Source organism: Streptomyces sp. NPDC019890, assembly GCF_044903445.1.
Taxonomy (GTDB): Bacteria; Actinomycetota; Actinomycetes; order Streptomycetales; family Streptomycetaceae; genus Streptomyces.
Window position 1 is genome coordinate 454,730 of sequence record NZ_JBJDQK010000005.1, and the last position, 40,628, is coordinate 495,357.

Here is a 40,628-nt window from a genome sequence, read left to right on the forward strand (position 1 = left end):
GCCGTTCTGCGCCCCAGCCAGTTCTTCGCCGCTGCGAACACCAGCAGGCCGACGAGCACGTACTCCATGATGTGGCCGGCCGAGCCCTTGTCGGACGTATGGCCCATGTCGACGGCCTTGCCCAGGAGCGCGGCAACACCCCGCATGATGGCCACCCCGGCCGTGGTCGCGAGGGCGATACCCGCAATGAACGCCAGTGACGCCCGGACCGCTCTCGGCGCGGTGACGAAGATGATCGCCGACATGATCTGCGGCCCCACCATCATGGTGAAGGCGAGCGGAAGAATCCTCAGGTCCATGCTCGACCGCCGGTGCCGGTGCCGGTTTCGGGCCGTACCTCGCCGCACTCGGCGCGGGATCCTCTCCTCGGCTCGCCGGCGCTCCTGGCGCAGCACCTCACCGTGGGCCCCGGACGCCGAGAGCGTCGCCGGTTCGCCCACGCCGCTCCCGCGCCATCGCACTCCTCCTGCCCGTCGGTCGTCCGGTGCCCGCACACCGGACGCTGCGTAGTTCCTCAAGGCTGCCCAAGGGGTGAGCGATGTGCCATTTGAGCAGGGAGTGAATGAATCTCCGGGCGTTGCGTCCTTCTGGGTGACATGGACCCGCGGCAGCAGCCGCTGCCCCGGCGTGTCGGCGGACGCCGGGGCGGTGGAATCAGGTCGTCTGCGCGGAGCTCAGGACTCGTGCTCCAGAACCCCCGACTGGGCGATCAGATAGCCCAGTTGGGTCCGGCTGCCACTGCCCAGCGACGAGCCCAGCTTGGCGATATGGGCCCGGCACGTGCGTACGTTCATCCCCAGCCGGCGGGCGATGGCCTCGTCCACATGGCCCTCGACCAGGAGTTTGGCGATGGAGCGCTGGACGCCGGTGATGCCGTCCAGGTCCGGGCCGTACGAGATCGGCTCCTCCCACGGGATGCCGTGCAGCCAGAACTGCTCGAAGACGCCGACGAGATACTCGACGATGCCCTTGTGCCGCAACTCCAGGGCGGACAAACGGTCACTGCTCGCCGGAATGAACGCCACTTTCCGGTCGATGATGATCAGCCGGTCGATGATCTCCTCCAGCGTGCGCACCTCCACGCCGGACGGGCCGACCTTCTCCATGTAGGCCAGCGTTGCCGGGTGGTGGCGGGCGGTGTGCTGGTAGAGCGTGCGCATCCGGACGCCACGGTCGATCAGCGGCTCCACGCGGCGCAGCGCCTTCTCCAGGATGTGCGGCTGCCGCCCGCTCCCGGGTTGCACCGTGAGAAGCTCCTCGGTGCAGTCTGCGGTGACTTGGTCGAGGGTTGTGTTGATGCGGTTGAGGCCCTCGAGGACGGTAATCCCCTGTGGCACGGTGGAGTTCTGAGCGGTGAAGGCCATGAATGGCTCAAGTGCATCGGTCAGAGCGACAGTTCGTCGTCGACGCTCTTGGATCTCCCGCTCAATGGGGTGTATCAGCTGTGTCAGCGCAGTGGTTGGCGGTACAGGCCGGAGCCACTGAGCGTCGTCGGGATCCGGAAGCAGCAGGGCGAGATCGAAGAGACAGGGTGTGGATTCTGCCTCTGACCGGGCTATTCGCCCGGTGCGCAGTGCGGTGATGTAAAGAATTTTCCCCGCCTCGCACAGCTCACCGTCTGCGTGAGGGTGTCCCGTTTCGCCCTCATTAGATGGCATATGCACCCCCTCAGGCTCCTGCATTACAGGAACATGATGCCTGCCGTCGCTGGTGCAAGCGTTCGGAGTGAGACATCGTCTTATGCGCGGGGGAGGAGGAATGATCAAAAGAGGTGGAGATCACCCATGTCTAGGACGCTACGTGCTCTTTGTGCTCTTGCCATAGCGGCGGCCGCGCTAGGTGCGGTGGCCTCCGGTGAGCCCTCCTGGGGGAGCTCTCCCGCCAACTCGGTGACGGCGACCCCTGGTGAGCCTTCCTGGGGCTTCGTTTCCGCGGATGGTGTGGCGGGTACGCCCGGTGAGCCTTCCTGGGGTGTCGCTCCGGCTGACGCCGCGGGCACGCCCGGTGAGCCCTCCTGGGGTGTCGCTCCGGCCCGCACGAGCGCATGACCGTTCCACCGGACGACCGGGTCTTCCGGCGCGAGATGGCTACGGCTTATCGATCGAGGTGGCATTTCATCGACCTCGTCACGGCAATCCCCCACCGTGGCGACTCGTTGATGGTCACCCTCTTCGGAGAGCCGATCGTCGTGGCGCGCGAGGAGGACGAAGACGTCCGCGCGTATCGGTGCCTTCGCCGGCCCCGAGGAGCACCGCAGCCCGTCCGCTGTGCCATCCGGTACGGCATGATTTTTGTCAATCTTGACCAGCGGGACCACCAGTTGGTCGAGCCCGACACCACCGCCACCCCCCGCAGTGCCTGAGCGGTTCCCCCGTCGTTGTAAATCGCTCAGGTGCTTCCCCCACACAGCGGCGCCATCGTGGACCTGAAACACGATGGCGCCGCTGTGCTGTCCGGGTACGGAAGCTGCTTACGGCCGGCCCGGTACGGCAGCCGGGTGCGGCTGCCGCGGTACGGGAGGCGGGTAGCCACGTACGGGAGCCGGGTGCGGCCCCGTTCTACGCCCGGCCCATTGCGCGGGTCAGCGTGATCTCGATGAGCACCCGGTCCGGGTTGGGCGCCGGGGTGCGCCCGTAGCGCTCCGCGTAACGCCCCACCGCGTCCGCGATGAGCTCCGGCTCCGTACGCACCCTCGCGCGCCCCTCCAGGGTCGCCCAGCGGCCCTTGTCCACCTGGCAGACCGCGACCGCCGCCCCGTCCGGGCCCGCGGCCAGGATGTTGGCGACCTTGTGGCTGTGCTTGTTGGTGATGACGCGAGCGAAACCGCCCTCCGGGTCGTATGTGACACCGACCGCCACGACGTGGGGCGTGCCGTCCGCGCGAGGAGTCGTGAGGGTGCACATGTGGTACTCGCGCCAAAAGGCGAGGTAGGACGCGGCGGGGTGTCGTGGGTCGATGGCCATGCTGTGGAACCTACCGGCGGCGGCTGTCCGTCACGAGCTTGAGTGGAATAGACTCAACTTTGTGTACGCTGGATGAGTCATAACAGTGTGGGTACTGCGGACGAGGAGGAGAGACCGCACGTGGACGCCGAGCTGACCAACAAGAGCAGTGACGCCATCAACGCCGCCAGCACCCGGGCGGTGGCCGCAGGACATGCCGATCTGACCCCTGCGCATCTGCTGCTCGCGCTTCTCGAGGGCGCGGACAACGAGAACATCACCGATCTGCTGGCCGCCGTCGAGGCCGACCAGGCCGCCGTGCGGTCCGGGGCCGAGCGGGTGCTGGCCGCGCAGCCCAGCGTTGCCGGATCCACGGTCGCGCCGCCACAGCCCAACCGGGAGCTGCTCACCGTCATCGCGGACGCCACCCAGCGGGCCAAGGAGCTCGGCGACGACTACATCTCCACCGAGCACCTCCTCATCGGCATCGCCGCCAAGGGCGGCCGGGCCGGCGAGGTGCTGGCCCAGCAGGGGGCCACGGCGAAGAAGCTGCTGGACGCTTTCGAGACGGTAAGGGGAGGACGCCGGGTGACCACTGCCGACCCCGAGGGGCAGTACAAGGCGCTGGAGAAGTTCGGTACGGACTTCACCGCCGCCGCCCGTGAGGGCAGGCTCGACCCGGTCATCGGCCGGGACCAGGAGATCCGCCGGGTCGTCCAGGTGCTCTCCCGGCGTACGAAGAACAACCCCGTGCTCATCGGCGAGCCCGGCGTCGGCAAGACCGCCGTCGTCGAGGGCCTGGCCCAGCGCATCGTCAAGGGCGATGTGCCCGAGTCGCTGAAGAACAAGCGGCTCGTCGCGCTCGACCTGGGCGCGATGGTCGCAGGTGCGAAGTACCGCGGTGAGTTCGAGGAGCGGCTGAAGACCGTCCTCTCCGAGATCAAGGCGAGCAACGGCCAGATCATCACCTTCATCGACGAGCTGCACACCGTCGTGGGCGCGGGCGCCGGCGGCGACTCCGCGATGGACGCGGGCAACATGCTCAAGCCGATGCTGGCGCGAGGCGAGCTGCGCATGGTCGGTGCGACGACGCTCGACGAGTACCGCGAACGGATCGAGAAGGACGCGGCGCTGGAGCGCCGCTTCCAGCAGGTGCTGGTCTCCGAGCCGAGCGTCGAGGACACGATCGCGATCCTGCGCGGCCTCAAGGGACGGTACGAGGCTCACCACAAGGTTCAGATCGCCGACAACGCGCTGGTCGCCGCGGCGAGCCTGTCCGACCGGTACATCACCTCGCGCTTCCTGCCCGACAAGGCGATCGACCTCGTGGACGAGGCCGCGTCCCGGCTGCGGATGGAGATCGACTCCTCGCCGGTCGAGATCGACGAACTGCAGCGCGCCGTCGACCGGTTGAAGATGGAGGAGCTTGCGCTCAAGAACGAGTCCGACCCCGGCTCCAAGCAGCGGCTGGAGAAGCTGCGCCGCGACCTCGCCGACAAGGAGGAGGAGCTGCGGGGCCTGACCGCGCGCTGGGAGAAGGAGAAGGAAGGTCTCAACCGCGTCGGTGAGCTGAAGGAGAAGCTCGACGAGCTGCGCGGCCAGGCGGAGCGCGCGCAGCGGGACGGTGACTTCGACACCGCGTCCAAGCTGCTGTACGGCGAGATCCCCACGCTGGAGCGGGAGTTGGAGGAAGCCTCCGAGGCCGAGCAGGAAGCGGCCAGGGACACGATGGTCAAGGAGGAGGTCGGCCCTGACGACATCGCGGACGTGGTCGCCTCCTGGACGGGCATTCCGGCCGGGCGGCTGCTCGAGGGCGAGACGCAGAAGCTGCTGCGGATGGAGTCCGAACTCGGCAAGCGGCTGATCGGCCAGAGCGAGGCGGTCGGGGCGGTGTCCGACGCGGTGCGCCGCACGCGGGCGGGCATCGCGGACCCGGACCGTCCGACGGGCTCGTTCCTCTTCCTCGGCCCGACGGGTGTCGGCAAGACCGAACTGGCCAAGGCGCTCGCGGACTTCCTCTTCGACGACGAGCGGGCGATGGTTCGCATCGACATGTCCGAGTACGGCGAGAAGCACTCGGTGGCCCGGCTGGTGGGTGCGCCTCCCGGGTACGTCGGCTACGAGGAGGGCGGCCAGCTGACCGAGGCGGTGCGCCGGCGTCCGTACTCCGTGGTCCTCCTGGACGAAGTCGAGAAGGCCCACCCCGAGGTCTTCGACATCCTGCTGCAGGTGCTGGACGACGGGCGCCTCACGGACGGCCAGGGCCGGACGGTGGACTTCCGCAACACCATCCTGGTGCTGACGTCGAACCTGGGCAGCCAGTATCTGGTCGAGCCGCTCACCTCGGAGGAGGAGAAGAAGCAGCAGGTCCTCGAAGTGGTGCGGGCCTCCTTCAAGCCGGAGTTCCTCAACCGCCTGGACGATCTTGTGGTCTTCTCGGCCCTGTCGAAGGACGAGCTGGCGCATATCGCGAAGCTCCAGATCGACCGCCTGGCGAAGCGGCTGGCTGAGCGCCGCCTCACGCTGGAGGTCACCCCCGCGGCGCTGGAATGGCTGGCGGACGAGGGCAACGACCCGGCGTACGGAGCACGCCCCCTGCGCCGCCTCGTCCAGACGGCGATCGGCGACCGCCTGGCGAAGGAAATCCTGGCGGGCGAGGTCACGGACGGCGACACGGTACGGGTGGACCGCTTCGGCGACGACCTGATCGTGGGCCGGGCGTAGGTTTCGGACCGGGGCGCGGCGGTCGGGGTGGGGCGGTGCGCGGGCGGTCGCGGCGCGGGTCGGCGGGGTGGGCCGGTGCCGCGGGGCGCGGGTTCCGGCGGGTTCGCCGCAAAACCACCACCGGCAGCAACCACCAACGCCCCCGGCACGGCCCCTGCCGCAAAAGCGGAGCCTGATCTCCGCGCCGCGAAGCCGGCGCTCCCGGGGTGTGGGGGCGTCAGCCCCCACGTACCTTCCCCCTCCGGGGGGCCTGGGGGCTCGCCCTCAGTTTCGGGTAGGGGCGGGGTGGGGGAACAGGCCCGCCCGCACCCCTACGTCCCCCCAACGGCCGGATCATGTCAGCCCGCAGCGGATCGCCGCCGTCAGGGCTTGCCAGCCCCCGCCCGCAATGGGAGAGGATGGCAGGAACCGTACGAAGGGAAATCCACGGTGACCATCGATCCGTCCTCGATTCCGAATTTCGGGGGCCAGCCCCAGCCTCAGGCCGCAGGACCGGCGGGCCCCGTCGTTCCCGACCAGGACCTGGTCAAGCAGCTCCTCGACCAGATGGAGCTGAAGTACGTCGTCGACGACGAGGGCGACCTCGCGGCGCCGTGGGAGGAATTCCGCACGTACTTCATGTTCCGCGGCGAGGAAGACCAGCAGGTCTTCTCGGTGCGCACGTTCTACGACCGGCCGCACGCCGTCGAGGACCGGCCCAAGCTCCTTGACGCGATCGACGACTGGAACCGCCGCACCCTGTGGCCGAAGGTCTACACGCACCTCCACGACGAGGAGGAGGACGGTCCCGCCACCATCCGCCTCATCGGCGAGGCGCAGATGCTGATCGGCACGGGCGTCAGCCTGGAGCACTTCGTGTCGTCGACCGTCAGCTGGGTCCGCGCCGCGATCGAGTTCGACAAGTGGCTCGCGGAGCAGCTCGGCCTGGAGACCGCGGACGAGACGCCCGCGGACGAGAAGCCCGCCGACGACGCCTGAGCACACACCTAGAGCGCGATCGGGGACAGCGTCAGCAGATACGTCCCGTACGCGAACGAAAGCCCGGCCAGCGCGGCGGTCACCACGATCACCGCCCTCGGCCGGGCTTTTGCCACCGCGCAGGCCAGCGGCAGCAGCAGCGGGAAGGCCGGCAGCAGAAAGCGCGGCTTGGACTCGAAGAAGCCGGAGCCGCCGAGCGTGATCAGCACCAGCACCGCCGTGTAGACGAGCAGCGCCGCCGGCGGCCGTTCCAGCGCGAACAGGGCGAACAGCAGCACCGCCGCCACGACGATCAGCAGCGCGACCATCAGCGGGAACAGCGAGGGCCGCAGCACCAACGCCCGTACCACTTTCAGCGCCCCGATCCCGAAGTCGAACCGCGAGGTCCAGCCGCGCTGCACGGCGAAATATCCGCCCAGCGGATCGCCCGTACGGAAGCCGACCTGGAGCACATAGCCGCACCAGCCGAGCGGGGCCAGCGCCGCGCCGGTCCAGATGCGAAGGTTCGCGCTGGCGTTCTCGCGCCGCCGGTACGCCGTGAACAGTTCGTACGCCGCCACCGCCAGCACCGCGGCGGCCACCGCGATCCCGTTGGGCCGCGACAGACCGGCGAGAAAGGCCAGCACTCCGGCCCACACCCAGCGCCGGGTCAGCAGCGCGTACAGCGACCAGGCGGCGAAGGCCGTGAGCACGGGCTCGGTGTACGCCATGGACAGCACGATCGAGTGCGGCAGCAGGCCCCACAGCAGGACCAGCACGGTCGCCGTACGCCGCCCGTGCAGCCGTTCCACGACCGCGTAAATCCCCCATGCGGCCGCGCCCGCCGCGGTCCACGAGAGGACGAGCCCGGCCGTTCCGCTCGTCACGGGCAGGACCGTCGTGCCGACGCGCACCAGCGCCGGGTAGAGCGGGAAGAACGCGAGATCGCTCTGGACCGTGCCGTCGGGCCAGTGGAGCGTGCGGCCGTAGCCGTGCTCGGCGATCAGCATGTACCAGTCGGAGTCCCAGGCGCGGGCGATGATCGCCCGCGGTGAGCGCCCGATGTGCCACGACCAGCCGGCCATCACCAGCAGCCCGGTCAGCCGTGCCACCGCGAACAGCCCCAGCGCGGGGGCGGCCCGCAGCAGCGCGGCGTGCCGGCGGGGGACGGGCCGGGCACTGGCCGCCGCGGCACGTTCGACAGTCTCGGCGGTCAGGGGGCACCTCCGGGCGCGCACACAAGTCGGTCAATCCGACCATGAGCGGCCGACGGCCCGCGCGCGAGCGGTGACGAGCCGACAGGGCCGGTTCCTACCCGGTCGGCTGAAAGGCCGCGTGTTGCGCGTGACAGCGGGGGCCGCGGCCGTTCCGGGCGCCGAGCGCCCGAAACTCACTGCTTCCGCAGCTCGGACAGCCGCTTGATGGCTTCTTCCAGCACGTCGATCCGCTTGCAGAAGGCGAACCGCACGAACGGCGCGCCCTGGTCGTAGTGGTCGTAGAAGACGGCGTTCGGGATGGCCACCACCCCGCACCGCTCCGGCAGCGCGCGGCAGAAAGCGAAGCCGTCGTCCTCGCCCAGCGACCTGATGTCGGTGGTGACGAAGTACGTACCGGCCGGACGGTAGACCTCGAAACCCGCGTCCGCGAGACCCGCGCTCAGCAGATCGCGCTTGCCGCGCAGATCGTCGCGCAGACCGTCGAAGTACGCCTGCGGCAGCCGCAGCGCTTCCGCGACCGCGTACTGGAAAGGCCCCGCCGACACATAGGTCAGGAACTGCTTCGCCGAGCGGACCGCTGTCACCAGCTCGGGGGACGCCGTCACCCAGCCGACCTTCCAGCCGGTGAACGAGAAGGTCTTGCCCGCCGACGAGATGCTGACCGTGCGCTCCCGCATCCCTGGGAAGGTCGCGATCGGCACATGCTCGCCGTCGAAGGCCAGATGCTCGTAGACCTCGTCGGTGACGACCAGCAGATCGCGCTCGACGGCGAGCTCGGCGATCGCTGCGAGCTCGGCACGGGTGAGCACCGTGCCGGTCGGGTTGTGCGGCGTGTTCAGCAGGATCAGCCGCGTCCGGTCGGTGACCGCGTCCCGCAGCTCGTCGAGATCGAGGTGGTAGGCGCCCTCGCGCGGCCGCAGGGTCACCGGGACGCGGCTGCCGCCCGCCATCGCGATGCAGGCGGCGTACGAGTCGTAGTAGGGCTCCAGCGCGATGACCTCGTCGCCCGGCTCCACCAGCGCCAGCAGCGTGGCCGCGATCGCCTCGGTCGCGCCGGCCGTGACCAGCACCTCGGTGTCGGGGTCGTACGACAGCAAGTAGCGCTGGACTTGGTGGTCGGCGATCGCGGTGCGCAGCTCGGGGACGCCGGGGCCGGGCGGGTACTGATTGCCGCGGCCGTCGCGCAGCGCCCGTACCGCCGCCTCCCTGACCTCTTCGGGGCCGTCGGTGTCGGGGAAGCCCTGGCCGAGGTTGATCGACCCGGTCGCTGCGGCCAGCGCCGACATCTCCGCGAAGATCGTCGTGCCGAATTCCGCCAGCCGGCGGTTGAGCAGCGGTCGTGGTCCCGGTTCGCGTGCAGTCATGGTCGCCATCCTGTGCCGAAGCTCTGGAGTTGCTCAAGTCTGCTTTGGGTCCGCGGGGCCGGGGGCATCCCCCTCTCACGCAAGAAGCGGTCACGCAAAGACGCGGGGGGCTCGCTTCGGGGGAACGAAAGGACGGTGAGCGCAATGGCAGCTTTCGTCGGGATTGTGATCGTGCTGTTCGTCGTGTTCGTGGTCGTCAAGATGGCGTCCAGCTCCAGCCGGGGCAAGGGCGTCAAGGGGAGCCGCCGGGGCACGGCCGGCAGCAGCGGGGACAGCGGGGGCAGCTGGTGGGCGGGCGGCGGTGACTCGGGTGGCCATTCCTGCGGGGGCGGTTCTTCGTGCGGGGGCGGCTCGTCCTGCGGTGGCGGGGGCGGATGCGGTGGCGGAGGCAGCTGACACGGGGCAGCTGGTCCGCGACCACTGAAGGCACCTGGCGGGTGAACTCCCGCCGGGTGCCTCCTTGTTGATGTCCTTCCCGGCACTTTTTAGTTGAACAGTTGAACCCTGAGGCCCCCGACGGGATGAACCGACTCCAAGTTGGGTAAAAAGGCTGTGGGTGTAGCGCAGTTCATGATTCCCTCGCTGTTGGAACCTGTAGGAACCATCCAGCCCTCGGACCTGATGTGGACCCGAGCAGGCGTTCCCCCGGATTTGTTCAACTCCCCTCAGGGACGCCCCCGGTCCACGTGTCCTCCCGCCGAAGCGTGTTTTGCGGAGCCGACCCATGCTCACGACCCTCCATACCGCGTATACCGATACCCGCGCCGACGATCTCGCCTGGGCGCTGGGTCGGGAGCCGCTCCCCGCCCTGGCCGTCCTCGATCTCGAACTGTCCGGTGCGAAGCTGCAGTTGAGGCTGCTGGGCGCCTCCCACCAGGTGCTCCTTGAGGAGAAGCAGGGCAACTGCTCAGAGACCGTCGCCTGCATGTCCGGCTCCAGCACGCCGCTGCCGCTCGGCGTTGCCAAGCGGCTCGGCGACTGGGAGTACGAGTTCGCGGCGCGCGTCGAGACGCTCTCGAACCGTTCGTTCGCGGGCCGGGCGCAGGAGTTGCTCGCGCTGGTCGCCGACCATCCTCAGGGTCTCGCCGGAACGTTTCCCGGCTCTCCGCACGCTTTCACGGCGATGCTGGCTCAGCGTCTGGACGGACAGGTGCGCTGGCGCACATGGCATGCGTATCCGCAGGAGGGCCGTCTTGTCGTGACCCGTACGCGGGTCGGTCACGTCATCCCCGCCGGCTCGCGGCACGCCGAGGTGCCCCCAGGCGCCCGCGCCGTAGTTTGAACCCTTGTGGGTGACAGGAAGCATGCAAACCCTGACGTAGCGTTACGAACATGATCGATCGGCAGCAGATTTCACCGCCTCCGTACGTGGTGCGGCTGCCCGTGCGCCCCGACGCCGGCCGGTATCTGGTGCTGACGGCGGTCCTTGTCTGCGCCGCCTGCGGATTGGTGTACGAGCTCGAACTGGTCGCCCTCGCCTCGTACTTGATCGGCGACTCCGTCACGCAGGCGTCCGTCGTGTTGTCCGTGATGGTTTTTGCGATGGGCATCGGCTCGCTCCTCGCGAAGCGGCTGCGCTGCCGGCCCGCGGTCGGATTCGGCCTGCTGGAGACGGCACTTGCGCTGGTCGGCGGCTGCTCGGCGCTGGTGCTGTACGCGGCTTTCGCCTGGATCGGCGAATCCCGGTTCGTGCTGGTGGGTTTCTCCCTCGCGATCGGGGTGCTGATCGGCGCGGAGATCCCGCTGCTGATGTCGCTGATCCAGCGCATCTCGCGGCGCGACGCGGAGGGCACGGTCGCGGATCTGTTCGCCGCGGACTATGTGGGCGCGCTGGTGGGCGGGCTCGCCTTCCCCTTCCTGTTGCTGCCGTGGCTGGGGCAGTTGACGGGCGCGCTGCTGACGGGCGCCGTCAATGCGGTGGCGGGCGGCTCGCTCGTGCTGTGGCTGTTCCGGCGGGATCTGACAGGGCGTTGGCGCGCGGGGCTGCTGGTCGCCAATGTCACGGTGCTCGCGATGCTGGCGACCGCGACCGTGCTGGTCGACGACTTCGAGCAGGCGGCGCGCACGGCGGTGTACGGGGACCACGTGCGGGTCGCCGTACACACCGGTGTCCAGGAAGTCGTGCTCACAGGTGGGCGGTCGGGGCCGCTGGACCTGTTCCTGGACGGGCGGCTGCGGGTCGGCGGGCGCGACGAGTACCGCTACCACGAGGCGCTGGTCCACCCGGCGATGCGGGGGCGGCATGCGCGGGTGCTGATCCTGGGTGGGGGCGACGGGCTGGCGGCGCGGGAGGTGCTGCGCTATCCGGACGTCGAGTCGGTGACCGTCGTCGAGCTGGACCCGGGGGTCGTGCGGCTGGCACGGACGGATCCGGCGCTTGCCGAGCTGAACGGGTATGCGTATCGCGACCGGCGGGTGCGGGTGGTCACGGCGGACGCCTTCACGTGGCTGCGGGTGCCCAGGGGGACGTACGACGTGGTGATCTCGGATCTGCCCGATCCGGGCATCACACCGAGCACAAAGCTGTACTCGCAGGAGTTCTACGGACTCGCCGCGCGGGTCCTCGCTGACGGCGGGCGCCTGGCCGTACACGCGGGGCCGCTGGCCTCGCGGTCGCGGACGTACTGGACGGTCGACGCGACGCTGCGGGCGGCGGGGTTCGGCACCCGTCCGTACCGCGTCACCGGCCGCCTGGCCGGGCCTGCGGGCCCGGACCGCTCCACCGGCGCGGCGTCCGCGCCGGGCGACTGGGGTTTCCTGCTCGCCGCGCCGGGCCGGCTGCCGGACCTCGCGCTCGCGCCCGACGCGCCTCCGCTGCGGACGCTGGACGCGGCGGTGCTCGCGGAGGCGTCGTGGGGCGCGGAGCATACGCGGCGGGTGGACCTGCCGGCGTCGACTCTGGTGCACCCGCGCTACACCGACTGAAACGCAGACGTGGGCGTCCTGCCTGAGTAGGCTCGGCTTCCATGGAGCATGAGGTGTTCGTTCCGGTTGCGGCAGAGACCGTCCGACAGGCCCTGAGGGACCCCGCGCGGGTCGCGCGCTGTGTGCCGGGCTTCCAACAGGACGCGGACGCGTCGGCGGGCCCGCTCTCGGGGCGCCTGAAGCTCCGGATCGGCGGCCACACGATCACCTACCGCGGCATCCTGCGCATCGTGGAACAGGGCGAGGACTTCGCGGCGGAGGGCGAGGGCGTGGAGGCACGCGGCTCCGGCTCGGCGAAGGTGACGCTGACGATCGGCCTGAAGCCGTCGGACGGCGGCACGACGCTGACCTTCACGGGAACGGCACGCTCGGAGGGCCGGCTGTCGGAGCTGGAGCCGTCAGCGACCCAATCCGCGGCCCGCAGACTTCTGGACCGCGCGGCGGAAAGCCTGTCCTCGACCGCGGGGGCGTCCGACGGCGCGGCGGGTGCGGGTCAGCCCGGGGCCGGGGACGCCGCCGCGTCCGGCGACGCGGAGGGCGTGGACGACGCCGTTGCGTCCGGCGACGCCGAGGCGGCAGGTGCGAACCGGTCCGCAGCGGGTAGCCCCGGCGCGGTGGCGCCTGACGACGCCTCGCCCCGTGAAGGGGCGGACGCCGCCGATGCGTCCGGCGCCGCGGGTGCGCCCGCGACTGCGGGCGGGGATGCGTCCGGCGGCGCGGGCAGCGCCGACCCCGCCGCGGCCCGTGACGCGGCTGAAGGCGAGGACGCAGAGCGCCCCGACGCGACGGACGACGACGCAGCCGCGGGCCTGCCCGCCGCGGACGCCGGCGGAAGCGAGGCCGAGGCTTCCCCGTCCGGAGACCCGGGCGCCGGCGAGCGCCCCGACGGGGCGCAGCCCATCGCCGACGACGCCGAGAGTGCGGGTGGCAGCGAGCCGGCCGGGTCCGTGTTTGACGCGCCCGTGCCCGCGCCCTCGTTGGATCCGCTGGCCGACGCGGAGTTCGGCGGGGACGAGCCGCCCGCCGAAGCCGCCCACGCGCGGCGGACCATGATCGGGCGCAGTGCCGAGGAAGTCGATCACGCGCCGCCGCGTGGGCGTTATGCGCCTGTGCCCGCGCCCGACGCCGGGTCCGCCAGTGCCACCCTGCGCTGGATCGCACCCGCCGCCGCTCTCGCGCTCGCATCCGCCGTGGTCGTCGGCCGCGTGCTGCGCCGCCGCAAGTAGCCACCGCCAGTACTGTCGTTGTGTGAGTAGCAGCGAAGAGAGCATCCGGCTGGCCGCCGGAGACGTCGAGTTGACCGTCCACCCCCACAACGGCTGCCGTGTCGCAAGCCTGACCATCGGCGGCACCGAAGTGCTCCGCCAGGGCGAGCGGTACGGCGCCTTCCCCATGGTCCCCTGGTGCGGCCGCGTCGCAGGTGGCCTGTTCCACAACGGCGACGTACCCCACCAACTGCCGCTCAATTCCCCGCCCCACGCCATCCACGGCACCGGACGCGACACCGCCTGGCGCACCGCCCGCACCACCAAGAGCGACGCCGCCTTCACCTACGACCTCGCCGAGCCCTGGCCGTACACCGGACGTGTCACCCAGACCTTCGATCTCGCCGAGGACTCGCTCACCCTCACCATGGGCATCGAGACGTACGACACGTCCTTCCCGGCGCAGGCCGGCTGGCATCCCTGGTTCCGCCGCAATCTCGGCGGCGAGGACGCGCGCCTCGACTTCACGGCCGAGTGGCAGGAGGAGCGCGGAGGCGACCACCTGCCCACCGGACGGCGCATCGCGCCCCGCCCCGGCCCCTGGGACGACTGCTTCGGGATGCCCGAGGGCGTCAAGGCCACCCTCACCTGGCCGCAGCAGCTGGAGCTCACCGTCACCAGCCGCGCCGAATGGGTCGTGATCTACGACGAGCAGGCCGAGGCTGTCTGCGTCGAACCGCAGTCCGGCCCGCCGAACGGCCTCAACACCCACCCTCAGCTCGTCACCCCGATCGAGCCCCTGGAGATCGCGACAACCTGGAGCTGGCGCCGCCTTTAAGCTGGCGGGCATGACTGACGTACGTGCTGAGCTGCTCCAGCAGATCAAGGACAAGGCCGTGGTGCACGGCAAGGTGACCCTCTCCTCGGGTCTTGAGGCCGACTACTACGTGGACCTGCGCCGGATCACGCTGGACGGCGCGGCCGCCCCGCTGGTCGGTCAGGTGATGTCCGACCTGACCGCGGAGCTGGACTTCGACTGCGTCGGCGGGCTGACCCTCGGCGCCGACCCGGTGGCGACCGCGATCCTGCACGCCTCCGCCGCCCGCGGAAGGCGCATCGACGCCTTCGTCGTACGCAAGGCCGCCAAGGCGCACGGCATGCAGCGTCGCGTCGAGGGCCCGGACATCAAGGGCCGCCGCTGCCTCGTCGTCGAGGACACCTCCACCACCGGCGGCTCCCCGCTGACCGCCGTCGAGGCCGTCCGCGAGGCCGGCGGCGAGGTCGTCGCCGTCGCCACGATCGTCGACCGGGCGACCGGCGCGGGCGAGAAGATCAGCTCCACGGCAGGCGTTCCGTACCTCTACGCATACTCCCTGGAAGAGCTCGAGCTCGCCTGATCATGCTCTGACCTGCTGCGATGGCGAGGCCCTGGTTGTTTCACGTGAAACAGCCAGGGCCTCGCGCAGGTCCGGGCAGCACGCCTGGTGGAGCCGAGCCAAGAGTCTGGAAAGATAGGCGCCGACGATGACGTCGCCCCCAGGTCAGGGCCTAAGCACCACATACCCGCACATCACAAGGAGCGGACACATGCCCATCGCGACTCCCGAGGTCTACAACGAGATGCTCGACCGGGCGAAGGCAGGCAAGTTCGCCTACCCGGCCATCAATGTGACCTCGTCCCAGACCCTGCACGCTGCGCTGCGCGGCTTCGCGGAGGCCGAGAGCGACGGCATCATCCAGATTTCGACCGGCGGTGCCGAGTTCCTGGGTGGCCAGCACAGCAAGGACATGGTCACCGGCGCCGTCGCCCTCGCCGAGTTCGCGCACATCGTCGCCGCCAAGTACGACATCACCGTCGCGCTGCACACGGACCACTGCCCCAAGGACAAGCTGGACGGCTATGTCCGCCCGCTGCTCGCCATCTCCGCCGAGCGTGTCGCAGGCGGCCAGAACCCGCTGTTCCAGTCCCACATGTGGGACGGCTCGGCCGAGACCCTCGCCGACAACCTGGCCATCGCCCAGGAGCTGCTGGTGCAGGCCGCCGCCGCCAAGATCATCCTTGAGGTCGAGATCACCCCGACCGGCGGCGAGGAGGACGGCGTCACCCACGAGATCAACGACGAGCTGTACACCACCGTCGAGGACGCGCTGCGCACCGCCGAGGCGCTCGGCCTGGGTGAGAAGGGCCGCTACCTGCTGGCCGCCTCCTTCGGCAACGTCCACGGCGTCTACAAGCCGGGCAATGTCGTACTCCGCCCCGAGCTGCTGAAGGACCTGCAGCAGGGCGTCGGTGAGAAGTACGCCACGTCGAACCCCTTCGACTTCGTCTTCCACGGCGGCTCCGGCTCCACGGCCGAGGAAATCGCCACCGCCCTGGAGAACGGCGTCGTGAAGATGAACCTCGACACCGACACCCAGTACGCCTTCACGCGCCCCGTTGCGGACCACATGTTCAAGAACTACGACGGCGTCCTGAAGGTCGACGGCGAGGTCGGCTCGAAGAAGACCTACGACCCGCGCACCTGGGGCAAGGCGGCCGAGGCCGGCATGGCCAAGCGCGTCGCCGAGGCCTGTGCCGCGCTGCGCTCCACCGGCACCAAGCTCAAGTAAGCGCCCTTTCGTACGACGGGCCCGGCACCCCTTCGCGGGGGTGCCGGGCCCGTGGCATGCCCCGGGAAGGACTTCAACGTGAGCTATGACTTTGACACTCCCGTCGACCGGCGCGGCACGTGGTGCATCCAGTGGGACGGCGTCGCGGCCCGTTTCGGTGCCGACGGGCTGCTGCCCTTCACCATCTCCGACATGGACTTCACCTCCCCGCCAGAGGTGCTGGAGGCGCTTCAGCGGCGTATCGCGCACGGAGTCTTCGGCTACACCGACTGGCGGCACGACGACTTCCTGTCCGCGGTGGGCGACTGGTACTCGAGCCGGTACGCCACCGAGATCGACCTTGGGCGCATCGTCTACGGGCCCTCCGTCCTCAACCAGCTCTCTCAGCTGCTGCGGATGTGGACCGAGCCGGGCGCCGGCGTGGTTGTCCACACCCCGACGTACGACGGCTTCCTCAAGGCGATATCCGGCCTCGGGCGGGAGGTGCGCGGGGTGCCGGTCGGCGATATGACGGCCCTGGAGCGGCAGCTCGCCCGCCCCGACAGCAAGGTGCTGGTCCTCTGCTCGCCCCACAATCCCACCGGCCGGGTGTGGACCGAGGCTGAGCTGGCTCAGACGGCCCGGCTGGCGGCCACGCACGGTGTCGCGGTCGTCAGCGACGAGATACACGCCGACTTCGTACACCCCGATTTCGTATCGGACGGGCAGCGCCACCTGCCGTGGACGCGGTTCGGGACCGGCCGCTGGGCGCTGATCACCTCCGCCACGAAGGCCTTCAACTTCCCCGCGCTGAGCGGTTCGTACGGGATCATCGGCGACCCCGACGACCATGCGGAGTTTCTGCGCCGGATGCAGACGGGCGAGGGGCTCGCCTCGCCCGCCGTGCTGTCGCTGACCGCGCACATAGCGGCGTACCGCGAGGGCGGGCCCTGGCTGGACGCGCTCGGCGCGTATGTGGTGGGAAATCTGCGGATGGTCGCGCAGCGGCTCGGCTCCGCGTTCCCGGAGCTCGGCTGGCGACCGCCGGGGGCCGGCTATCTCGCCTGGATCGACCTGCGACCGCTCGGGGTCGACGACGCGGCGCTGCAACGGGAGCTGATCGAGCGGGAGAAGGTCGCGATCACGCCCGGCACGACGTACGGCTGCGACGGTTTCGTACGGTTCAACGTCGGCTGTCCCCGGGCCAAGGCGGAGCAGGGTGTGGACGCCCTGATCCGTGCCCTCGGCCGACTCGTCTGAGCCGGTGGCGGCTGGGATGATCCGGGTATGGACAAAGCCCCGGGCGAGATCAGGCTTTCCACCGCCACCGGCCGCTGGGTGATTCTGACGACCGTGCTCGGGTCCAGCATGGCGCTGCTGGACTCCACGGTCGTCAATGTCGCACTGCCTCGCATCGGCGAGGACCTCAACGCCGACATGGCGGTCCTCCAGTGGACCGTCAACGCCTACACGCTCACCCTGGCCGGTCTGATCCTGCTCGGCGGGGCGCTCGGCGACCGCTACGGGCGGCGGAAGATCTTCATCCTCGGCGCGATCTGGTTCGCCATCGGTTCGCTGCTGTGCGGCCTGGCACCCAATGACGTTCTCTTGGTGGCCGCGCGTGCACTGCAGGGCGTCGGCGCGGCGCTGCTCACCCCGGGGTCGCTGTCGCTGATCCAGGCAAGCTTCCACCCGGACGACCGGGCGCGTGCGGTGGGGCTGTGGTCGGGATTCGGCGGCGTCGGCGCGGCGGTCGGCCCGTTCCTCGGCGGCTGGCTCGTCGACGGGCCCGGCTGGCGCTGGGTGTTCCTGATCAATGTGCCGCTGGCCGCGCTGTGCGTACCGGTGGCGCTGCGGCATGTTCCGGAGTCGCGCGACCCGCAGGCGCACGGCCGGTTCGACGTACTGGGCGCGGTGCTCGGCGCGGCGGCGCTGGCGCTGATCACGTACGGGCTCATCGCACCGCACGTCTGGGCGGGCGTGGCGGGCGTGGTGGTCGGCATCGCGTTCGTGCTCGTCGAGCGGTCGCGGCCCGATCCGATGCTGCCGCCGTCGATCTTCGCCTCGCGGCAGTTCACCTCGGTCAATCTGGTGACGGTGTGCGTGTACGCGGCCTTCGCCGGGTTCTTCTTCCTGACCGCCCTGCAACTCCAGGTCGTGGTCGGCTACTCGGCACTCGGCGCCGGTACCGCGCTGCTGCCCACCACCGTGCTGATGCTGCTCCTGTCGGCGAGATCGGGCGAGTTGGCACAGCGGATCGGCCCGCGCATCCCGCTCACCGTGGGCCCGCTGCTGTGCGCGGGCGGGATGCTGCTGATGCTGCGCGTGGACGAGAACGCCTCGTACCTGTCCGACGTGCTGCCCGCCATGCTGGTCATGGGCATGGGCATGGTGACGCTGGTCGCGCCGCTGACCGCGACCGTCCTGGCGTCCGTGGAAACCGCGCGGGCGGGGCTCGCGAGCGGCATCAACAACGCGGCGGCCCGCGCGGCCGGTCTGCTCGCGGTGGCCGCGCTGCCGCTGCTGGCAGGGATGGGCCCGGAGGCGTACCGCTCGGCGACGGAGTTCGGGGAGACGTTCCGTCGGGCGATGCCGATGTGTGCGGGGGTGCTGGTGCTGGGCTCGCTGATCGCGTGGACGACGGTACGGAGGCCGGCACCGGCGGACGTCCTGGCGCGGGCTCAGCCGCAGTGCCGGGTGAACTGCGGGGTCTCGGCGCCACCGCTCGAACAGGCGGAGGAACGGGTGACCGGGTCCGCGGGACCCTGACCCGGGGCTCCGCCCCTGCCTGGGCGGTCCGGGTGCGGTTCGCGTGGTGGCCCGGCGCCGCGGGGCGCGGGCCTTGGCGTCCGCGGTGCGGGCCCGCCGCGAGGTGCGGGCGCGGGGTTCGCCCGCGAGAGCACCCCACCGCGCCCGCAGCCGCGGATCTCGCGGGGACCTGTGACACTTGGGCCATGTCCATCCATGAAAACCTCCTCGGGGGACCGCCCCCGACCCACCTGCCCGACGAGCCCGAGCCGCGTGAGCTGCTCGCGGCCGGGACGGCGCCCGCCGAGGTCGCCGCCAAGTACCCGACCTCCTCGCTGGCCTGGGCCCAGCTCGCCGACGACGCCTTCGAGGCAGGCCGCGTCGTGGAGTCGTACGCCTACGCCCGCACCGGCTACCACCGGGGCCTCGACTCGCTTCGCCGCAGCGGCTGGAAGGGCCACGGCCCGGTGCCGTGGGAGCACGAGCCGAACCGCGGCTTCCTGCGTGCGCTGCACGCGCTGGCCCGCGCCGCGCAGGCGATCGGCGAGCAGGCGGAGTACGAGCGCTGCACGACGTTCCTGCGCGACTCCTCGCAGACCGCGGCCGACACCCTGAGCTGACGCCCCGCGCCGAAAACAGAACCGAAGGCCCGTATCCCCCGTCTGTACAGGGGGTGCGGGCCTTTCGGCGCTCCGGCCCGCACACTGGCGAGGTACACAGGGGGCGTTTTTGTTGGGCAGTCGCAGCCGTCGAAAACGGGCGCCCCGCCGCCCTCCGCCGGCCCGGATACTCCTGCCCGGCGTGGCCCTCGCCGCCCTGTCCCTCGGCGGTGGCGCCACCCTCGCGCACTGGCAGGGCAGCACGAAGCCCGCCCCGAAGGCGGCCCACGGCCCCGTCCGGCCGCCCTTGGCGGCGACCGTGACCCCCGAGCCGCGCGACACCGCATCGGCGCCCTCCCGCAGCCGTACGGATCCGTCCACCGAGCCGTCCAAGAAGACACCGCCGAAGCGCAAGCCGCCCACCGAGGTTCCCGCCTCCGGCAACGGCACCTTCGCCACGGCCCGGGCCACCGGCCGGGCGTCCGGCTCGGGCACCCTGCGCCGCTACCGCGTGCAGGTCGAGAACGGCATCGACATCTCCGCGAAGGACGCCGCCGCCGAGATCCAGCAGATCCTCGCCCACCCGCGCGGCTGGGCCGCGCACGGCCGCGGCTCCTTCCAGCTGGTCTCCGCGGACACCGACGCCGATTTCGTGATCAGGATCGCCACCCCGGCCACCGCGGACCGGCTCTGTCGTGAGCAGGGACTGGACACCCACGGCGAGCTGAACTGCGAGACCATCGACGGTGTCGTCGTGAATCTGCGACGCTGGATGCTGGGCTCGCCGACGTTCGTCGGTACGCCCGCCGAGTACCGGCATCTGATCATCAACCACGAGGTCGGACACGAGATCGGCATCCGCCGCCACCTCGGCTGCGGAGGCGTCGGCAAGCCCGCGCCGGTGATGATGCAGCAGATCAAGGGGCTCGACGGCTGCCGTTCCAATGCCTGGCCGTACGCCGAGGACGGGACGTACATCACAGGCCCGACGCTCTGACCGGCGAAAGAACCGGCGGCTTATGATGCCGGTGGGGACCGGGGCTCCCGAGCCAACAGGAAGGGGCGGACCGCTACCCGGACACGTCGAGGAGACAGCGATGTCACATGACGCGACCCCGAATCTTGATTTCGCGGGCACCACTCCCTACGAGGACTATGTCCAGGCGGACGTCCTCACCCACCTCCAGCATCCTCTCTCGGACGACCCGGGCGAGATGGTCTTCCTGGTCACCACCCAGGTGATGGAGCTGTGGTTCACGGTCATCGTCCACGAGTGGGAGACGGCCGCCGCCGCACTGCGCGAGGACAATCTGCCCGTCGCCCTGGCCGCGCTGAAGCGCAGCACGTACGAGCTCGAATCGCTCAACGCCTCCTGGAAGCCGCTGGCGCATCTGACGCCCGCACAGTTCAATGCCTACCGCAGTGCCCTGGGCGAGGGATCCGGCTTCCAGTCCGCGATGTACCGGCGGATGGAGTTCCTGCTCGGCGAGAAGTCGGCGTCGATGCTGGTGCCGCACCGGGGGGCGCCGCGCGTCCACGCGGAGCTGGAGAAGGCGCTGCAGGCGCCGAGCCTGTACGACGAGGTGCTGCGGCTGCTCGCGCGGCGCGGGCTGTCCGTGCCGGCCTCGGTCCTCGAGCGCGACCTGTCCCAGAAGTACGAGCCCTCGGCGGAGGTCGAGGAGGTCTGGGCCGCGGTGTACGGCGGCGCGGACCAGGACACCGAACTGGTGCGTCTCGGCGAGGCGTTGACGGATGTCGGCGAGCTGGTGTGGCGCTGGCGCAACGACCATCTGGTCGCGACGCGGCGGGCGATGGGCTCGAAGTCGGGGACGGGCGGCTCGGCGGGGGTGGCCTGGCTGGAGAAGCGGGCCCGCAAGAACGTGTTCCCCGAGCTGTGGACGGCGCGCAGCCATGTCTGAGTCCTTGGCCCAGCGGGCCGCGGCGCTGGACGCCGCCGATGAACTGGCCGGGGCGCGCAAGCTCTTCGCGCTCGACGAAGCCGTGTATCTGGACGGGAACTCGCTGGGCGCGCTGCCCGCGCATGTGCCCGCGCGGGTCGCGGATGTGGTGACCCGGCAGTGGGGCGAGCTGCGGATCCGCTCCTGGGACGAGAGCGGGTGGTGGACGGCGCCCGAACGGATCGGGGACCGGATTGCGCCGCTGGTCGGTGCGGCGCCGGGCCAGATCGTGGTCGGTGACTCCACAAGCGTCAATGTTTTCAAGGCGGTTGTGGGTGCGGTGCGGCTCGGCGGGGACGACTCCCGTACGGACATCGTCGTCGATGCGACGACGTTCCCGACGGACGGCTATATCGCCCAGTCGGCGGCCCGCATGACGGGCAAGCGCCTGGTCCCGGTCGCGCCCGCGGACCTCCCGGCGGCGCTCGGCCCGCGCACCGCTGCCGCGCTGGTCAACCATGTCGACTACCGCACGGGCCGCCTCCACGATCTGCCGTCCCTCACGGCGGCGATCCACGAGGCGGGTGCGCTGGCGGTCTGGGACCTGTGCCACAGCGCGGGCGCGCTGCCGGTCGGCCTGGACGCGCACGGCGTGGACCTGGCGGTCGGCTGCACCTACAAGTACCTGAACGGCGGCCCGGGTTCACCGGCGTATCTGTACGTCGCCGAGCGCCATCAGGCGGCCTTCGACTCCCCGCTGCCGGGCTGGAACTCGCATGCGGACCCGTTCGCGATGTCCGCGGGGTTCGAGGCGGCGGCGGGCGCGGTCCGGGGGCGGGTGGGGACGCCCGACATCCTGTCCATGCTGGCGCTGGAGGCGGCGCTGGACGTGTGGGACGGGGTCTCGATCGACGCCGTACGGGCGAAGAGCCTGGCGCTGACGGACTTCTTCCTGGAGTGCGTCGAGGCGTATGTGCCGGGGGGCGCGGTCACCTCGCTGACCCCGGCGGACCACGGCTCGCGCGGCAGCCAGGTCGCACTGCGGTGCGCGGACGCGCCCGCGGTGATGGAGAAGCTGATCGCGCGGGGAGTGGTGGGGGACTTGCGGCGGCCGGATGTGCTGCGGTTCGGGTTCACGCCGTTGTATGTGGGCTTCGGGGACACGGAGCGGGCGGCGGCGACGCTGGCCGAGGTGCTGGCCTGAGCCTGGGGCCTTTCCCCTCCCTGCCCCTTCCCTCAACCGGGGCTCCGCCCCGGCCCCCGCGGCGCGGCAGCTTCGCGCCGCGGGCTCACCCGCCCCGCCCCGCGAGGCGCGCCGCACCCCTGGGCGCGGGGCGCCAGACCCCGCACCCCAACCCCTGGGGGCTGGGGGCACCGCCCCCGGTTACGGGATGGGGGTACTCCCCCTTGGCTGCGCCGGGGGCACCGCCCCCATCCCGGCGAAGCTCTGGGGAGGGCGGGGAGGGGGAACACCCCCTGGCCGAGCCACCCGCCCTCGCGCCCCATGATCGCGGCGCAGGACTGATACCGTCCCCGCTGGTCAGGTCAATTCCGCCACTACGTCGGAAGGTTGGAGCCGCAATGCCGGACCCCGTCGCCCGTGACGCCGCCGAGGCCGAGTCGGCCTTCTCGCATCCCGCCGTCGCGCCGGACGTTTCCGTCCCGTACGGGGACCATCCCGACCAGGTCGTCGACTTCTACGCGCCCCGTGAGGGGCAGGCCAGCGTGCCGCTCGTCGTGCTCCTGCACGGCGGGGCCTGGCGGGCGGCGTACGACCGGCAGCATGTCACCCCCTTCGCGGACTTTCTGGCCCGCCGCGGGCTCGCCGTCGCCAATGTGGAGTACCGGCGGGGGAGCGAGATTCCGCAGCAGCGCGGGAGCGGACCCGTCGCCGGGCGGTGGCCGGAGACCTTCGACGACATCGCCGCCGTGATGGACGCGCTGCCCGGTCTCGCCCGGAAGGCGCTGCCCCAGGCGGACGTCCGGCGGATCGTCGTGACCGGGCACTCCGCCGGCGGTCAGCTCGCGCTCTGGGCCGCCGCACGGCATGTGCTGCCCACCGGTTCGCTCTGGCGGCTCCCCACGCCGCCCGCGCTGCGCGGGGTCGTCGCGCTGGCCCCGATCGCCGACTTCGCGCAGGCCGTCGAGCTCGACGTCTGCAACGGCGCGGTCGTCCAGCTCCTCGGTGGGCAGGTCGAGTTCGAGGTGCGCAGCCCGTATGTCGACCCGGCCGCGCTGCTGCCGACCGGCATCGCCACCGTCGTCGTGCAGGGCCGCGCCGACATCACCGTCCCATACGCCGTCTCCGAGTCGTACGTCGACGCCGCGGCCAAGGCGGGCGAGACCGTCGGGCTGACCCTCCTGGAGGACGTCGGGCACTTCCCGCTCATCGACCCGGCGGCGGACGCCTGCGCCGTCGTCGCCGAGGAGATCGCCCAACTGGCTTGGTAGGGCGGATTGGGCGAGCGAGCACGCGGACGCGTTCCGTTCCTAGTCAGAGCGGGCCTACCAGGTAGTACTCAGGACGGACGCGGCAGAATCCGCAGCGATGCTGACGACCGCGTCCGTCCTTCCGCATACCTTTCTGTACGTGACCGAGAAGACCCGCAGCCCCGAGTTCCGCCTGGCCATGGGCGCGCTGAGCGGCCTCCGCCAGGACCTGTTCCAGGACGCCTTCGCCTACCGGCCGCTGCCGCCCATGCGGACGGACGGCCCGCTCACCCGTCGGCTCCCGGGCCGGATACGCGAGTACGCGCAGTGGACACCGCACGCCGTGGTGGCGGGCGCGGCGCTGTTCGTGCTTCTTCTGGCGGGTGTCTCCGGGGACAGCGGGGGCGCCGGGCTCGGCTTCGTCCTGACCGGGTTCATACCCGCCGCCGCCGTGCTGATGACGCTGGTCAGGCCGGTCGGCGCCTGGTGGCTGTCGCTGGGCAGCACACCCGTTGTCGGCGTCATGGCCAGCTACTGGGACGGCTGGCCGTGGCCGCCCAGCGCCTTCGTCTCGCATCTGACGGTGATGACCGTGGTCGCGATGCGGACCCGGCCGCGGACCGCCGCCTGGATGTGGGTCCTCACCGCCGGGTACGGCGTGTTCGCCGAGTTCGCCTTCTCTGATGGCTTCGGCAGCGACGTCCCGCAGATGCTCTTCGTCTCCGCGCTCCTGCTGCTGGTGGTGACCGTGTCGCTGGTCCGCCGCGAGGCGAAGCAGGAGGTGGCGGCGCAGCAGACCGTCACGGCCGTCGAGCGCGACCGCCGCACGCTGCTTGAGGAGCGCACGACCATCGCCCGTGAGCTGCACGATGTGGTGGCCCACCACATGTCGGTGGTGGCGATCCAGGCGGAGGCCGCGCCGTACCGGGTCGAAAACCCGCCGCCCGAGCTGGAGAAGGCCTTCGCCACGATCCGCGAGAACGCGGTGGCGGCGCTGACCGAGCTGCGCCGCATCCTCGGCGTCGTACGGGCCGAGGACTACCAGGCGCCCGACGCTCCGCAGCCGGTGCTCGGCGACCTCGACAATCTCCTCGGCAATGTCCGCGAGGCAGGCCTCGACGCGGAGAAGACGATCACCGGCGCGGTACGGCCGCTGCCGCAGGGCGTCGAACTCTCGGCGTACCGGATCATCCAGGAGGCGCTCAGCAACGCCCTGCGCCATGCGCCGGGATCGACCGCGAAGGTCGAGATCTCGTACGTCCTCGGGGGCATCGGCCTGCGGATCGTGAACACCGCGCCGCAGGGTCTGGTCAAGCCCTCGCCGGGCGCCGGGCACGGCATCACGGGCATGCGCGAGCGTGTGACGATGCTCAACGGCGAGATGACCGCGGAGCTCACGGACGACGGGGGCTACGAGGTGACCGCCTTCATTCCTGTCGCCGTGACCGAGACCGCATCCGAGGAGACCTCATGACGATCCGCGTGCTCATCGTCGACGACCAGATGATGGTCCGCGAGGGCTTCTCGGTCCTGCTGAACGCGATGCCGGACATCGAGGTCATCGGCGAGGCGGTGAACGGCCGCGAGGCCGTGGCCAAGGTCGCCGAGTTCGCGCCCGACGTGGTCCTGATGGACATCCGCATGCCGGAACTGAACGGCATCGAGGCGACCCGAGAGATCGTCGCCGCGCACAGCGACTCCAAGGTGCTGGTGCTGACCACCTTCGACCTCGACGAGTACGTGTACCAGGCGCTGCGCGCGGGGGCGTCCGGCTTCCTGCTGAAGGACGCGTCGGCGCGCCAGCTCGCGGACGGCGTACGGGTGGTGGCGGCGGGCGAGGCGCTGCTCGCTCCGACCGTGACGCGTCGACTGATCACGGAGTTCTCCAAGCTCTCGCATACCCCGCGTCCGCCGGCGATGGCGCAGATCGGGGACCTGACGGAGCGCGAGACGGAGGTCCTGGTGCTGATCGCGCAGGGTCTGTCGAACGCGGAGATCGCCTCGCACCTGGTGGTCGCGGAGTCGACGATCAAGACGCATGTGAGCAGGGTGCTGGTGAAGCTGGGGCTGCGGGACCGGACGCAGGCGGCGGTGTTCGCGTACGAGGCCCGCCTGGTGACACCGGGCTAGCCGGCGCGCGGGGTCTGGGGGCCTGCCCCCAGTTCGGACAGGGGCGGGGCTGGGGAAACAACCCCCCGCCCGGTAGCGTCAGCCCATGGCCGCCGAACTCTTCGACCCCTGGTCCCCCGACTTCGTCGCCGAGCCCTACCCCGCCTACGCCCAGCTCCGCGCCCGCGGCCGCGTCCACTACTACGAGCCGACGCGGCAGTGGCTCGTGCCCCGGCACGCCGACGTCTCCGCACTGCTGCGCGACCGGCGGCTCGGCCGTACGTATCTGCACCGCTTCACGCACGAGGAGTTCGGACGTACGCCGCCCCCCGCCGCGCACGAGCCGTTCCACACGCTCAACGACCACGGGATGCTGGACCTGGAGCCGCCGGACCACACCCGTATCCGGCGTCTGGTCTCGAAGGCGTTCACGCCGCGCACGGTCGAGCGACTGCGCCCGTATGTCCACGGTCTGGCGTCCGAACTGGTGGGCGCGCTGGTCGCGGACGGCGGCGGCGATCTGCTGACCGCGGTCGCCGAGCCGCTGCCGGTCGCCGTGATCGCGGAGATGCTGGGCATCCCGGAGAGCGACCGGGGACAGCTGCGGCCGTGGTCGGCGGACATCTGCGGGATGTACGAGCTGAGCCCGTCGGAGGAGACGGCAGACAAGGCGGTCCGCGCGTCGCTCGAATTCTCGGCGTATCTGCGGGAGTTGATCGCGGCCCGCCGTAAGGAGCCGGGTGACGATCTGATCTCCGGCCTGATCGCCGCGTACGACGAAGGCGACCGGCTCGACGAGCAAGAGATGATCTCCACCTGCGTGCTGCTCCTGAACGCGGGGCACGAGGCGACGGTGAACGCCACCGTCAACGGCTGGTGGGCGCTCTTCCGCCATCCCGACCAGCTCGCGGCCCTGCGCGGGGACCGCTCGCTGTTGTCCACAGCTGTGGAGGAGCTGATGCGGTACGACACCCCGCTCCAGCTCTTCGAGCGCTGGGTCCTCGACGACATAGAGATCGACGGCACGACGATCCCGCGCGGCTCCGAGGTGGCGCTGCTCTTCGGCTCGGCCAACCGCGACGGGGACGTCTTCAGCGATCCGGACACCCTGGACCTGTCCCGCCAGGACAACCCGCACATCTCGTTCAGCGCGGGCATCCACTACTGCATCGGCGCCCCGCTTGCCCGCCTCGAACTGTCCGCGTCCCTGGGCGCGTTGCTGGACCAGGCGCCGGATCTCCGCCTGGCCGCGGAGCCGGAGCGCAAGCCGAACTTCGTGATCCGGGGGTTGGAGGGGCTCCGGGTCGAGGCCTGAGGAAGTTCGGGGCGGAGCCCCGGCGAGGCGGGCAATGATCAAGCGCTCATGTCACGCGAATCGAGCCCGTCTGGGGGTCCCCCCGGACGAAGTCTGGGGGAGTTTGAGGACGACCCCGGCCGCCGGACGACCCCGGCCGCCGGACGACCCCGGCCGCCGGACGACCCCGGCCGCCGGGCGGCCCCGGTCACCTCGCGGCCCCGACCGAGCGCCGCCCCGGCTAAGCCGGCAACGTCAGCCCCCATGCCCCCGGCCGCACCGTCCACGTCCGCGTCCGCACCGGCCCCGTCACCGTCGCGTCCGCCCGATAGCGGAAGTCCGGCCCCGACACCGTCACCGTCAGCGCCTCCGCCGTGACCGGATCCCCCGACGCCGTCGTCAGCACCGTCACCTCCGCCCGCCCGCAGCGCCCCGCGCGCACCGTCACACCCGCCACCTCACGGTCCAGGTCGGACAGCATCACCCCGTCCGCCTCCACCCGCAGCCGGTGCGTCCGTACCGGGGGCGACGGCGGGGCCGGCCGGACCAGGGTGCGGACCAGTGAGCGGCAGGTGTGCCACACCGAAACCCCGTTCGCGACGGGCACCCCCGCCACCGCCGGGATCGCCAGCTCGCCCAGCACCACCCCGTCGCTCTCGTCCACCAGCAGATCGAGCCGCCGCACCGCCCCCTCCAGCACCGCCCGCGCCGCCGCCACCGCCCCGCGGGGCACGCCCAGCGCATGCGCGAGTTCTACGGAAGGGCCCACCGGCACCATCGCCAGCGCCCCGTCGCCCAGCCAGCGGTCCCGGTGCAGCAGCGCCACCGCCCGCAGCAGCGCCCGGTCGTCACCCACCACAACCGGCCGCCGTGACCCCCTGCGGGCCAGTGCCCGCGCGAATTCCTCCGGCCCCTCGGGGAGGCAGATTTTCGCCTCCGACCCGCCACACAGCACATCCTTCGCGATCCGCACGGACTCGCCGTCATTTCGGCGGGCGACCGGGTCGATGACCACCAGTAGCTGGTCGTGAGCCGACACCTCGGTCCTTCCTCGGGTAGCATCTTTGTGCAAGAGCCCCTTGCGCTATTGCGCCAGGGGCTTCGTCTATTCCGGGGCAACCGGACCGAAGACTCAGGCAAGGCTGTGGCCCCCTGACCTTGGTCTTGCCCCGCCCGGAAGGGGTGTACGCCTGTGCCCGCACTTGTGCTGCTCGGTGCTCAGTGGGGTGACGAAGGCAAGGGAAAGGCCACCGACCTGCTCGGTGGATCCGTGGACTATGTAGTGCGTTACCAGGGTGGCAACAACGCCGGCCACACGGTTGTCGTCGGCGACCAGAAGTATGCGCTGCATCTCCTCCCTTCCGGAATCCTCTCGCCGGGATGTACCCCGGTCATCGGCAACGGTGTCGTCGTCGACCCGGCCGTCCTGCTCTCCGAGCTGAGCGGGCTGAACGACCGCGGCATCGACACGTCCAAGCTGCTGATCAGCGGTAACGCGCATCTGATCACTCCGTACAACGTCACCCTGGACAAGGTGACGGAACGGTTCCTCGGCAAGCGGAAGATCGGCACCACCGGCCGCGGTATCGGTCCGACGTACGCCGACAAGATCAACCGCGTCGGCATCCGCGTCCAGGACCTCTACGACGAGTCGATCCTGGAGCAGAAGGTCGAGGCGGCGCTCGAGTCCAAGAACCAGCTTCTCGCCAAGGTCTACAACCGCCGTGCGATCGAGGCCCCCAAGATCGTCGAGGAGATGCTCCAGTACGCGGAGCAGCTCAAGCCGTACGTCGCGGACACCACGCTGATCCTGAACAACGCGATCGACGAGGGCAAGGTCGTCCTCTTCGAGGGCGGCCAGGGCACGCTCCTCGACGTCGACCACGGCACGTACCCCTTCGTCACCTCCTCGAACCCGACCGCGGGCGGCGCCTGCACGGGCACGGGCGTGGGCCCGACGAAGATCAGCCGGGTCATCGGCATCCTGAAGGCGTACACGACGCGCGTCGGCGCGGGCCCGTTCCCGACGGAGCTCTTCGACGAGGACGGCGAGGCGCTGCGCCGCATCGGCCACGAGCGCGGTGTGACGACCGGCCGTGACCGCCGCTGCGGCTGGTTCGACGCGGTCATCGCGCGCTACGCGACCCGGGTCAACGGCCTGACCGACTTCTTCCTCACCAAGCTGGACGTGCTGACCGGCTGGGAGCAGATCCCGGTCTGCGTCGCGTACGAGATCGACGGCAAGCGGGTCGAGGAACTGCCGTACTCGCAGACGGACTTCCACCACGCGAAGCCGGTGTACGAGATGCTGCCGGGCTGGTCCGAGGACATCACCAAGGCGAAGACCTTCGCGGACCTGCCGAAGAACGCGCAGGACTATGTGAAGGCGCTGGAGGAGATGTCCGGCGCGCCGATCTCGGCGATCGGTGTCGGCCCCGGCCGCACCGAGACGATCGAGATCAACTCGTTCCTGTAGGGGTTCCCGTGGCTCGCCCCGGTCGGCCGAAGGGCCGGCCGGGGCGAGTTGCGTTCCTACGGAACGTTGCCACTGGAACGTTTCTACGGACGCCGGTACTCGCGGGGCGAGTCGCCCGTGTCGAGGAAGGACCGGGTCAGCGTGGAGCCGCTGACGGTCAGGACCGACGACCCGGCCGCCGCGCAGTCGCCGCTCAGCACCCGGGAAGGACCGATCACGACGCGGTCCCCCGCCGAGAACAGCTCGGCGTCCGACGTACAGGTCCCGCCGTCCGTCGTGGTGGTGAAGGTGACGACGCTGCTGCCCACGGCGCCCTGTGAGACGGTCAGCCGTTGCGCACCCTTGGAACTGCCGCTCAGCTGCCGCTCCCAGGAGCCCAGGAAGCCGTCCTGGATCCGGTCGGAGCCCGCCCTGCGCAGTGTCGAGGTCCGGCCGCCGCTCGCTGTCCACGCGAGAGTGCCGTCGGAGCGCGCTGTCAGGGTCTGCTCTCCGATGGCGGAACACTTCCCGGCGGGCGTGCTCGCGGTGACACCGGTGTCGATACGGATCGAACCGCCGCCTGCCGCAAGCAGCTGGCCGGTGCCCTTGCACAGATAGCTCTCGCCCACGCTCAGGCTCGCGACGACCGTGTCGCCGACCTTGCCGGGGGAGAGGGTGATCCGGCGCTGTGAGCCGGTGTCCGCGCCGTCGCGGTAGACGCTGCCGGTCCAGGTCCCGGCATACGCGGCGGGCAGCGCGCCCGGTCCGGCGGGCTTCCCCGACGCTCCTGGCTTCTCGTCCGCCGGGTCCTTGGACGCAGGGTCCTTCGCATCGGCGCTCGCGCCGCTCCCGGGCTCGGACGACGACAGCGACTCCCTGTCCTTGCCCCGTCCGGGCGCGTCGGGCGCCCCGGTGCTCGGCCTGCCGCCTCCGAGCCGGCTGCTCACGGTGTCGCCGTCCCCGCGCAGCAGAGTGACCGCGGTAAAGGCCGAGCCCAGCAACGCGGCCACGGCGACACCGGCGATCACCACGGTCCGCCGGGAGCCCTTGCGCGCCTGGGGGCTGGTACCGGTGGTGTCGGGTGCGTCGGCGCCCGCGAGACCGGCCTGTACCCAGGAGCCGTAAGGGGCGGCGGCCGACGGGGTTCCGGGCGCGCCGCCAGGGGTTCCGGGTGCCGGGGCGCCGTACGCCGGGGCGCCGGGGGTCTGGGCCCACGGCGGCGTGGCACCCGACTGCGAGGTGCCAGGTGTACCGGGAGTGCCAGGGGCGCCCGGCGCCGGAGGGGTGCCGTACCCCGCCCGACCGATATCCGGCGCCGGAGGGGTGCCGTACCCCGCCCGACTGGTATCCGGCGCCGGCGGGTTCGGCGCGGTTCCCCTCCTCGGCGTATCGGCGTCCAGCAGCGACACCGCGTGCTGCCCCAGCTCGGCGATCAGCGCCGCGGGCAGCCACGGTGCGGCCGGATCGGCAGGGCGCGTGCGCACCACGATCTGCTCCGGCGTCGGCCGCTGCGCCGGATCCTTGGCCAGACAGTCCGCGATCAGCTGCCGCAACTCCCCGTCCACGCCGGTCAGATCGGGTTCCGCGCTCACGATGCGGAACATGATCGAGTGGATCCCGGTGTCCGAACGTCCGAACGGCAGCCGCCCGGTCGCCGCGTACGCCAACACCGAGCCCAGCGAGAACACATCGCCGGCCGGACCGACCCGCTCGCCCTGGATCTGCTCGGGCGACATGTAGCCCGGCGACCCCACCACCACGCCGGTTTGGGTCAGTTCGTCGGACGCGTTCTCCAGCGCGCGGGCAATGCCGAAGTCGATGACCCGAGGACCGGCGATCGTGACCAGCACGTTGGACGGCTTCAGGTCCCGGTGGACGAGACCGGCCCCGTGCACGCTCTGCAGCGCGCCGGCCAGACCGTACGCCAGTGTCCGCACCGACTCCTGAGGCAACGGCCTCTTCCGCACGACGTGCAGCAACGAGGGCCCGGCGACGTACCCGGTCGCCACCCACGGCTCCGCCGCCTCGGTGTCCGCGTCCAGCACGGGCGCGGTCCACTCCCCGCCGACCCGGCGCGCGGCGGCCACCTCCTGCCGGAACCGGTGACGGAACTCCGGCTGTCCGGCCAGCTCGGCCTTGATGAGCTTGACGGCGACCGTACGGCCGCCCGCGGAACGGGCCAGGTAGACGCGGCCCATCCCGCCCTCACCAAGGCGGCCGAGCAGACTGTACTCACCTATGGAGGGCGGATCCTGGGGCGCGAGCTGTTCCATGCGCCGAAGCCTACGCAGTCAGTTCTGGCCGCAGATCCGTAGCCCCTTCGGCGTCGCGCACGGCAGATGTCCATGCGTGCGGATCACGTCCTGCCCGCTGCCGCGGGTCAGATAGCCGAGGAAGCTGGAGGCCAGCGAGTCGGCGGGCGGCTGCCCGTAGGTGTATGCGTACTCGATCTCCAGGTACGGATACGTGTAGTTGCTCTTGCCGATCTCGTCGACATTCGGTGCCTGCCGGTCGATGCTCAGCCGGTGCGCGCCCTTCAGCCCGCTCCCGGCACGCAGCTCGCTGTACCCGATGGCCCCGGGCAGCCGCGCCACCGTGGCCAGCACCTGCTCCGTGCTGTCGAGTTCGCAGCGTACGACCGGGGCCTGCGGGTCGTCCCGGTTGGCGCAGTCGCGCGAGGAGTTCGCGGGCTCGTTGCGGCCCAGCACCCGGCGCTGGAAGACCTCGCGGGTACCGGAGTTGGCGTCCCTGCTCACCAGGAGGACGGGCAGATCGGGGCCGTTCAGCTGCTTCCAGTTGGTGACCTGGCCCTGGTAGATCCGGCGGACGTCGGCGAGCGAGAGATTGCGCACGGGCACCTTGTCGTTGACGACGAGGGTGAAGAGGGAGATCGCGACGCGGACCTCGCGCAGCTGCGGATAGCCGCCGGGCTTGGGCCCGTCGGAGAGCGCCACGAGCGCCGGCGCCTTCTCCTCCTTCGCGCCCTTGTCCGCCAACTCCCTTATCCCGGCGGTGCTTCCGTGCGTGTCGACGACGACGGTCGCGCCCTCGCAGTCCTTCTCGTACTTCTTCGCCAGCTCCCGCACGACGGGCGCGAAGGCCGTCGACCCTGTGAGGGTCAGCGTGCCCCGCTGACAGCCCATGGGCGGGGGCGAGAACGGTATACCGCCGGTATACTGTGATCATGGCTGACACCACCATCAAGGTCGACCCCGCGGTCCGTGACCGCCTGCTGGAGCTGGCTCGCGAGCGCGGGATGACCATGCGCGACCTGGTCGCGCAGCTCGCGGGTGCCACGCCTACCAAGGAAGAGCTCCAGAAGCAGTACGAGGAGACCAAGGCGTACGTCGAGGAGCACTTCCTCGGCAGGCCGTACACCGAGGAGGACGAGCGGGCCGGCGAGCAGCTCTGGGCAGACCTCGAGGCCGGACGGATCGGGGAGGTCCAGTGACGGCCCGCAAGGAGTACCCGCTGCCGCGTGCCGTCGTCTTCGACGACACCGCCGCCCTGGCGCTCGGCGCAGGCAACAGCATGGCCTCGCGCCTCGTCACCGAGGCCGAGAAGAACCCGGCGCAGCGCGTCTACATCCCGGCCCTGTGCCTGACTGCCGCAGAGGCGGAACGCGCGGGCGTGGCCGAGCACATCGGCGCGCTGCCGTCCGTGGACATCACGGCGCTCGACTTCGCGGGAGTCATGGCGGTCGGCAAGCAACTGCGTTCCGACGTGGACGACGACGACCCGGAGAAGGCGGAGAACGACTGGAGCGGCGCGCACGCGCTGCATCTGGCCCGGCCGTCCGCCGAGTGGCCGCGCGGCCGCCCGGTGCTGACCCGCGCGCCGTCGCGGTACCACGGCACGGGCATCAGGACGATCCGGATCGTCGAGTAGTACGCGGCGCGGGGCCCGGATCGCGCCCGGGCCCCGCCACCCCGCGTCAGGCGGACGCCCCCTCGATGCGCCGCAGCGCGCACCGCGCCGGTCCCGCCGCCCGCAGAGTGATCCCGGTGTCGACCGGGACCTCGACGTCGACCGCCTCCAGCTCGTACTCCCGCAGGATCATCGCCAGCGCCAGTACCGACTCGAGCATCGAGAAGTGCTGACCGATGCACGCCCGCGGCCCGCCGCCGAACGGGAACCACGCGTACCGCGGCCGCTCCTTCTCCCGCTCCGGCGTGAACCGTTCCGGGTCGAAGCGCTCCGGATCGTCCCAGTACCCCGGATGCCGGTGCGTCACCCACGGCACGACCATCACATCCGCGCCGGCCGGGATCGTGTGCCCGCCGATCTCCGCCGCCGCGACTGCCCGGCGGCCGATGACCGGACCGGCCGGATAGAGGCGCATCGCTTCCTTCAGTACCTGCGTCAGATACGGGAGTGCGTCGAGATCCGCGGCCCCTGGGGTCCGTCCGTTCAGTACACGCACGACCTCCTCCCGCGCCCGCGCCTGCTGCTCGGGGTGGCGGGCCAGCAGATGCAGCGCGAACGCCAGTGACGTGGCCGTCGTCTCGTGCCCCGCGAGCAGGAACACCAGCACCTGGTCGCGGATCTCGGACGCGTCGAGGGATCCGTCCTCCACGCTCTCGGCCTGGGAGAGCAGGGTCAGCAGATCCTCGCCCTGCGCCGCATCCCCCTCCGCCCGCCGCTTGTCGATGATCCCGTCGCACACCGCGAACAGTTCTTCCATCGCGGTCGCGGCCCGCCGGTTGGCGGGAGTCGGCCAGCTGCGCGGGAAGTTGGCGGGGGAGTAGCCGCGGGTGAGCGTGTACTCCCCGATGATCGGGAAACAGCGCTGCACGACGTCGACCGCCGCCTCGACGTCCGTGCCGAACAGGATGCGGGCGACCGCCCGCAGGGTGAGCCGGGTCGTCTCGTCGACGACGTCCACCGTGGCGTCCGGGGCGGTGCGCCAGGCGGAGAGCAGAGCAGAGGTTTCGGCGGTGACGGCGTCGGCGTAGCCGTCGACCCGGCGGCGAGTGAACAGTGGCTGCACGAGCCGCCGCTGCCGGAGGTAGTCGTCGTCCTGGCTGGTCAGCAGGCCGTTGCCGAACGACTCCCGGACCTCCTGGTAAAAAGCGTTGTCCTTGCGGAAGTTGGCCGATTCCGTCGCCAGCACCTGCTGGGCGCCCTCCGCGGAGAACACCGCGTACAGCTCGGCCCGCAGCCCGGGCGGGCCCGCGGTGATCCTGACGACGTCGCCGTGCTCGCGCTGTGCGTTGAGGAAGGTGCCGAGCGAGTCCCGCTTGAGCTCGAACATCGAGCCCAGTAGCGGCAGACCCGCCGGACCCGGTACGGCCGTGCCCGTCATCGTCATGGCTTCTCCTCCGTACGGGTTCAGCTCGCCCAGTCGAGGAAATTCGTCCAGGTGGTGGGGGCGACGGCGAAGGTGGGGCCGTCGGTGACCTTGGAGTCGCGGATGTGGATGGTGTGGGGGCAGGCGGCGACCTCGACGCAGTTGCCGGTGCCGTCGCTGCTGTACGAGGACTTGCGCCAGTCGAAGGCCACTTCGATGCAGCTGCCGCCACTACTGTCGCTGTAGCTGGACTTGAACCACCGCAGGGTGTCGCTCATCTCTGCTCTCCTGCCAACCGCTCGATGAGGCCCAGCGATTCACGGGGATCCAGGGCCTGTGCTCGGATCCTCGCATACCGCTGGGCGCACGTACTCACCTTTGCTGGGTCCTTGATCAGCAGGCTCTCACCTTGGGACTCCAGATAGACCAGGTGGTCGTGTTCCGGGGTCTCGACCAGCTCCATTCCGCCCTGGTCGCCCGCGTACTCACCGCTGAGACCGCAGTCCAGCGGCAATACCTGAAGCGTCACGTTACGCCGCCTCGCACACTCCGCAAGATGCCGCATCTGGCCGCGCATGACCTCCTCGCTGCCGATCGTCCGCCGTAACACCGACTCCTCCAGCACCAGCTCGATCAGCGCCACCGGCTCCCGCTCGAACAGCGCCCTGCGCGCCATCCGCACCTCGACCAGCTCCTCCACCCGAGCCTCGGACAGCGGCGGATACCCGCCCCCGATCAACGCCCGCGCGTACTCCTCCGTCTGGAACAGTCCATGCACGACGAGCGTCGCGTACAGACACAGCCCCACCGCCTTCTGCTCCAGCAGCGCGTAGTTCTTGAACTGCGCGGGGTACTTGTCCAGCCGTACGTGCGTCCGCGCCTCCTCGAAGATCCCCGTCCCGCCCCCGAGCACCCTCTCCAGCTCCACCAGCATCTGGTCGCTCGCTGGCTGCGCGCATGTCTCCATCGCGCTCACCGCCGCGCCCGTGAAGCCGATTTCGTTGCCCAGTTGCTCCTGCGTCCATCCCTCTCGACTTTCGTCGTTCTGATTGGTCGTCACGTCAAGTCCGCGCAGCCTGCGGCCCATGCCTGTTGGACGACGCGGATTTCGGTATCCGTGGGCTGACCGGCGTCGATGGGCATAAATCGGGCCGCGATGATGGTGCGGCGGAGCTTGGCGGCCATGTCGGAGAACGCCGGGGTGGTCTTGGTGAGATACCAGGGCTGGCGTTCGCGCCGGTCGGCGGTGTCCGCTACGTGTGGGCCTTCGTCTCCCTCACCAGGTCACCCGGTGCCAGAGCCCACTACGACCGCCGCAGACAAGCCGGCGACCGCCACGTCGCGGCACAGCGGAACCTGTTCAACCGCTTCATGGGCATGCTCTTCCACTGCCTCCAGAACGGCCAGGTCTACGACGAAACCACCGCCTTTCCCAACCAGCAGTCAGCACAGCTGTCCGCCGAAGCAGCTTGACTCTTATCCGCGTGGGATGTCTTGTCCGCGGCGACCGCGCCGGGCCGGCTTCGGGGACGGCCGGCGGGGAGGCGGATCCGTACCCTCCCGAGCACTGAGATGAATTGCGGACTGTCCGCGGCCTGTCCGGCCGTCAGGACGAATGCGAGCGGACGGCATTTGCGGTCTGCGGCGAGGTGGACCTTGCTGGTCAGTCCTCCTCGGGACCTGCCGAGCAGGGCTTCCTTCAGGCGGAGCTTGCGTCTGCGTCGGACACGTCGACGCTCGGCCTGTCCGTTCTGTTCCTGCGGGCCGCCCCCTTTTGCCGGGCCTTCTCCTGCTCGCGCGCAGCTTCTTCCAAGGCTTCCATGAGGTCCTTGCCGACGTGCATCCCGGCGGCGTCGTGGTGGGCGCGAGCAGTGGTGGAGTCCACGCTGACCAGCGACAAGTCTGTCCTGCCTGCGTGGGCCGCCTCGGCAATCAGGCCTTCCAGCAGAACAGTGAAGACGCCGGCGTCCCGCCAGACACGGAAGCGCCCGTAGACGGTGGCCCAGGGCCCGAACTCGGAGGGCATCTCCCGCCACTGACCGCTGGACCGGAACCGCCAGATCACCCCCTCGAACTGTTCCCGCAGTCGTTCGGGGTACGGGCCGAACCTGCCGATCGGGAGGCAGGGCTCGATGAACTTCCACTGAGCATCGGTGAGTTGCTTGCGCGTCACGGCAAATTCCTACCGGGTTCCACCCACGAAGGAGGCAGAACCCAGCAACTGATCACAACATCACACAGGCCCTAGAAGCGTTGTCGGATTCTCGCGCGCATCCGCGCGCCCCCGTCGGCCGGTTCGCGGCCCTGGTCGCGCGGGGAGGCATGGACTCGGGCCGATCGCCCGGCACCACACGGTCACCGTCGAGAAGGGACACTCCACATGGCCGGACCCTGGGACGCGAACATCAACCTGCTCCACTTCGCGGAGGACAAGAGCGAGTTCATCGCACCGACACTCGACATCGGAAAGGAGTTCGATGTCCGCGCGGAGATCGAGATAGGCGAGGAGCTGCGCGGCTTCGCCACCGCCTACCAGCTCGTCGTGAACGTGCAGAACCTCAGCACGGGCGTCGTCGCCTCGCGCACCGTCCCAGGCAGCCTCACCCCGACCAGGGCGATCCTGCGCACGCCGGTCGTCGTCGACTTCCCGCTGCTCGCTGCGCGTGACCGCCGGCGTCCACACCGACCACGCGGCGGCCGAGTCCGAGTTCGCCATCGCGGAGTCCTGACGCCCCCTCGTCTCTGCCCGGGGCATGCCCCGGGCAGAGACGACGATTGTCCGCGCTCGCTGCGTCCGCCGAAGGAGACGATGACGTGATGGCCCGCCGCCCAAAAACAGCGGACGGCCGGGGCAGTCCGGCAGAGCAGGCGCTCGCCGTCGAGCTGACCACCCTCGTGCTCGCCCAGGTTGCCCCGGACGAGCTGGTCGTCCTCGACGACACCGCGGCCGAGTACTTCGCCGACCCCGCGGCCGCGCTCCGCCCAGTCGGCGGCGACACGCCGCTATCACCGGCCTACGACCAACCCGACCTGCCGTCAACCCACACCACCACCGAATTCAACGAACTACCGGTAACTACCCGGCCTTGGGGAAACTTCATGTCCTTGCTCTTCCGTAGCCGGGGCAGGGCCGCGCATGCTGGGCACATGACTCGTCGGCGGTGGGCGTGGGCTGGTGGCGGGGCGAGTGCGGTGTCCTTGGGGCTGCTGATCGCCTATCTCACGTCGGTCGGACTCGAGCGTGCGAACAACCTGGCGGCTGTGCTCGGGCTCTTCGTGAGCCTGCTGGCGCTAGGCGTGGCCGTATTGGAGCTGCTGCGACCGCGCGAGACGGGCCCCTCGCTCGGCCAGACGGACGTGCACGGCTCCGTGTCGCGGATTAGCAGGGTGGGTGGCGGCGTCCGCATCCGACGCGGGGCGCCGCGGGTGCCGCCCATCGTGCCCCAGCAGACGGGGCCACGCTCCCGAGTGGACGGTCACCACGACCACATTGAACGCGTCGGTGGTGACGTCGAGCTCAACGAGGAACCATGACCTGGCTCGACGGCCGGTGGCGCGTCCGTCCCGACGAGAGGATCGTCGGGTCAACGGTCTTCGGCCATGTGACCATGATCAGCGACGTGGGCGGGGACGTCACCGTCGTCAACTCCGAGCCACAGCCGCTGTACCGGGTCGAGGCAGGTGTCGCGGCCCCGCGCGTATTCACTGTCGAGGAGGCACGGGAGCAGCCGAGTCTGCTGCTGAATGCCCAGTATGAACAGGTTGATTTCGTTGGCCGTACCGACCCGCTCAAAAGCCTGCACGACTGGCGGGACGCGCCACGGACCCCCATCTCGGCGCTGCTTTTGCACGGCCCGGGCGGGCAGGGCAAGTCCCGGTTGGCAGCCCAGTTCGCACGCCGCTCGCTGGACGACGGCTGGACAGTCCTCCAAGTGCGCCCCAGCGACGATCTGAGGTTCACCACCGTTGAGCCGCCGTCCGCTACGGGCGACGCCGGGCTGTTATTAGTAGCCGACTACGCTGAGCGCTGGCCGATTCAGTACCTCATCACCTTCCTGAACGACTGCACCCGCCAGTCTCCACCGGTCCGGGTGCTCCTGATTGCCCGGCCCGCCAGCTCGTGGTGGTACCGGCTCGCTCAGCGCATCAAAAAGCTGGGCATCCCAGCCCGGCCGCTTTCGGTACCTGCTCTGACGAGCGAACTCGACCCTCACATGCTGTTCACCAGCGCCCGCGACAAATTCGCTGGGATCCTTAACGCCCCAGGCACCGAGCGGATACCCGCGCCGACGGGACTGGACCGCGACGAATATTCCACGATCCTCGCCGTCCACATGGCTGCGTTGGCCGCAGTCGACTCCCGGCGGCGCGGCGCGCATGCACCGCAGCGCAGCGCGGAGATCTCTGCGTATCTGCTGGGACGCGAGTACGAGCACTGGGACCGGCTGGAGGAGCGCGGGCGGATCAAGATCACCGGGGAGGCGCTCGCGCAGACCGTGTTCACCGCCACGCTCACCGGAGCCCTGCCCCACGCGCAAGGGCTCGCCGCGCTCAGCCAGGTCCAGATCGGCACGGCCCACCACGGTGATCAGGTGCTCAAGGACCATGCGGTGGCCTACCCGCCGCATCAGCCGAAACTGGTTCTGGAGCCGCTGTATCCGGACCGCCTCGGCGAGGACTTCATCGCGCTGATGCTCCCTGGCAGCCCCCTCAGTTCTCTGCCCACCGATCCCTGGGCGACAGGGGCGTTCGCCCAGCTCCTGGGCGACAAGATGGAGGAGGGGAGCCTCCCCGGCGGCGGGGTCCGCGGCCAGCCATGGGCCCGGCACGTCCTGAGCATGCTGATCGAGACCGCGCAGCGCTGGGAACACGTCACGACCGGGGTGCTCACACCCCTGCTCTCCGACCACCCAGAGCTCCTGCGCCCCGCCAGCTCTGCGGCGCTGTCAGCTCTCACCCGCATCGCGTCCCTGCCGCTCGACACCCTCGATGACTTCGAGCCGAGGCTCCCCTGGCGCGACGCGGAAACGGACGTCGCGGCCGCTGAACTCGCGCTGCGGCTTCAGGACTACCGCCTGCAACACGCCGGGAGCGATACCGACCGCGCGCGGGTGCACGTCAATCTCGCCGAACGCCTCTATCACGCCGGTCGGCTCGGCGAAGCGCTGGAGCACATCGAGCGGGCTCTTCGGCTCTACGAGCAGCCGGTCGAACGCCAGGGTGAACCGCTATTCTCACTGGCCGCTGGCCTGGATCTCGCAGGGATCTTGTACTCCCTGAACGGGCACCACGCGAAAGCTCTGGAAGCCAGCCGACAGGCGGTCCAGCATTACCGACTGCTGGCCACATCCGGCCACCCACAGGCACGCGGCAAGCTGAGCTACGCACTCGCCAACTTAGCGGCACGCAAACAGGGAGCCGAAGACCGGAGAAAAGCGGCGCAGGAGGCCGTGGACATCTCCCGCGAGCTCGCCGAGGATGACTCCACCCAGGACCAGGGGGAACTCGCAGGCGCCCTGCACAACCTGGGCAAGGCGCTGGACGATATGGGCCGCCACGAGGAGGCACTGAACACGCTGCGGGAAGCGGCGAACATCCGTAGGGCACAGGTACGCCGGGACTTCGGGCCCTACGCTCCCCATCTGCCCAACGTGCTGTGGGCACTCGCCGACGTCCTGGCCGCCACCGGCCACACCACGCAGGCCGCGCAGGTCGTGGACGAGCGGGTGGAACGGCTGCGGCAGCTGGCACAGGCCAACCAAGCCGCCTTCGGTGAACACTTTGCTTGGGCCATTGCTAGCCGCGGCGAAACCCACCGCCTCATGGGCCGCTACAACGATGCCCTGGCTGACTTCGACCGCGCCATCGAACTCGACCCCGAT

At 70.5% G+C, this 40,628-nt stretch carries 37 protein-coding genes and 2 pseudogenes (1 of these 39 cut by a window edge); 27 read left to right on the top strand and 12 right to left on the bottom strand.

Annotated elements, in window-relative coordinates:
• Both ACI2LP_RS17105 and ACI2LP_RS17110 read right to left on the bottom strand, forming a co-directional pair.
• Positions 1 to 299: the beginning of a GAP family protein gene (locus ACI2LP_RS17105; protein ID WP_404725315.1), read on the bottom strand. It extends 337 nt beyond the left edge of the window; only the first 299 of its 636 coding nucleotides appear in the window; its start codon is at positions 297 to 299; its stop codon lies beyond the left edge, outside the window.
• Between the two features lie 375 nt (positions 300 to 674).
• Positions 675 to 1,658 (bottom strand): helix-turn-helix transcriptional regulator, encoded by a 984-nt coding sequence (locus ACI2LP_RS17110; RefSeq protein ID WP_404725401.1) that lies wholly within the window; start codon positions 1,656 to 1,658, stop codon positions 675 to 677.
• Positions 1,659 to 2,044: 386 nt separating this feature from the next.
• On the opposite strand from ACI2LP_RS17110, the gene ACI2LP_RS17115 reads away from it, so the two are divergent.
• Entirely contained in the window at positions 2,045 to 2,362 is a 318-nt protein-coding gene (locus tag ACI2LP_RS17115; RefSeq protein WP_404725316.1) for a (2Fe-2S)-binding protein, read from the top strand.
• A 196-nt stretch (positions 2,363 to 2,558) separates the two neighbouring features.
• On the opposite strand, the gene ACI2LP_RS17120 is transcribed toward ACI2LP_RS17115, so the two are convergent.
• Positions 2,559 to 2,963 (bottom strand): pyridoxamine 5'-phosphate oxidase family protein, encoded by a 405-nt coding sequence (locus ACI2LP_RS17120; protein WP_404725317.1) that lies wholly within the window; start codon positions 2,961 to 2,963, stop codon positions 2,559 to 2,561.
• 120 nt (positions 2,964 to 3,083) lie between these two features.
• Here ACI2LP_RS17120 and clpB point away from each other — a divergent pair, with 120 nt between their 5' ends.
• Both clpB and ACI2LP_RS17130 read left to right on the top strand, forming a co-directional pair.
• Positions 3,084 to 5,666, top strand: a complete 2,583-nt coding sequence (clpB, locus tag ACI2LP_RS17125) for an ATP-dependent chaperone ClpB (protein WP_404725318.1) — start codon at positions 3,084 to 3,086, stop codon at positions 5,664 to 5,666.
• Between the two features lie 429 nt (positions 5,667 to 6,095).
• Entirely contained in the window at positions 6,096 to 6,644 is a 549-nt protein-coding gene (locus ACI2LP_RS17130; protein ID WP_404725319.1) for a YbjN domain-containing protein, read from the top strand.
• An 8-nt stretch (positions 6,645 to 6,652) separates the two neighbouring features.
• Here ACI2LP_RS17130 and ACI2LP_RS17135 read toward each other — a convergent pair whose 3' ends face one another.
• Together ACI2LP_RS17135 and ACI2LP_RS17140 are read right to left on the bottom strand one after the other, a co-directional pair.
• Positions 6,653 to 7,861: a mannosyltransferase family protein gene (locus ACI2LP_RS17135; RefSeq protein WP_404725320.1), complete on the bottom strand. Its 1,209-nt coding sequence runs from the start codon at positions 7,859 to 7,861 to the stop codon at positions 6,653 to 6,655.
• A 152-nt stretch (positions 7,862 to 8,013) separates the two neighbouring features.
• A complete protein-coding gene (locus ACI2LP_RS17140) occupies positions 8,014 to 9,213 on the bottom strand; it encodes a pyridoxal phosphate-dependent aminotransferase (protein ID WP_404725321.1) in 1,200 nt (399 codons plus the stop codon).
• A 135-nt stretch (positions 9,214 to 9,348) separates the two neighbouring features.
• On the opposite strand from ACI2LP_RS17140, the gene ACI2LP_RS17145 reads away from it, so the two are divergent.
• From ACI2LP_RS17145 to ACI2LP_RS17225, 17 genes are all read left to right on the top strand, one after another.
• Positions 9,349 to 9,600 (top strand): hypothetical protein, encoded by a 252-nt coding sequence (locus ACI2LP_RS17145; protein ID WP_404725322.1) that lies wholly within the window; start codon positions 9,349 to 9,351, stop codon positions 9,598 to 9,600.
• A gap of 328 nt (positions 9,601 to 9,928) precedes the next feature.
• Positions 9,929 to 10,486, top strand: coding sequence for a DUF2617 family protein (locus ACI2LP_RS17150; RefSeq protein ID WP_404725323.1), 558 nt, complete (start codon positions 9,929 to 9,931; stop codon positions 10,484 to 10,486).
• Positions 10,487 to 10,536: 50 nt separating this feature from the next.
• A complete protein-coding gene (locus tag ACI2LP_RS17155) occupies positions 10,537 to 12,129 on the top strand; it encodes a polyamine aminopropyltransferase (protein WP_404725324.1) in 1,593 nt (530 codons plus the stop codon).
• 41 nt (positions 12,130 to 12,170) lie between these two features.
• Positions 12,171 to 13,355: an SRPBCC domain-containing protein gene (locus ACI2LP_RS17160; RefSeq protein ID WP_404725325.1), complete on the top strand. Its 1,185-nt coding sequence runs from the start codon at positions 12,171 to 12,173 to the stop codon at positions 13,353 to 13,355.
• A 22-nt stretch (positions 13,356 to 13,377) separates the two neighbouring features.
• A complete protein-coding gene (locus tag ACI2LP_RS17165; protein ID WP_404725326.1) occupies positions 13,378 to 14,172 on the top strand; it encodes an aldose 1-epimerase in 795 nt (264 codons plus the stop codon).
• 10 nt (positions 14,173 to 14,182) lie between these two features.
• Entirely contained in the window at positions 14,183 to 14,731 is a 549-nt protein-coding gene (pyrE, locus tag ACI2LP_RS17170; RefSeq protein WP_404725327.1) for an orotate phosphoribosyltransferase, read from the top strand.
• Positions 14,732 to 14,921: 190 nt separating this feature from the next.
• Positions 14,922 to 15,944 (top strand): class II fructose-bisphosphate aldolase, encoded by a 1,023-nt coding sequence (gene fbaA / locus ACI2LP_RS17175; RefSeq protein ID WP_404725328.1) that lies wholly within the window; start codon positions 14,922 to 14,924, stop codon positions 15,942 to 15,944.
• Between the two features lie 78 nt (positions 15,945 to 16,022).
• On the top strand, positions 16,023 to 17,183 hold the full coding sequence (locus tag ACI2LP_RS17180; RefSeq protein WP_404725329.1) for a MalY/PatB family protein: 1,161 nt from the start codon (positions 16,023 to 16,025) through the stop codon (positions 17,181 to 17,183).
• Between the two features lie 27 nt (positions 17,184 to 17,210).
• Complete coding sequence (locus ACI2LP_RS17185; protein WP_404725330.1) at positions 17,211 to 18,692, top strand: MFS transporter; 1,482 nt, start codon at positions 17,211 to 17,213, stop codon at positions 18,690 to 18,692.
• Between the two features lie 185 nt (positions 18,693 to 18,877).
• On the top strand, positions 18,878 to 19,291 hold the full coding sequence (locus ACI2LP_RS17190; protein WP_404725331.1) for a DUF3151 domain-containing protein: 414 nt from the start codon (positions 18,878 to 18,880) through the stop codon (positions 19,289 to 19,291).
• A 181-nt stretch (positions 19,292 to 19,472) separates the two neighbouring features.
• Entirely contained in the window at positions 19,473 to 20,267 is a 795-nt protein-coding gene (locus tag ACI2LP_RS17195) for a DUF3152 domain-containing protein (RefSeq protein ID WP_404725332.1), read from the top strand.
• 100 nt (positions 20,268 to 20,367) lie between these two features.
• Positions 20,368 to 21,189 carry a tryptophan 2,3-dioxygenase family protein gene (locus ACI2LP_RS17200; protein ID WP_404725333.1) on the top strand — a complete coding sequence of 274 codons (822 nt, stop codon included), beginning with the start codon at positions 20,368 to 20,370 and terminating at the stop codon, positions 21,187 to 21,189.
• Positions 21,182 to 22,372, top strand: a complete 1,191-nt coding sequence (gene kynU, locus ACI2LP_RS17205; protein ID WP_404725334.1) for a kynureninase — start codon at positions 21,182 to 21,184, stop codon at positions 22,370 to 22,372. The genes ACI2LP_RS17200 and kynU overlap by 8 nt, the downstream gene beginning before the upstream one ends.
• 377 nt (positions 22,373 to 22,749) lie before the next feature.
• Positions 22,750 to 23,619: an alpha/beta hydrolase family protein gene (locus tag ACI2LP_RS17210; RefSeq protein WP_404725335.1), complete on the top strand. Its 870-nt coding sequence runs from the start codon at positions 22,750 to 22,752 to the stop codon at positions 23,617 to 23,619.
• Positions 23,620 to 23,716: 97 nt separating this feature from the next.
• Positions 23,717 to 25,072 (top strand): sensor histidine kinase, encoded by a 1,356-nt coding sequence (locus ACI2LP_RS17215; RefSeq protein WP_404725336.1) that lies wholly within the window; start codon positions 23,717 to 23,719, stop codon positions 25,070 to 25,072.
• Positions 25,069 to 25,728: a response regulator gene (locus tag ACI2LP_RS17220; protein ID WP_404725337.1), complete on the top strand. Its 660-nt coding sequence runs from the start codon at positions 25,069 to 25,071 to the stop codon at positions 25,726 to 25,728. Before ACI2LP_RS17215 ends, ACI2LP_RS17220 begins: the two co-directional genes overlap by 4 nt.
• Positions 25,729 to 25,813: 85 nt before the next feature.
• Positions 25,814 to 27,022, top strand: a complete 1,209-nt coding sequence (locus ACI2LP_RS17225) for a cytochrome P450 (RefSeq protein ID WP_404725338.1) — start codon at positions 25,814 to 25,816, stop codon at positions 27,020 to 27,022.
• 220 nt (positions 27,023 to 27,242) lie between these two features.
• On the opposite strand, the gene ACI2LP_RS17230 is transcribed toward ACI2LP_RS17225, so the two are convergent.
• Positions 27,243 to 28,040 carry a diacylglycerol kinase gene (locus tag ACI2LP_RS17230; RefSeq protein ID WP_404725339.1) on the bottom strand — a complete coding sequence of 266 codons (798 nt, stop codon included), beginning with the start codon at positions 28,038 to 28,040 and terminating at the stop codon, positions 27,243 to 27,245.
• A 153-nt stretch (positions 28,041 to 28,193) separates the two neighbouring features.
• On the opposite strand from ACI2LP_RS17230, the gene ACI2LP_RS17235 reads away from it, so the two are divergent.
• Positions 28,194 to 29,477 (top strand): adenylosuccinate synthase, encoded by a 1,284-nt coding sequence (locus ACI2LP_RS17235; RefSeq protein ID WP_360884396.1) that lies wholly within the window; start codon positions 28,194 to 28,196, stop codon positions 29,475 to 29,477.
• An 83-nt stretch (positions 29,478 to 29,560) separates the two neighbouring features.
• Here ACI2LP_RS17235 and ACI2LP_RS17240 read toward each other — a convergent pair whose 3' ends face one another.
• Both ACI2LP_RS17240 and ACI2LP_RS17245 read right to left on the bottom strand, forming a co-directional pair.
• Positions 29,561 to 31,729: a protein kinase gene (locus ACI2LP_RS17240; RefSeq protein ID WP_404725340.1), complete on the bottom strand. Its 2,169-nt coding sequence runs from the start codon at positions 31,727 to 31,729 to the stop codon at positions 29,561 to 29,563.
• 18 nt (positions 31,730 to 31,747) lie between these two features.
• Positions 31,748 to 32,611 (bottom strand): annotated as a pseudogene (locus tag ACI2LP_RS17245) (substrate-binding domain-containing protein); the annotation flags it as partial.
• Between the two features lie 29 nt (positions 32,612 to 32,640).
• Here ACI2LP_RS17245 and ACI2LP_RS17250 point away from each other — a divergent pair.
• A complete protein-coding gene (locus ACI2LP_RS17250) occupies positions 32,641 to 32,907 on the top strand; it encodes a hypothetical protein (RefSeq protein WP_360884392.1) in 267 nt (88 codons plus the stop codon).
• On the top strand, positions 32,904 to 33,344 hold the full coding sequence (locus ACI2LP_RS17255; protein ID WP_404725341.1) for a hypothetical protein: 441 nt from the start codon (positions 32,904 to 32,906) through the stop codon (positions 33,342 to 33,344). The genes ACI2LP_RS17250 and ACI2LP_RS17255 overlap by 4 nt, the downstream gene beginning before the upstream one ends.
• Positions 33,345 to 33,390: 46 nt before the next feature.
• On the opposite strand, the gene ACI2LP_RS17260 is transcribed toward ACI2LP_RS17255, so the two are convergent.
• From ACI2LP_RS17260 to ACI2LP_RS17270, 3 genes are read right to left on the bottom strand one after another with little or no spacing between them, the layout of a single operon-like run.
• The gene (locus ACI2LP_RS17260; protein ID WP_404725402.1) at positions 33,391 to 34,761 is read right to left on the bottom strand and encodes a cytochrome P450; all 1,371 of its coding nucleotides are present in this window, start codon (positions 34,759 to 34,761) and stop codon (positions 33,391 to 33,393) included.
• A gap of 26 nt (positions 34,762 to 34,787) precedes the next feature.
• Entirely contained in the window at positions 34,788 to 35,024 is a 237-nt protein-coding gene (locus tag ACI2LP_RS17265) for a DUF397 domain-containing protein (RefSeq protein ID WP_404725342.1), read from the bottom strand.
• Positions 35,021 to 35,833, bottom strand: a complete 813-nt coding sequence (locus ACI2LP_RS17270) for a Scr1 family TA system antitoxin-like transcriptional regulator (RefSeq protein WP_404725343.1) — start codon at positions 35,831 to 35,833, stop codon at positions 35,021 to 35,023. The genes ACI2LP_RS17265 and ACI2LP_RS17270 overlap by 4 nt, the downstream gene beginning before the upstream one ends.
• Before the next feature lie 5 nt (positions 35,834 to 35,838).
• On the opposite strand from ACI2LP_RS17270, the gene ACI2LP_RS17275 reads away from it, so the two are divergent.
• On the top strand, positions 35,839 to 36,219 hold the full coding sequence (locus ACI2LP_RS17275) for a hypothetical protein (protein ID WP_404725344.1): 381 nt from the start codon (positions 35,839 to 35,841) through the stop codon (positions 36,217 to 36,219).
• A gap of 20 nt (positions 36,220 to 36,239) precedes the next feature.
• Here the strand turns inward: ACI2LP_RS17275 and ACI2LP_RS17280 are convergent.
• A pseudogene (locus tag ACI2LP_RS17280) lies at positions 36,240 to 36,919 on the bottom strand (IS5 family transposase); the annotation flags it as partial.
• Between the two features lie 207 nt (positions 36,920 to 37,126).
• On the opposite strand from ACI2LP_RS17280, the gene ACI2LP_RS17285 reads away from it, so the two are divergent.
• The 3 genes from ACI2LP_RS17285 to ACI2LP_RS17295 form a co-directional block, all read left to right on the top strand.
• Entirely contained in the window at positions 37,127 to 37,564 is a 438-nt protein-coding gene (locus ACI2LP_RS17285) for a hypothetical protein (protein ID WP_404725345.1), read from the top strand.
• Positions 37,564 to 38,280: a hypothetical protein gene (locus tag ACI2LP_RS17290; protein ID WP_404725346.1), complete on the top strand. Its 717-nt coding sequence runs from the start codon at positions 37,564 to 37,566 to the stop codon at positions 38,278 to 38,280. The genes ACI2LP_RS17285 and ACI2LP_RS17290 overlap by 1 nt, the downstream gene beginning before the upstream one ends.
• A partial coding sequence (locus ACI2LP_RS17295) for a tetratricopeptide repeat protein (RefSeq protein WP_404725347.1) occupies positions 38,277 to 40,628 on the top strand: 2,352 nt, incomplete at its 3' end. The genes ACI2LP_RS17290 and ACI2LP_RS17295, both read left to right, overlap by 4 nt.

Coding starts and splice junctions, on each gene's coding strand:
- ACI2LP_RS17110 (WP_404725401.1), bottom strand. CDS start 1,658: ATGCCATCTAATGAGGGCGAAACGGGACACCCTCACGCAGACGGTGAG.
- ACI2LP_RS17115 (WP_404725316.1), top strand. CDS start 2,045: ATGACCGTTCCACCGGACGACCGGGTCTTCCGGCGCGAGATGGCTACG.
- ACI2LP_RS17120 (WP_404725317.1), bottom strand. CDS start 2,963: ATGGCCATCGACCCACGACACCCCGCCGCGTCCTACCTCGCCTTTTGG.
- ACI2LP_RS17140 (WP_404725321.1), bottom strand. CDS start 9,213: ATGGCGACCATGACTGCACGCGAACCGGGACCACGACCGCTGCTCAAC.
- ACI2LP_RS17145 (WP_404725322.1), top strand. CDS start 9,349: ATGGCAGCTTTCGTCGGGATTGTGATCGTGCTGTTCGTCGTGTTCGTG.
- ACI2LP_RS17150 (WP_404725323.1), top strand. CDS start 9,929: ATGCTCACGACCCTCCATACCGCGTATACCGATACCCGCGCCGACGAT.
- ACI2LP_RS17155 (WP_404725324.1), top strand. CDS start 10,537: ATGATCGATCGGCAGCAGATTTCACCGCCTCCGTACGTGGTGCGGCTG.
- ACI2LP_RS17160 (WP_404725325.1), top strand. CDS start 12,171: ATGGAGCATGAGGTGTTCGTTCCGGTTGCGGCAGAGACCGTCCGACAG.
- pyrE (WP_404725327.1), top strand. CDS start 14,183: ATGACTGACGTACGTGCTGAGCTGCTCCAGCAGATCAAGGACAAGGCC.
- fbaA (WP_404725328.1), top strand. CDS start 14,922: ATGCCCATCGCGACTCCCGAGGTCTACAACGAGATGCTCGACCGGGCG.
- ACI2LP_RS17185 (WP_404725330.1), top strand. CDS start 17,211: ATGGACAAAGCCCCGGGCGAGATCAGGCTTTCCACCGCCACCGGCCGC.
- ACI2LP_RS17190 (WP_404725331.1), top strand. CDS start 18,878: ATGTCCATCCATGAAAACCTCCTCGGGGGACCGCCCCCGACCCACCTG.
- ACI2LP_RS17200 (WP_404725333.1), top strand. CDS start 20,368: ATGTCACATGACGCGACCCCGAATCTTGATTTCGCGGGCACCACTCCC.
- kynU (WP_404725334.1), top strand. CDS start 21,182: ATGTCTGAGTCCTTGGCCCAGCGGGCCGCGGCGCTGGACGCCGCCGAT.
- ACI2LP_RS17210 (WP_404725335.1), top strand. CDS start 22,750: ATGCCGGACCCCGTCGCCCGTGACGCCGCCGAGGCCGAGTCGGCCTTC.
- ACI2LP_RS17215 (WP_404725336.1), top strand. CDS start 23,717: ATGCTGACGACCGCGTCCGTCCTTCCGCATACCTTTCTGTACGTGACC.
- ACI2LP_RS17220 (WP_404725337.1), top strand. CDS start 25,069: ATGACGATCCGCGTGCTCATCGTCGACGACCAGATGATGGTCCGCGAG.
- ACI2LP_RS17225 (WP_404725338.1), top strand. CDS start 25,814: ATGGCCGCCGAACTCTTCGACCCCTGGTCCCCCGACTTCGTCGCCGAG.
- ACI2LP_RS17240 (WP_404725340.1), bottom strand. CDS start 31,729: ATGGAACAGCTCGCGCCCCAGGATCCGCCCTCCATAGGTGAGTACAGT.
- ACI2LP_RS17250 (WP_360884392.1), top strand. CDS start 32,641: ATGGCTGACACCACCATCAAGGTCGACCCCGCGGTCCGTGACCGCCTG.
- ACI2LP_RS17260 (WP_404725402.1), bottom strand. CDS start 34,761: ATGACGGGCACGGCCGTACCGGGTCCGGCGGGTCTGCCGCTACTGGGC.
- ACI2LP_RS17265 (WP_404725342.1), bottom strand. CDS start 35,024: ATGAGCGACACCCTGCGGTGGTTCAAGTCCAGCTACAGCGACAGTAGT.
- ACI2LP_RS17270 (WP_404725343.1), bottom strand. CDS start 35,833: ATGGGCCGCAGGCTGCGCGGACTTGACGTGACGACCAATCAGAACGAC.
- ACI2LP_RS17285 (WP_404725345.1), top strand. CDS start 37,127: ATGGCCGGACCCTGGGACGCGAACATCAACCTGCTCCACTTCGCGGAG.
- ACI2LP_RS17290 (WP_404725346.1), top strand. CDS start 37,564: ATGGCCCGCCGCCCAAAAACAGCGGACGGCCGGGGCAGTCCGGCAGAG.